26 protein-coding genes (1 of these 26 running past the window's edge) are annotated in these 57,671 nt (G+C 70.6%); 16 read left to right on the forward strand and 10 right to left on the reverse strand.

The window, feature by feature from the left end:
- Positions 1-58: 58 nt before the first annotated feature.
- The 3 genes from D7X96_RS16150 to D7X96_RS16160 all read right to left on the reverse strand — a co-directional run bounded on the left by D7X96_RS16150 (position 59) and on the right by D7X96_RS16160 (position 4,152).
- Positions 59-556, reverse strand: a complete 498-nt coding sequence (locus tag D7X96_RS16150) for an OmpA family protein (RefSeq protein ID WP_244219604.1) — start codon at positions 554-556, stop codon at positions 59-61.
- A 115-nt stretch (positions 557-671) separates the two neighbouring features.
- The gene (locus tag D7X96_RS16155; protein ID WP_120552685.1) at positions 672-2,045 is read right to left on the reverse strand and encodes a sigma-54-dependent transcriptional regulator; all 1,374 of its coding nucleotides are present in this window, start codon (positions 2,043-2,045) and stop codon (positions 672-674) included.
- Entirely contained in the window at positions 2,035-4,152 is a 2,118-nt protein-coding gene (locus tag D7X96_RS16160) for an ATP-binding protein (protein WP_121770128.1), read from the reverse strand. Before D7X96_RS16160 ends, D7X96_RS16155 begins: the two co-directional genes overlap by 11 nt.
- Positions 4,153-4,313: 161 nt before the next feature.
- On the opposite strand from D7X96_RS16160, the gene D7X96_RS16165 reads away from it, so the two are divergent.
- Positions 4,314-4,865, forward strand: coding sequence for a glutathione peroxidase (locus D7X96_RS16165; protein ID WP_120552687.1), 552 nt, complete (start codon positions 4,314-4,316; stop codon positions 4,863-4,865).
- A 1-nt stretch (position 4,866) separates the two neighbouring features.
- Here the strand turns inward: D7X96_RS16165 and D7X96_RS16170 are convergent, their stop codons facing one another.
- Complete coding sequence (locus D7X96_RS16170; RefSeq protein ID WP_120552688.1) at positions 4,867-5,562, reverse strand: MBL fold metallo-hydrolase; 696 nt, start codon at positions 5,560-5,562, stop codon at positions 4,867-4,869.
- A gap of 179 nt (positions 5,563-5,741) precedes the next feature.
- Between D7X96_RS16170 and D7X96_RS16175 the strand changes: the two genes are divergently transcribed.
- From D7X96_RS16175 to D7X96_RS16215, 8 genes are all read left to right on the forward strand, one after another.
- On the forward strand, positions 5,742-7,004 hold the full coding sequence (locus D7X96_RS16175) for an NAD(P)/FAD-dependent oxidoreductase (RefSeq protein WP_147442972.1): 1,263 nt from the start codon (positions 5,742-5,744) through the stop codon (positions 7,002-7,004).
- Between the two features lie 57 nt (positions 7,005-7,061).
- On the forward strand, positions 7,062-7,700 hold the full coding sequence (locus D7X96_RS16180; protein WP_120552689.1) for a carbonic anhydrase: 639 nt from the start codon (positions 7,062-7,064) through the stop codon (positions 7,698-7,700).
- Between the two features lie 16 nt (positions 7,701-7,716).
- Entirely contained in the window at positions 7,717-9,441 is a 1,725-nt protein-coding gene (locus D7X96_RS16185; protein WP_121770129.1) for a sigma 54-interacting transcriptional regulator, read from the forward strand.
- A gap of 267 nt (positions 9,442-9,708) precedes the next feature.
- A complete protein-coding gene (locus tag D7X96_RS16190) occupies positions 9,709-10,080 on the forward strand; it encodes a hypothetical protein (RefSeq protein WP_244219605.1) in 372 nt (123 codons plus the stop codon).
- Positions 10,081-10,090: 10 nt separating this feature from the next.
- On the forward strand, positions 10,091-10,555 hold the full coding sequence (locus D7X96_RS16195) for an SMI1/KNR4 family protein (RefSeq protein WP_121770130.1): 465 nt from the start codon (positions 10,091-10,093) through the stop codon (positions 10,553-10,555).
- A 585-nt stretch (positions 10,556-11,140) separates the two neighbouring features.
- Positions 11,141-13,009, forward strand: coding sequence for a serine/threonine-protein kinase (locus tag D7X96_RS16205; RefSeq protein WP_121770132.1), 1,869 nt, complete (start codon positions 11,141-11,143; stop codon positions 13,007-13,009).
- A complete protein-coding gene (locus tag D7X96_RS16210; protein WP_120548597.1) occupies positions 13,006-13,719 on the forward strand; it encodes a hypothetical protein in 714 nt (237 codons plus the stop codon). Before D7X96_RS16205 ends, D7X96_RS16210 begins: the two co-directional genes overlap by 4 nt.
- A gap of 32 nt (positions 13,720-13,751) precedes the next feature.
- Complete coding sequence (locus tag D7X96_RS16215; protein WP_120548596.1) at positions 13,752-14,576, forward strand: GNAT family N-acetyltransferase; 825 nt, start codon at positions 13,752-13,754, stop codon at positions 14,574-14,576.
- Positions 14,577-14,579: 3 nt separating this feature from the next.
- Here the strand turns inward: D7X96_RS16215 and D7X96_RS16220 are convergent, their stop codons facing one another.
- On the reverse strand, positions 14,580-46,787 hold the full coding sequence (locus tag D7X96_RS16220) for a non-ribosomal peptide synthase/polyketide synthase (protein ID WP_121770133.1): 32,208 nt from the start codon (positions 46,785-46,787) through the stop codon (positions 14,580-14,582).
- 283 nt (positions 46,788-47,070) lie between these two features.
- On the opposite strand from D7X96_RS16220, the gene D7X96_RS16225 reads away from it, so the two are divergent.
- Positions 47,071-47,544: a GNAT family N-acetyltransferase gene (locus D7X96_RS16225; RefSeq protein ID WP_120548594.1), complete on the forward strand. Its 474-nt coding sequence runs from the start codon at positions 47,071-47,073 to the stop codon at positions 47,542-47,544.
- 3 nt (positions 47,545-47,547) lie between these two features.
- Here the strand turns inward: D7X96_RS16225 and D7X96_RS16230 are convergent, their stop codons facing one another.
- Entirely contained in the window at positions 47,548-48,564 is a 1,017-nt protein-coding gene (locus D7X96_RS16230; RefSeq protein WP_244219606.1) for an oxidoreductase, read from the reverse strand.
- Between the two features lie 311 nt (positions 48,565-48,875).
- Here D7X96_RS16230 and D7X96_RS16235 point away from each other — a divergent pair, with 311 nt between their 5' ends.
- Entirely contained in the window at positions 48,876-49,940 is a 1,065-nt protein-coding gene (locus tag D7X96_RS16235) for a FadR/GntR family transcriptional regulator (RefSeq protein WP_120548592.1), read from the forward strand.
- A gap of 35 nt (positions 49,941-49,975) precedes the next feature.
- The gene (locus tag D7X96_RS16240) at positions 49,976-50,998 is read left to right on the forward strand and encodes an isopenicillin N synthase family dioxygenase (protein WP_121770135.1); all 1,023 of its coding nucleotides are present in this window, start codon (positions 49,976-49,978) and stop codon (positions 50,996-50,998) included.
- Positions 50,999-51,002: 4 nt separating this feature from the next.
- Here D7X96_RS16240 and D7X96_RS16245 read toward each other — a convergent pair whose 3' ends face one another.
- Complete coding sequence (locus tag D7X96_RS16245; RefSeq protein ID WP_121770136.1) at positions 51,003-52,367, reverse strand: ferritin-like domain-containing protein; 1,365 nt, start codon at positions 52,365-52,367, stop codon at positions 51,003-51,005.
- Positions 52,368-52,659: 292 nt separating this feature from the next.
- Between D7X96_RS16245 and D7X96_RS39570 the strand changes: the two genes are divergently transcribed.
- From D7X96_RS39570 to D7X96_RS39580, 4 genes are all read left to right on the forward strand, one after another.
- Complete coding sequence (locus D7X96_RS39570; RefSeq protein WP_147468319.1) at positions 52,660-53,430, forward strand: hypothetical protein; 771 nt, start codon at positions 52,660-52,662, stop codon at positions 53,428-53,430.
- Positions 53,427-53,948, forward strand: a complete 522-nt coding sequence (locus D7X96_RS16250) for a hypothetical protein (protein WP_147468320.1) — start codon at positions 53,427-53,429, stop codon at positions 53,946-53,948. The genes D7X96_RS39570 and D7X96_RS16250 overlap by 4 nt, the downstream gene beginning before the upstream one ends.
- 35 nt (positions 53,949-53,983) lie before the next feature.
- Positions 53,984-54,499, forward strand: a complete 516-nt coding sequence (locus D7X96_RS39575) for a hypothetical protein (RefSeq protein WP_147468321.1) — start codon at positions 53,984-53,986, stop codon at positions 54,497-54,499.
- Between the two features lie 94 nt (positions 54,500-54,593).
- On the forward strand, positions 54,594-54,944 hold the full coding sequence (locus D7X96_RS39580) for a hypothetical protein (protein ID WP_147468322.1): 351 nt from the start codon (positions 54,594-54,596) through the stop codon (positions 54,942-54,944).
- Between the two features lie 118 nt (positions 54,945-55,062).
- Here the strand turns inward: D7X96_RS39580 and D7X96_RS16260 are convergent, their stop codons facing one another.
- The 3 genes in view from D7X96_RS16260 to D7X96_RS16270 are tightly spaced (at most 46 nt apart) and all read right to left on the reverse strand, a layout consistent with a single transcriptional unit that may run on beyond the window.
- Positions 55,063-56,313, reverse strand: coding sequence for a hydroxymethylglutaryl-CoA synthase family protein (locus D7X96_RS16260; RefSeq protein ID WP_121770139.1), 1,251 nt, complete (start codon positions 56,311-56,313; stop codon positions 55,063-55,065).
- 41 nt (positions 56,314-56,354) lie between these two features.
- The gene (locus D7X96_RS16265) at positions 56,355-57,392 is read right to left on the reverse strand and encodes a zinc-binding dehydrogenase (protein WP_120548587.1); all 1,038 of its coding nucleotides are present in this window, start codon (positions 57,390-57,392) and stop codon (positions 56,355-56,357) included.
- Between the two features lie 46 nt (positions 57,393-57,438).
- Positions 57,439-57,671 carry the 3' portion of a CoA-transferase subunit beta gene (locus D7X96_RS16270; protein ID WP_121724653.1) on the reverse strand. Its footprint extends 514 nt past the window's final position, so only the last 233 of its 747 coding nucleotides appear in the window; its start codon lies off the right edge, out of view; its stop codon occupies positions 57,439-57,441.

Consider the following 57,671-nt stretch of genomic DNA (forward strand, 5'->3'; position numbering starts at 1 on the left):
GGGCTCGGAGATGTGTATAAGAGAGAGGGATGGGTGGGGCGGTGAAGGTCGAAAGGGCTTACAGCTCGCCGGCGCGGGCCTGCTCCGCCAGCCGGAAGGAGAACTCCGCGCGGCGGTTCTTCTCCGGGGCGTTCACGTCCGCGGGCCGCTCCTCGCCGTAGGAGATGACGGAGATGCGCTGGGGCTCGACGCCCAGGTTCACCAGGTAGGCGCGCACGCTGGCGGCGCGGCGTTGGCCCAGCGCGACGTTGTATTCAGTGGTGCCCAGCTCGCAGGTGTGGCCCGCCACCGTCACCTTCGCCTGGCTGCGCTGACGCAGGGCCTGGGCGATGCGCGACAGCTCCTCGGTGGCCTCGGGCGGCAGGATCGAGGAGTCGAGCGGGAAGTAGATGGGCGCGGCGTTGAGCGCCGCGAGCGCCTGCTCCGTGTCGTCGGGCGCGGGCCTGGCCGCGTTGCTTCTATCGCTGGCGGCGGGGGCCGGCGCGTGGGTCGCCGCGCCGGCGGTGCTGGGGTTGGCCGCGCGCCTCGCGCAACCGGTGAGGCCAACCACAGACATCAGGAGGACCAGGTGGGTTCGGTTCATGCCCTGAGACATGAGCAAGGGCTGTGCCGGGGTCCTCCCCTCGGGCGTCTCGCGCGGGGTGGCGCGATGACTGGCAAAGCGCGTCGTCCTAGCGTTGCGAAACGCCGCTGTCCGTCTTCTCCCGGCGGTGGATGGTGGAGACATCAATCCCCAGCAGCTCCGCCGCGCGCGTCTTGTTGCCTCCACAGCGGGCGACCACCCACGCGATGTATTCACCCTCCAGCTGTCTCAGCGGCACCACCTGTCCTTGGGCCGCCGCCAGCGGGTGGACCTCCGGCGCGGCGTCCGTGGTGTGCAGCCGCAGCTGGGCCAGGTCCACGGTGGGCTGCGCGCCCAGGACGACCAGGCGCTCCACCAGGTTCTCCAGCTCGCGCACGTTGCCGGGCCACGGCATGCGCGTGAGCGTGGCGATGGTTTCGGGGGCCAGGGTGGTGACGGGCGAGCGCGGGTTGCGCGCCCGGGCCTGGGCGACGAAGTGCTCCGCGAGCTTGGGGATGTCCTCCGTGCGCTCGCGCAACGGGGGGACCCGGAGCGAGACGACGTTGAGCCGGTAGAAGAGGTCCGCGCGGAAGCGGCCTTCCTTCACCCGCGCCTCCAGGTCCTGATGCGTGGCCGCGAGGATGCGCACGTCCACCTTGCGCGAGCCATCCGCGCCCACGGCGCGCACCTCGCCGTCCTGGAGCACGCGCAGCAGCTTCGCCTGGAGCTCCGGGGGCATGTCCCCGATTTCGTCGAGGAAGAGCGTGCCGCCGTCCGCCTCCACGAAGAGGCCCCGGCGCGTGGTGGTGGCGCCGCTGAACGCGCCCTTGAGGTGGCCGAACAGCTCGCTCTCCAAGAGGGCGTGGGGCAGGGCGGTGCAGTTGACCGCGACGAAGGGCGCCGGGTCGCGGGGGCCTTCCGAGTGGAGCGCCCGCGCGACCAGCTCCTTGCCGCTGCCGCTCTCGCCCCGGATGAGCACCGGCGCCTCGGAGGCCGCCACGCGGTCGATGAGCTCGTAGAGCGTCCGCATGGGCGCGCTGTGCCCCAACAGCGCCCCCAGGCCGCCGCGCTGGGCCACCTGGCGCTTCAGGTCGCGGTGCTCGGACCTCAGGCGCCGGGCCTCCAGGGCGCGGCCCACGTGGAGCAGGACCTCATCCAGGCGGAAGGGCTTGGTGAGGTAGTGCCAGGCGCCGCGCTTCATGGCCTCCACGGCGCTCTCCACCGCGCCGAAGGCGGTCATCAGCAGCACCGGAAGCTCCGGGTCGTGCTTGCGCGCGGCCGCGAGCACGTCCAGCCCGTCCACGTCCTCCATGCGCAGGTCGCACAGCACGACGTCGTAGACGCGGGCCCTGAGCTGGGCGATGGCGTCCGCGCCCCCCGTGGACAGGTCCACGCGGTAGCCCGCGTCGGTGAGGGGATCCTTCAACATCTGGCCCATCTCCTCGTGGTCATCCACGACGAGGATGCGCGCGCTAGACGGCATGCCGTTCCTCCCAGCCGGACGCGGCGGCCACCGGCCACCGCAGCGTGACGACGGTGCCCCGGCCGGGCTCGCTTTCGACCCCCACCTGGCCACCGTGATTGCGGACGATCTGCGCCACCACGCTCAGGCCCAGGCCCGTGCCCTGGCCGCGCTTCTTGGTGGTGAAGAAGGGGTCGAAGACCTGGTGCAGGTGCTCCGGCGCGATGCCGCGGCCATCGTCCTGGACGCGGATCTCCACCGCCTGCGTGTCTCCCGCCACGCACGCGGACGCGCTCAGCCGCACGTGGCCCCCGGCGCTGCATGCGTCACAGGCGTTGAGCGTGAGGTTGAGGAGCACCTGCTGGAGCTGATCCGCGTCCGCCGCGAGGCTGGGCAGCCGCTCGGGCACGTCCATCTCGAAGTGGACGTGCCGGCGCTCGGCCTCCACGTCGAGCAGCTCCTGGAGGCCCCGCACCACGGTGGCCAGCGGGACGACGCCGGCCCGCGCGGGCTGGAGGCGGGAGAGGTCCAGCAGCTGGCGGATGATGCGGCTCACCCGGTCAATCTGCGTGACGATGGCGTTGAGGCCCCGGCCCTGCGGGTGCTCCACGCCGCCGACCTTCTGGAGCATGTACTCGGCGTGGCCCCGGATGATGCCCAGCGGCGTGCCGATCTCATGCGCCACGCCCGCGGCGAGCACGCCCACCGTGGCCAGCTTCTCCGCGCGCAACAGCTGGTCCTCCAGCATGCGCACGTTGCTCAGGTCCTCCAGCACCAGCAGCGTGCTCGCCTCTCCGTCGCCGTGCTCCAGCGGGACGGCGTGGACGTTGAACTGGTCCTTCTCGTTGAAGAGGCTGAGCGGTTCGCCGTGCAGGCTGCGCACGGCGCCCTGGTCCCGCGCGGCCAGCACCATCGCGCCCAGCCGCTGCACCGCCGCCGCGGGCGCGGAGGGGAAGGCCTCCGGCAGCGTGCTGCCCACGGCGGTGGCGGGCAGGCGCGCGCGCAGGGCCTGGTTCACGGCGCTGATGCGGCCCTCGCGGTCGAGGGCGAGGATGCCCGTGGGGATGTGGTCGAGGATCTTCTGCGTCTTCTCATGCAGGTGCGCGAACCGGGCGGCGTGGCGCAGGCTCTCCTGGAGCGCCACCGCACGGCGGTTGGCCAGCACGACGTAGGTCCCGAAGGCCACCAGGAACACCGCGATGAGGAGCGCCGCCAGCGACAGGCGCAGGACGAGGGTGCGCTCGTGGGAGCGCAGAGCGCTGGTGGAGGACACCGTCGCCACGGACCAGGACGCTTCGCCTCGCATGCGCAGGGGCCGGAACGTGGCCACCGCGTCCGCGGGCCCGAGGCCCAGGCGCGTGGCCTCCGCCTCGTTGAGCCGCAGCGTCCCGGCGGCGCCCGCGCGCATCCTCGCCACCAGCGTGCGCAGGCCCGGCACGAGCGAGCCCGCGGGTTCCCCCAGCCGCCGGTGCCAGGACGCGAGCGCCGGGTCGCTCATGGGCGCGGGCGTGCCGTGGGCGCCCAAGAGCAGCAGGCGCGTGTGCTCCTCCACCGTCACCATGCGCAGCGGCGCGAAGAGCGGTTCGGTGTCCACGAGGATGGCGACGGCGCCGCCGCCCCCGGGCTCGTCGGAGTCGATGCGGATGGCGAAGACACGCATCCACCCGGAGGACGCGGGGCCTTCAATGGGGTGCGAGGGGATGACGTGCCCCACCGGGGCCGTGAGCGCCAGCCGCGCGGTGTCCACGAGCGCCGGGGGATGGACGGCGTCCCTCGGCAGGTGGCGCGACTTGTGGTCCACCAGGAAGAGGCGCTCCTCTCCATCCGGGCCCAGCACGGCGATGGCCCGGTACTGGCCCACGGCCTCCAGCAGGGCGCGCAGCTCGTTGTGGTGGTCCCCGGCGGAGCCGGGCTGGGCGAGCAGCTCGCTCGCGAAGCGCAGGTTGTCCCCCAGGTCCTCCAGCGACCGGGCGACGCCGCTGGCGGCTTCGTCCAGCTGGGCCTGCCGGTCCCGCCCGAACTGCTCCACGAGCGACTGCCGGTCGCGCTGGATGAACCACACGGCGCCCCCCGCCACGCTGGCCAGGGCAACGAGCAGGAGGAGGAGGGGAGCGAGGAGCCGGTGCATGGGGTGGGAGGGAGTCCACACAACGCAAGGCCCGGGCCAGCCGTTCCCCCGGAGGGTCCGCGCCCTGTTACGGACTGGGACCGCCGCAAATCACCACACCGGGGCTGGCACTTTGCCTGAGCTACAGTGGCCGCCCCCTCGCACGGAGACCGAGCCTGACCATGAGCCAGAACCTCTACGACATCCCCCTCACCGGCATTGATGGCGCTTCCCGCACGCTCGGTCAGCACAAGGGCAAGGTCCTACTGGTGGTGAACGTGGCCTCCAAGTGCGGCCTGACGCCCCAGTACGAAGGCCTGCAGAAGCTCTACGCGAGCCGGCAGGGCAAGGGCCTGGAGGTCCTGGGCTTCCCCGCGAACAACTTCCTGGGACAGGAGCCGGGCAGCGAGGCGGAGATCCAGCAGTTCTGCACGCTGAAGTACGACGTGACCTTCCCGCTGTACTCGAAGATCTCCGTGGTGGGGCAGGACAAGCACCCGCTCTACCACGCGCTCACGGGCGCCATCCCGGAGGCGACGGGCGAGGGGCCCATGCGCGCGAACCTCAAGGGCTACGGCATCGAGGCCAACCCGAAGCCGGAGGTGCAGTGGAACTTCGAGAAGTTCCTCATCAGCCGGGATGGCCGCGTGGTGGGCCGCTTCGCGCCGGACGTGACGGCGGAGGATCCGCGGCTGGTGCAGGCCATTGACGCGGAGCTGGCGAAGCCGGCCTGACTCAGGCCTCCGAAGGCTGCGTCCGTCCACAGGCGCGGTTGGCCGGGACGGCGACGTCGATCTTCCTGGGCCGGGGCAGGTTGAGCCCGGCCATCACGCGGATGAACTCCTCGCGGCTCCTGCCCGCGAGCCGCGGGTTGTGGCGCTTCTCCTCGCCGATGCTCGTGGACGTGTGCCCGTGGTAGTCGTGCCCGGGATAGACGAGCGTCGCGTCCGGGAGCTGGAAGAGGACGCGGGTGATGGAGTCGTAGAGCTGGCCCGCGCTCCCGTTCTGGAAGTCGGTGCGGCCGTTGCCCCGCACCATCAGGGCATCCCCGGTGAAGACGCGGTCGCCCAGCAGGTAGCTCACGCTGTCGTCCGTGTGGCCCGGCGTGGCGAGCACCTGGAAGGCGCACGGGCCCACGTGCACCGTGTCGCCGTGGCGCACCTGGAGGTCGGCGCACTCGGCCCCGCCCGCTCCGGCCACCACCTGGCAGTGCGTGCGCTCCCGCAGCGTGCCGGACGCGGTGACGTGGTCCGCGTGCACGTGCGTGTCGAAGACGTGGGAGAGCACGAGCCCCAGCTCCCCGACGAGCTTCAGGTCTCGCTCCACCTGCTCCAGCACCGGGTCGATGAGCACGGCCTGGCGCGTGGACGCGTCACCCACGAGGTACGTGTACGTCGAGGACTCGGAGTCGAAGAGCTGGCGGAAGAGCATGTCGAGGTCTCCAGACTCCATGGGGCCATGCGGGGCTTACGGCGTCCCTGAGTCCCTTTGCAAGTGTGGACCCGGCGACGCGGAGGTCGCCTCGGAGGACAGGTGTCACGCGGCTCCAAGGGCGCGCAGGCTCGCCGCCCGCGTCAATGACAGGCGCGGGTGCCTCCCGGAGGCCGTCCATGTCCGCGTCCCAGGCCGCATATCGTGAGGCGTCCCTTCCCCTCAAACCCTCGGCCTCCTCCGAGCACCACCGGGTGCTGATCATCGGCGGTGGCACCGCGGGGCTCACGGTCGCGGCGCGGCTCAAGCGCAAGGGCGTGCAGGGGGTCGCCGTCCTGGAGCCCTCCGCCCAGCACTACTACCAGCCGCTGTGGACGCTGGTGGGCGCGGGCGCCGCGGACATCGCGAGCTCCGTGCGGCCGGAGGCGGACTACATCCCGAAGGGCACGCGGTGGATCCAGGACCGCGCGGAGGAGGTGGACCCCGTGCGCCAGCGGGTGCTCACGCGCGCTGGCACCCGGGTGACGTACGACTTCCTCGTCGTCGCTCCGGGCATCCAGCTGGACTGGGACAAGGTGCGCGGCCTTCGCGAGGCGCTGGAGACGCCGTTCGTGTCCAGCAACTACGACTTCCGGCTGGCGCCGAAGACGTGGGAGATGGTGCGGGCGTTCCGGGGCGGCACGGCCCTGTTCACCCACCCGGCCACGCCGGTGAAGTGCGCGGGGGCCCCGCAGAAGATCATGTACCTGGTGGCGGACCACCTGCGCCGCAGCGGGCTCGCGGGCAAGTCGCGCGTCATCTTCGGTTCGGGTGCCAAAACCCTCTTCTCCGTACAGCCCTTCGCCCGGGTGCTGGAGGGCGTCGTGGACCGCTACGGCATCCAGACGCACTTCGGGCATGACTTGGTCGAGGTGCGCGCGGCCACCCGCGAGGCCGTCTTCGCGGTGATGCGCGACGGGCGCCGGGAGCAGGTGACGGTCGGGTATGATCTGCTGCACGTCACGCCGCCGCAGAGCGCGCCGGACTTCATCAAGCGCAGCGCGCTGGCGCACCCGGACGGCCCGAACACGGGCTGGGTCAAGGCGCACAAGCACACGCTCCAGCACCCGGATCATCCGAACGTCTTCGCCATTGGAGACGCGAGCGACCTGCCCACGTCCCGCACCGGCGCCGCCGTCCGCGCGGAGGCGCCCGTCCTGGTGGAGAACCTGGTGGCGGTGATGGAGGGGCGCGAGCCCACGGCCCGCTACGACGGCTATGCGTCCTGTCCGCTGGTGACGGGCTATGGGCGGATGCTGCTGGCGGAGTTCGACTACGAGGGCCGGCCCGCGCCGAGCCTGCCGTTCATCAACACCTTCGTGGAGCGCCGGGACCTGTGGCTGCTCAAGAAGTACGGGCTGCCGCGGCTGTACTGGGACTGGATGCTTCGTGGACGCGCGTGAACACTCTCGCGAACGGACTGCTCGACGGAGGGGGCTTCCCGTGCGAGCGTCCCGGCCGTGACGCCCTACGACAAGATCTTCGAGAACAACAAGGCCTGGGCGGAGGAGCAGCTCCGCGCCGATCCGGAATTCTTCAACAAGCTGTCGGTGTCGCAGCAGCCGGACTTCCTCTACATCGGATGTTCGGACAGCCGCGTGCCGGCGAATCAGATCATGGGCCTGGCGCCGGGTGACGTCTTCGTTCACCGCAACGTCGCCAACCTGGTCAACAACGTCGACCTCAACGTGATGTCGGTCATCAACTACGCCGTCCGGCAGCTGGACGTGAAGCACATCATCGTCTGCGGCCACTACGGCTGCGGCGGCGTGCGCGCGGCGATGCAGCCCAAGGACCTGGGCATCCTGAACCCCTGGCTGCGCAACATCCGGGACGTGTACCGCTTCCACAAGCAGGAGCTGGACGGCATCGCGGACGAGACGAAGCGCTACGAGCGGCTGGTGGAGCTCAACGTCCTGGAGCAGAGCATCAACATCATCAAGACGGCGGCCGTGCAGAAGTCCTACCTGACGCGGGGCTTCCCCATCGTGCACTCGTGGGTGTTCGACCTGCGCAACGGCATCCTCCAGGACCTGAAGCTGGACTTCGTCCAGACGCTCCACAACATCCAGGAGGTCTACGACCTCACGAAGGAGTGAGGAACCCCTCCGCCGCATGCGCTTCTTCCTGACCCTTCCGGACGGACGTTCCTTCGCGCTGGAGAAGCCGGTGGTGTCCGTGGGCTCGGAGCCCGCGTGCGACGTCGTCCTCTCCGCGCCCGGCGTGAAGGGCAGCCATGCGCTGCTGTTCCGCGACGCGCGCGGGTGGACGGTGTCCGCCGCCAGTGCGGACTGCGATGTCCGGGTGCGGGGCAAGCGGGTGGAGCTTTCACCGCTGGAGCCGGGGGACTCGTTCAGCGTCGGCAAGGCCGTGCTCACGCTGACGGCCTCCGACGCCCCGGTCCGGCTGGAGACTTCGGCGCCGCCGTCCCGCCTGCTGGGCGTGCTGACGGACTTCGCTTCGCGGCTGCTCGTGCAGCGGCCCGCGTCGGAGCTGCTGGAGGCGGCGCTGCGGGGAATCGCGGAGGTCACCTCCGCGGACGTGGGGTTCCTGGTGTCGGTGGAGGGCGACCGGCGGCAGGTGCTGGGGGCCACGGGGTCCGTGCCGGCTTCGGTGGTGGTGGACAGCCTGGTGGATCAGGTCGTGGGCTCGGGGGCTCCGGTGCTGGTGCCGGACGTCGCGGCGGAGGCGGCGCTCGCGGGGGCTCCCAGTGTGCTGGCACTGCGGCTCACCTCCGCCCTGGTGCTGCCGCTTCGCGCGGCCTCCGCGCCGCTGTGCGCGGTGTACCTGGGGCGGCGGTTGGGCAGTCCTCCGTTTTCGCCTCGTGAGCTGGAGGAGGCCATGGCGCTGTCGTCGCTCGCGGCGCTGCTGCTGGCCACGTCGCGCGAGCTGACCGAGCTGCGCGTGCAGGTGGACAGCCTCACGCAGCGCATCGCCGCGGCCACGTTCGAAGGGCTCATTGGTGAGTCCCCGGCCATGCGGCACCTCTACCGTCAGATTGAGCGCCTGGGGCCCACGTCCCTGCACGTGCTCATCCAGGGGGAGACGGGCACGGGCAAGGAGGAGGTGGCGCGCGCGCTGCACCGGCGCAGTGGACGGCGGGGCCGGCTGGTGGCCATCAACTGCGCGGCGCTTCCGGAATCCCTCATCGAGCGCGAGCTGTTCGGCCACGTTCGCGGGGCGTTCTCCGGCGCGACCTCCGACCGTGCGGGCCTGGTGGAGGCGGCGGATGGGGGCACGCTCTTCCTGGATGAGATTGGAGACATGCCGCTGACGCTCCAGTCGCGCCTGCTGCGCGTCGTCCAGGAGCACGAGGTGACGCGGCTGGGGGAGCACCGTCCTCGCAAGGTCGACATGCGCGTGGTCGCGGCCACGCATCAGCCGTTGAAGGCGCTCGTCGCCCGGGGCGGCTTCCGCGAGGACCTGCTCTTCCGCCTGGACGAGGTGCGCCTGGAGGTGCCCGCGCTGCGGGAGCGCGGCGAGGACGTGCTGCTCATCGCGCACCATGTCCTGAAGCAGCAGGGGGCGCGGGCTCGGGGCTTCACGCAGAAGGCGGCGGAGGCCCTGCGCGGACATCCCTTTCCGGGCAACGTCCGGGAGCTGGTGTCCCGCGTGCGGCGCGCGGCCATCCTCGCTTCGGGCGAGCTCATCGGCGTCGAGGACCTGGACCTGGGAGCGGACACCGCGCCGCTGGTGCCGCTGGACGAGGCGCGCGACGCGTTCGTGCTGCGCTACGTGCGCGAAGCCATCGCGCGCAGTGGAGGCAGCAAGAAGGAGGCGGCGCGGGCCCTGGGCATCGGCCTGCGCTCCGTGTTCCGCTACCTGGGGGAGGAGGACTGAGAGGCCCACATGCGTATGCGTGTTTCACTATGGCGGCTGCTTGCCGTTCTTGCGGTGACCATGGGTTGTGCCGAGGCACCGCTGTCACCCAGCCCCGCTGGGGTTCGGATGTGGCGGGGACCTCTCATGAACGTGCCAGGCGGAGGGCAGTTCCGGACCGTCATCTATTATGGGCCGTGGCAATGCAGCGCCCAGCTCATGACCTATTGCCAGGAGAAGTGCGCGGGAAGGGGCCACGTCCTTCAGGGGTGTATGTGGCTGGCGGACGTGAAGATGGATTTCCAGGGCACGCTGGTGCAGGCCGGGAGCCGGTTCGGGATGGCGCACTGCTGCTGCAACTACGGCGCATTGACGCCCGTCCAGAACGAAGCGGCTCGCAATCGTTGGAACAAGGCTCGAAGGGGATTCCGGGAGGAATGGTCCCGGCGGTTCGGTGACTGGCCGACGGAAGCCGACGGAATGCCCTACCAGGGCCATCACATCCGCGACCTCCAACATGGCGGCAACCCTACTGACTGGGACAACCTCCTGCCGTTCCCCCAGGACCTTCACGAGGATCTGCTGGGTCCCTACAACCAATGCTACGCGAACCAGCCTCCATGGACGCGAGTGGGAGTGGACCACCCCTATGGTGGGTAATCCCGAAGTCATGTCGGCGCTGCTGGCGGATGTATCGCGGCTCCACTTCCCGAACCCGCCTGCGACTCCAGCGGAGATCGATGCCTTCGAGCAGAGAGTCGGATGGCGCCTGGATCCGGACCTCCGTGCCTTCTACCTGCATTGCGATGGCGCGAAGCTCTTCGATCGCGTCGACCCCGCTTTCAACTTTTACCCGCTGGCGAAGATTCGCCGCGCTCGCGTCGTCCTTCTCAAGGACGATACGGACAAGGCGGGTCCCGCATCCTGGTACGCGCTCTGTGAGGTTCGGGATACCAATTACATCTTTGTCGATGTGAGCCTGCAGGAGGGAGAGCGGTACTCCATCCGGGATGGCTACCGCGAAGCGTTTCCGGACCCTGCCTACAACCGGCGGATCGCGGGCTCCTTCTCGGAGTTCCTGCGAGGGGCGCTCCATTCCAATGAAGAATGGTTCTGGCTGCGGGAGGAGGACTGAAGCCCATGCGCCGCCTGTTCCCGCTCATTGTCCTGGTGCTGCTCGTGGGCCCGGGCTGTCCGCTCGACATCCAGGTCCGTGAGGCGCCGGACGCGGGTTGTTCCGAAGCCGCCTGCTCGAGTGCTTGTGCCTCCGACCGGGAGTGTCCCGAGGAACAGCGCTGCCATGACCTCTACAACGAGTGCGAGGACGGTCCCCGGCTCACGGAACCCTGTTCCGCCAGCTTCGACTGTTCCAGCAACGCGAGATGCATGGGAGGGCACTGTGTCAAAAGCTGTGAGCGGGGGTGCCCCCTGGGCTACCAGTGCGGACCGGAGGCCACGTGCGTCGAGACCTGTGACGGCCTGACTCCCGCCAACCTGGGCAGCTACTGTGCGTCGTCCATGGACTGCACCCGGTGCGGCTTCTGCGCGGACTTCGGAGATGGGAAGAAGTGCCGCCTACCCTGCAGGTCGGACGCGGAGTGTCCCGATGGGAGGGCCGGCTCGTGTGTGCAGCTCCCCGGGTCCAGCCTTCGGGCGTGCCAGCAGTGAGGGGGACCGGGGGTTTGATTGCGCGGATCGCGCTTCCTAGACTGCGCGCGCGATGACGGGCGATCTGCTGGCCGGCCGCTACCAGTTGGAGCAGGAGTTGGGGCGGGGCGGAATGGCGACGGTCTACCTCGCCCTCGACCTGCGGCTGTCCCGCCGCGTGGCCGTGAAGGTGCTGCACCCGGGCATGGATGCCCGCTTCACGGAGCGCTTCCGTCAGGAGGCGGAGGTGGTGGCCTCGCTCCAGCATCCCAACGTGCTGGCGGTGCATGACCTTGGCGAAGACGCCGTGCGCGGCCCGTTCCTCGTCTGCGAGTGGGTGCAGGGGGAGAACCTGCGTGGATGGGCGCGGCGCCTGGCGCCCATGCCACCGGAGGCCGTCGCGCTCCTGGGATGGGAGCTGGCCCGCGCGCTGGAGGCGGCGCACGCTCGCGGCGTGGTGCACCGGGACGTGAAGCCGGAGAACGTGCTCGTGGCTCGCGGCGGGCCGCTGAAGCTCGCGGACTTCGGCATCGCCGCGCTGGCGGACCGGGCCCGGCTGACGAGCACCGGCGCCATCATCGGCTCGTTGGCGTACATGGCTCCCGAGCGCATCGACACCGGCGCCTGGTCCCCGGCGTCCGATGTCTACGCGGTGGGCGTCGTGCTGTTCGAGCTGAGTACGGGTTCGACGCCGCATGCAGGGGAGGGCAGTGCCCGGCTGGCGGTCTCGGTGATGACCCGCGATGCGCCATCCCTGGTGGATGCCGCTCCAGGCACTCCCGCGCCCCTGGGCGCCCTGGTCGCGCGGTGTCTTGCCCGGGATGCGCGCGACCGGCCCGTGGATGGCGCGGCGCTGGTACAGGAACTGGAGGCCGTGCTGCGGCCATGGGTCGGTGCTCCCGCGGAAGCAGCCCGTGCCTTCTTCCAGGCCCCGGAGGCCTGTGTGGCCCGCTGGCGCGAGGACGGTTTCCAACGGCTGTTGGGCGAAGGCCGGCAGCTGCTTGCCTCGGGGCAGGGCGCACGGGCCGCGCGGTGTCTCAACGCCGCGCTGGCGCTCCAGCCCGGGTCTCCCGAGGTGCTTGCGCTCCTGCGGTCGCGTCCCGTGACGAAGGGCTGGTTCCGGCGCGCGTGGCCTGAGCACAAGAAGGGCATCGTGGCGGGCGTGGTGCTCGCGGGGGTGTTGGGCGGGCTGGGAATCGGCGCATGGCGCGCGGGTGAGCAGGAGGTGTCAGCCCCCGTGGCGCTGCATCCTTCGGATGACTCAACCGCGAAGGGGGATGCCGCTGCCTCGCCACCCACTGGCGCCAGCTCACGTGCCACGGATGACGCCTCCGCGAATCCCTCGGTGATCGCCAGCCCTACTCCGGCGGCGGGGATGCCGACTCGTGGCGCTCGTCCTGGCCCGCCTGGGCCCGCATCGGCTTCCAGGTCCCGGCCATCCCAGGACGCGTCACCGAGGCCCGCGACGGCGCCGGAGCCCACCAGCCAGGACCTGCCGGTTCGCGTGCCGGACGCCCAGGACTTCGCGACGCTCACGGTGGCGACGCGCCCTTGGGCCGAGGTGTTCGTGGATGACCAGAGCCGGGGCTACACCCCTCGACTTCGCGAGCTGCGGCTGTCTCCCGGTCCGCACCGGATCCGCTTCGCCAACCCGCTGTGCGAACCCGTGGAGGAGGAACTCGACGTGGCGCCAGGAGAGACCATCTCCCGTGAGGTCTCTCTCCGGGTCCGCGACGCGGAGGTCACCATCGTCGCGCCCGAGGCGTCTCGCGTCTTCGTCGACGGTCTGGAGGTGGGCGTGGCTCCGCTGCGTGCCCCCGTGAAGCTCACGCACGGTGGACACCTGCTGTCCGCCCGCGACCCCTCAGGCCGCGTGCTGAGGCAATCGCTCGACGCCGTGGCGGGGACGCGCACCACGGTCGTGCTGGAGGCGTCGCCATGAAGACCGCCATCGTGGCCCTGCTGCTCGCGGCCTCCTCGCCCCTGGGCCCCGCTCGCGAGGCCTACCAGTCCGGGGACCTGCCGCGCGCCCGGATTGAGCTGGAGGCCCTGCTCCAGCCCCCGCGCCTCTCCAACCCCCAGGAGCTGGCGGAAGCCCACCTGCTCCTCTCGGCGACGCTCCACGCCCAGGAGGCCTTGCCCCGCGCGGAGCAGGAGGCCGTGGAAGGGCTCGCGCTCAACCCGGACGCGAAGCTGGACCCGCTGTTGTATCCGCCGGACTTCATCGCCTTCGTCGAACGCGTGAACGTGCAGCACCACGAGCGCATCACCCGGCGCGCCGCCGAGCATCGCCGCCCCGTGCTCCTGCCTCCGCCCGCCATCTCCGCTCCCATCCTCGTCGAATCCCGCCCGGCCTCGCGCGGCTGGTACCTGGTGCCGTTCGGCGTGGGCCACTTCGCCCACGGTCAGCGCTCGAAGGGCGCCGTGCTGGCGGTGGGGCAGGGCACGACGTTCGCCGTGTCCGCGGTGTCCCTGGGCGTGGCCCTGTCCCTGCGCGGCTCGGACGGGCGCTACTCGGCCCAGGACGCGCCCACGGCGCGCGCGTTCAACGTCTCCTATCTCGTGGGCGCCTACGCATTCGCGGCGCTCTACGCCTACGGCGTGCTGGACGGCATGCTGTCCTCACCTTCGCCAAATCCAGACAACACCTGACGCGGCGGCCTGCCCCGGTGTAAAGGGGGCGGATGAACGACGTGAACCTGTTGGAGATTGCCCGGCGGTTCGAACACAAGCAGGCCACCTCCGCGGTGGAGCTTTCGACGAGTTCCGCGCCGCTCGCGGACGGCTGGATGGCGTTCGGTGGCGTCGGCTCCTACATCAACAAGTCATGCGGCTACGGCTTCGAACGCGACGTCACCGGCGCGGAGCTGGACGCGCTGGTGGACTTCTTCGCGTCGCGCGGCGTGGAGCCCAAGGCGGAGCTGAGCCCCTTCGCGCCGCAGTCCCTGCTGAAGGGCCTGGCGGACCGGGGCTTCGTGCTGCGTGAGTTCGAGACGGTGCTCTACCGGCCGCTGCCCGCGGGCGAGGACCTGTCGAAGCTGGCCCAGGGCACTCCCGCCGGGCTGCGCATCGAGCGGGTGGACCCGTCCGACGACGCCGCGGTCCGCCGCTTCGTGGAGGTCGCCGGCAGCGGCTTCGTCCCCGAAGGCGAGCAGATGCCGGAGGTCTTCTGGGAGATGGGCCTGAAGGCGGCGCGCAAGCCCAACTCGGATTCGTACATGGCGTGGATCGACGGCATGCCGGCGGGAGCCGGGGGCTGCGAGGTGAGCGATGGGCTCACGTCCCTGTTCGGCACGTCGGTGCTGCCGGCGTTCCGGCGGCGCGGCGTGCAGCAGGCGCTCATCGCCGCGCGGCTCCAGCGGGGCCGGGAGAAGGGCAGCGACCTGGCCGCCATCATGTCCTCGCCCGGCATCCCCACGGAGCGCAACGCCATGCGCCTGGGTTTCCAGATGGCCTACTCCCGCGCCGTGCTGGTGAAGCCCGGCGCGGGGCTGGTTCCGTCACCCTGAGCGCTACGGCGAACGAGGCATGAGTGCCTCCCTCAGCCGCCCCGCGAGCCGCTGGACGTGGGGCGGTTGCAAGAGCGTGTAGTGGGTGCCGGGGAGCACCTCCCGCGTCAGCTCGCCCTGGACGTGCGCGCTCCAGCCGTCATCCCCGCGCGCCGGGTCGTCGCCCGCCTGGAGCAGGAGGACGCGGCCGGTGAACGTTCCGGGACGGTGGTGCTTCAAGGCCCGCAGGTTGTGCGTGAAGACACGCAGCAGCGTGCGCCCCTCCTGCGTGGCCGCTGCCTGCTCCGCGAGCTGACCCTGGTCGAGCTCGAACAACGCGGCCACCCGGCCCGGGTCGTCCACGTCGAACGGCACCCGGTCGTCCGTCGCCGGGCTGGGGTCGATGAGGGCCACGAACTCCACGGTCTCTCCCCGGGCCTGGAGCTGGCGGGCCATCTCGAAGGCCACCACGCCTCCCATGGACCAGCCGCCCAGCCGGTACGGGCCATGGGGCTGCACGGTGCGCACCGCGGCCACGTAGAGCGCCGCCATCGCCTCCACCGAGTCGAGCGGCGGACGGCCTCCATCGAGCCCCTGTGACTGGAGCCCGTAGAAGGGCTGCTCCGGCCCCAGCTGCTTCGCCAGCGCCGCGTACGCGAGCACGTTGCCGCCCACCGGATGGACGCAGAAGAAGGGCCGTCGCGAGCCCTCGCGCTGGATGGGCACGAGCGGAGAGAAGACCTCGGGTGCCTGACGCAGCAGCCGGGCCAGCGTCTCCACCGTGGGCGCCTGGAAGAGCGCGGCCAGCGGCAGCTCGCGGTGGAAGCGCTCCCGGATGCGCGCCATCAGCTTCACGGCGAGCAGGGAGTGTCCGCCCAGGTCGAAGAACGGCCGCGTCACGCCGATGGGCCGCACGCCCAGCAGTTCCTCCCAGAGCGCCACCAGCTCCCGCTCCAGGTCGTCGCGCGGGGAGACCTCGGTGGCTTCGGAAGGACGGGCGGCCGGGGCCTCCGGGACGTGCATCCGGCGCAGCTCCTCCTCCGTCAGCAGGGGCCTTGGGTCCAGGGGCGCGTCGGGCGCGGCGAGGAGTGTCTCCAGCAGCGTGCTCCAGCGCTCCATCAGCCGCTGGACCGTGGCTGCGTCGAAGAGGTCCGTGCTGTACGTGAGCGCTCCCTGGAAGCCCTCCGGCAGCCGCGTGAGGGCCAGGTCCAGGTCGAACTTCGCGGTCGTGGTGGTGAGCTCCATCGCCGTGAGCGTCAGGCCCGGCAGCGAGGCGTCCGGATCCGGCGTGTTGTGCAGCGCGAAGAGGGCCTGGAAGAGCGGGGTGCGGCCCAGGTCGCGCTCGGGCTGGAGTGCCTCCACCAGCCGCTCGAAGGGGAGGTCCTGGTGTTCGTACGCGCCGAGCGTGGTCGCGCGCACCTGCGCCAGCAGCTTCCGGAACGACGTGTCCCGGGGGAAGCGGGCCCGGAGGACCAGCGTGTTGACGAAGAAGCCGATGAGCCCTTCGGTCTCCGCGTGGCGGCGGTTCGCGATGGGCGAGCCCACCAGGACGTCGTCCTGTCCGGCGTACCTCGACAGCAGCCACTGGAACGCGGCCAGGAGGACCATGAAGGGCGTGGCGTTCTCGCGCTTCGCCAGCGCTTCCACCGCGTCACTCAAGGCCGGTGTCAGCTGGACGGGCAACAGCGCGCCCTGGGCGGAGCGGCGGACCGGACGTGGCCGGTCGGTGGGCAGCGCCAGCGCATGGGGCGCTCCTTCGAGCTGGCGCCTCCACCAGCCGAGCTGCCCCTCCAGCACCGGGCCTTCCATCCACGCGGCCTGCCACCGGGCGAAGTCCGCGTACTGCACGGACAGCTCCGGCAACGGTGACGGCTGGCCCTGGCGGAAGGCTTCGTAGAGCGCCACCAGCTCGCGCACGAGCACGCCGAACGACCAGCCGTCGGACACGCTGTGGTGCGTGCAGATGACGAGCACGTGCTCCCGGGCATCCAGACGCAGCAGGGTGAAGCGCGCCAGGGGACCGGTGCCCAGATCGAAGGGACGCAGCGCCTCCGCGTCCACGCGGCGCCAGACCTCTGCATCGCGCTGCTCCGCGGGCAGGGACTCCAGGTCCTCCGTGCGCAGCGTTCCCGTGGGCGCGGGATGGATGCGCTGGTGGGGCGTCCCGTCGTGGGTCTCGAACGTCGTGCGCAGGGCTTCGTGCCGTTGCGCCAGCGCGTCGAAGGCCCGCTGGAGCGAGGGCACATCCAGCGCACCGGTCAGACGCAGCGCGAAGGGCATGTTGTAGAGCGGGCTGCCCGGCTCCAGCTGATCGATGAACCACAGCCGCTGCTGCGCGAAGGACAGGGGCGCGAGGCCGTCCCCCTGCATCCGCGTCAGTGGAGGCAGCGCGGGCATCGCGTCCGGCAGCCTGCGCGCGAGCGCGGCCACGGTGGGTGCTTCGAAGAGGGTCCGGACGCGCAGCTCCACGCCGAAGTGCGCGCGCACCCGGGCCACCACCTGCGTGGCCAGGATGGAGTGCCCGCCCAGTTCGAAGAAGTTGTCGTGACGGCCCACGCGGGGCACGCGGAGCAGTTCCTCCCAGATGGAGGCCAGGCGCGCTTCCGCGGGAGTGGCGGGAGGCTCCGAGCTTCGAGCGGGGAGCCTCGACGCATCCGGTGCGGGCAGGGCCTTGCGGTCCACCTTGCCGTTCGGCGTCAGGGGCAGGACGGGCAGGGCGAGGACGGCGGCCGGCACCATGTAATCGGGCAGGTGTCCGCGCAGGTGCTCATGCAGCGGAGCGGTGTTCACCTCTGGCGTGACGTAGGCCACGAGTCGCGCGTCGCCCGGGACGTCCTCGCGGACCAGGGCCACGGCGTCGCGGACGCCCGGCTGTGCGCGCAGCAGGGTTTCAATCTCGCCAGGTTCGATGCGGTGGCCGCGCAGCTTCACCTGGAAATCCAGGCGGCCCATGAACTCGAGCGTCCCGTCCTCGCGCCAGCGGGCCTTGTCGCCCGTGCGGTACAGGCGCGCGCCGGGCTCCGTGGAGAACGGGTCCGGCATGAAGCGCTCGGCGGTCAGGTGCGGCCGGCCCAGGTAGCCGCGTGCGACGCCCTCACCGGCGAAGCACAGCTCTCCGGGAAGACCGAAGGGCACCAGCTCCTGCCGCTCGTCGAGCACGTACGCGCGCAGGTTGTCCAACGGCCTCCCGATGACGGGCAGGGCGTGTGACGTCGCTGGGATGTCCCAGACGGTGGCGTCCACGGTGCATTCCGTGGGGCCGTAGGCGTTGAAGGCCCGAGTGCGCCGGGTCGTGGCGAGCCGCTGCCACATCACCTCGTCCAGCGCCTCACCGCCCACCAGGATGAGTGACGGCACGCGGGAGCGCTCCAGCATTCCGGCGTCCAGGAGGAGCCTCAGTTGCGCGGGCGTGCAGTCCAGCGCGTCCACCCGCTTCTCCTCCAGCCACGTGAGCATCCGCTCCGGCTCCAGCCGGAGGTCTTCCGGAACAGGGCACAGGCAGTGGCCCCCCAGCAGTTGGAGCACCTGCTCGATGGAGGCGTCGAAGAACAGGGGAGCGTTGACGCTGACGCGGAGCCCCGAGGGCTGATCCGCATAGGCGGTCCGCAGCAGCGCATGGCGCAGGTGCAGCAGCGATCGGTGCCGCACCATCACACCCTTGGGCGTGCCGGTGGAGCCGGACGTGTAGATGACGTAGGCGAGGTTCCCCGAACCCGCCGCCGGCGGCAGGTTGTCCGAAAACCTGTCCGACTGTCGGACAGGTTCGCGGTTCTTCGGCGCCGCCGCCCCGGTCTCCACAAACCTGTCCGGCTGTCCGACAGGTTCGACGGCTCCCACCGTCGACCCGGCCTCGCCAAACCTGTCCGACTGTCCGACAGGTTCGCGGTTCCCAGTCGCTACCGGAGCCCCCTCGCTGAACCTGTCCGAGTGTCCGACAGGTTCGTGGTTCACCGGCGCTGCCGGCGGGCTTTGGCTCAGCCTGTCCGACTGTCCGACAGGTTCGCGGTTTCTTGGCGCTGCCGGCGGGCCTTCGATCAACCTGTCCGAGTGTCCGACAGGTTCGAGGGCTCCCGCCGCTGAGCCGGTTTCCTCAAACCTGTCCGACTGTCGGACAGGTTTTTCGTCGAGCCGCACCAGGTGGGCCACCTCCGGCCGCCATGCTTCTTGCAGGGCTCGCGTCGTCACCAGGACGGTCGCGCCACAATCCTTGAGGACGAACGACCTGCGCGCGGCGGGGGCGGAGGGGTCCAGCGGCACGAAGGCGCCCCCGGCCTTGTTCACCGCGAGCAGCGCGATGATGGCCTCCGCCGAACGCTCCAGGCACAGGGCCACCGTCACCTCCGGGCCCACGCCCAGCGACCGCAGGTGCCAGGCGAGCTGATTGGCCCGGGCGTTGAGCTGCCGGAAGGACAGCGTCGTCTCCCCGAACACCACCGCGTCGGCGTCCGGTGTCCGCGCCACCTGCTCCTCGAAGCGGCCGTGCAGCGTGCCTTCACCGTCGAAGGGCGACGTGCTTCCGGCCAGGTCGCTCAGGAGCTTTCGCCGTTCCTCTTCGGACACGAGTGACAGTCCGGACAGCGGTCCATCCGGCTGCGTGAGCACCGCGTCCAGCAGCACGCTCAAGTGAGTGAGGAGCCTCGCCATGCTGGGACGCTCGAAGAGGTCCGTGGCGTACTCGAGCGTTCCCCGGTAGCCGTCCTCGCGGCGGTTCAGGTCCAGGCTCAGGTCGAACTGGGACGTGGTGCGCTCCGCAAGGGCGGCGGGGCGCACGGTGAGGCCCGGCAGCGACAGCTCCGGCACCGGCGCGTTCTGGAGCGCGAACATCACCTGGAACAGTGGCATGCGCCCCAGGTCGCGCGTCGTCTGCAGGGACTCCACCAGCCGTTCGAACGGGACATCCTGGTGCTCGTAGGCGCCCAGCGTGGTGGCACGCACCCGCGTCAGCAGTTCCCGGAACGTCGTCCGCGCGCTGAAGCTTCCGCGCAGCACCAGCGTGTTGACGAAGAAGCCGATGAGCCCTTCGGTCTCCGCGTGGCGACGGTTCGCGATGGGCGTGCCCACCAGCACGTCGTCCTGGCCGGAGTAGCGGTGCAGCACCGTCTGGAAGGCCGCGAGCAGCACCATGAAGGGCGTTGCGCCCTCCTGCTTCGCCAGGGCTTCCACCCGCTCGGACAGGGCCAGGGGCAGGTGCGCCGGCACGGTGTCACCGCGCTGGGTGGAGACCGCGGGCCGGGGTTTGTCAGTGGGCAGCTCCAGCGTTCGCGGCGCTCCTTCGAGTTGCTGGGCCCACCACTCGAGCTGTGCCTCCAGGGCTTCTCCCTGGAGCCATGCGCGCTGCCAGAGCGCATAGTCCGCGTACTGCACGGGCAGCTCCGGGAGCGCGGGCGGCCGGTCCTCACGCAGGGCCGCGTAGAGGGCGGTGAGCTCCCGCACCATCACCCCCAGCGACCAGCCGTCGGAGACGATGTGATGCAGGTGGAGCACCAGCACGTGCTCGTCCTCCGCGAGCCTGAGCAGCAGCGCTCGGATGACCGGTCCTCGCTCCAGGTCGAAGGGCCGCTGGGACTCCAGCGTCGCCAGGCGCTCCGCTTCGTGCAGCCGGGCTTCGGCGTCCTCCAGCGTGGACAGGTCCACATGCTCCAGCGGCACGGTGGCCCGCGCGTGGATGTGCTGCACGGGCTGGCCCGCCTCCATGCGGAAGGTGGTGCGCAGGGCTTCGTGCCTTGCCAGCAGCGCGTCCAGGCTTCCCTTCAGCGCGGCTTCGTCCAGCGCGCCCAGCAGCCGCAAAGCGACGGGCATGTTGTAGAGGGCGCTTCCCGGCTCGAGCTGATCGATGAACCACAGCCGCTGCTGCGCGAACGACAGGGGCAACAGCGGAGGCCTTGGGGCGCTGACGAGGGGAGGCACGTGGGCGTGATGATTCGTGGCGGCGCCCAGATGCCGGGCGAGCGCGGCCACGGTGGGCGCGTTGAACAGCTCCCCCAGGGGCAGCTCCACGCCCAGCACCGTGCGGATGCGCGACACCACCTGCGTGGCCAGGAGCGAATGGCCGCCCAGGTCGAAGAAGTCGTCGTGGATGCCCACCGCCTCCACGTGCAGCACCTCCGCCCAGATGGCCGCGAGCTGGGACTCCAGCGCGTTGCGCGGGCCTTCGCGCTGGGACCCGGTGGACGTGGGCGCTTCGGGCGCGGGCAGGGCCTTGCGGTCCACCTTGCCGTTGGGGGACAGCGGCAGGGAGGGCAGCGCCACCCAGGCAGCCGGCACCATGTAGTCGGGGAGCTGCCGCTGCGCGTGTTCCTTCACCCGGTCGGTGCCATCGCTGTCCTCTTCGAGGACCACGTAGGCCACGAGCCGCTTCTCTCCGGGCACGTCCTCGCGCGCGAGCACCACGGCCTCGCGCACGTCCGGGACCTGGCGCAGCACGGCTTCTATCTCCCCGGGTTCGATGCGGAAGCCTCGCAGCTTGAGCTGGAAGTCGGTGCGGCCCAGGAACTCCAGCGTGCCGTCGTCGCGCCAGCGGGCCCGGTCTCCCGTGCGGTACAGGCGCGCTCCCGGCGTGGCGGAGTGGGGATGGGGGATGAACCGCTCGGCGGTGAGGTCCGGCAGCTGGAGGTAGCCCCAGGCGAGGCCGTCTCCGCCGACGTACAGCTCACCGGGGAGCCCCGGCGGCAGGGGCTGGAGGTGCGCGTCCAGCACCCACGCGCTGGAGTTCGCCAGCGGCCGCCCGATGGGCACCGAGCGCTCCACCGTGTCTCCAGCCCGCAGCGTGTGCGTGGTGGAGAAGGTCGTGTTCTCCGTGGGGCCGTACCCGTTGACGAGCACGGCGTCCGGCGCCATCCGCGACAGGTGCTCCCGCACGCGAGGCACGGGCAGCACGTCGCCTCCCGCCAGCACCTGCCGCACTCCCGCGAGCGTGGCGCCTTCGTGCAGGACCATCTGCTCGAAGAGGGCGGCGGTGAGCCACAGCGTGGTGACGCCCTCCACGACGAGCAGCGTGCCCAGCTCCGACAGCGAGAGCGCTCGCGGCGGTGCGAGCACCAGCTTCGCGCCATGCAGCAGCGCGCCCCAGAGCTCCAGCGTGGACGCATCGAACGCGACCGGCGCGGCCTGGAGGAACACCTGCTCCGGACCGAACGTGATGAAGCCGTTGCCCCGGACGAGCCGCACGATGCCCCGGTGGGGCACGCTGACGCCCTTGGGGCGGCCCGTGCTGCCTGACGTGAACATCACGTAGGCCAGCGCCTCCGCGGGCACCCGCACGTCCAGCGCCGTGTCCGGCTGCTTCGCGAGGAGGTCCCCCTCCGCGTCCAGCAGCACGAGGAGCCCGGCCACCGCCGGCAGCTCGTCCGCCAGCGCCTCCTGCGTGACGAGCACACCGACGCCCGCCTCCTGGAGCACCCAGGCCGTACGGTCCGCGGGAGCCTTCGCCTCCACGGGCACGTAGGCCGCGCCCGCCTTGAGGATGCCGAGCATGCCGGTGATCAGCTCCGGCGAACGCTCCACGCACAGCCCCACGCGGTCCCCGGGCCTCACTCCCATCCGGCGCAGGTGGTGCGCGAGCTGGTTCGAGCGTCGATCCAGTTCGCCGTAGGTGAGTTCACGCGCGACGTTCCCGGCCGGCATCCTCACGGCGACGGCGTCCGGCGTGCGTGCGGCCTGCTCCGCGAACAGCGCGGGCACGGAGGTGTCGCGTGGGTACTCCGTCCCGGCGCCGTTCCGGGTGACGAGCACCTGCCTCCGCTCCTCGGGAGTCAGCAGGGGCAGGCGGGTCAGCGGGGTCGTGGGCGAAGCCACCGCGGCGTCGAGCAGCACCTGAAGCTGCCGGGCCATCCCGGCCACCGTGCCGGGGGTGAACAGGGCGGTGTTGAAGTTGAGGCCTCCCGTGAAGCCCTCGGGCGCGCGGTGCAGCAGCAGCTCCAGGTCGAAGCGGATGGCGCCCGGGTCGGCGTTCATCGGCTGGAGCGTCAGGCCGGGCAGGGCGAGCGGCGGCAGCGGCGCGTTCTGCAGCGTGAAGGTGACCTGGAAGAACGGCGTGCGGGACGCGTCGCGCGCCAGGTGCAGGTCCTCGACGAGCTTTTCGAACGGGAGGTCCTGGTGCTCGTAGGCGCCCAGGGTGGTGTCTCGCACGCGCGTCAGCAGGGAGAGGAACGTGTCGTCCTCGCGCAGCCGGGTGCGCAGGACGACGGTGTTCGCGAAGTAGCCGATGAGCGGTTCGGACTCGGCGTGGCGGCGGCCCGCGATGGGGGAGCCCACCAGCACATCATCCTGACCGGCGTAGCGGCCGAGCAGCACCTGGAACGCGGCCAGCAGCACCATGTATGGCGTGGCGCCCTCGCGCTTCGCCAGGGCCTCCAGCGCTTCGCTGGACGCCTGTGGGAGCGTGAACGGCGTCAGGGCGCCCTGGAAGGTCTGCCGGGCTGGACGCGGATGATCCGTGGGCATCTCCAGGTGTGACGGCGCGCCTTCCAGCTGCCGCCGCCAGTAGCCGAGCTGCGAGTCCAGCACCGCGCCCTGCAACCAGCCGCGCTGCCACAGCGCGTGGTCGGCGTACTGCACGGGCAGCTCCGGGAGCGGCGCGGGGAGGTTCTGAGCGAGGGCGGCGTAGAGCGCGCCCATCTCTCGCACCAGGACGCCGGTGGACCAGCCGTCGGAGATGATGTGGTGCAGGTTCAGCACCAGCACGTGCTCCGTGGGGGACAGCTTCAGCAGCAGGGCCCGGAGGAGGGGCCCCTGCTCCAGGTCGAACGGGGTGCGTGCTTCCTCGCGGGCCAGACGGTCCGCCTCGGCGCGGCGCTGCTCCAGGTCCGGGAGGCCGGTGAGGTCCACCTGTCGCAACAGGAGCGGACCGGGCGCGTGGATGACCTGCTCCGGCGCGCCTTCGTATTCGCGGAACGTGGTGCGCAGGGCTTCATGACGGCGCACCAGCCGGTCGAAGCTCCGCTGGAGCGCGCTGACGTCGAGCGTGCCCTCCAGGAGGAGCGAGAACGGCATGTTGTAGGCCGTGTCCGCCGCGCCCAGTTGATGGATGAACCACAGCCGCTGCTGCGCGAACGACAGCGGCAGCACTGCGGGCCGGACCGCTCGGGTCAACGGCGTGAGGCCCGTGGGTTCGGCCGGAGTGGGCGCGACGGTGAGGGTGGGCGTGATGCGCCGGGCGAGCGCTTCCACCGTGGGCGCTTCGAACAGCGTGCGCAGCAGGAGTTCCTGGCCCAGGCGTGCACGCACGCGCGCGGCCACCTGCGTCGCGAGCAGGGAGTGTCCCCCCAGCTCGAAGAAGCTGTCACGAACGCCGACCTGCGTGATGCCGAGCACCTGCGCGAAGATCTCCGCCAGGGCCCGCTCGGTGTCATCGCGTGGAGCGATGGGTCCGGTGCGTCCGGCGGTGGTAGGGGCGTCCGGCGCGGGCAGGGCCTTGCGGTCCACCTTGCCACTGGAGGTGAGCGGCAGGGCCTCCAGGCGGACGAAGGCGGAGGGCACCATGTACTCGGGCAGCCGCGCTTGCAGGAACGCGCGCAGCCCCGTCACGTCGAGCATCCTGTCTTCCGTGCTGACGTAGGCGACGAGGCGCGGGCCTCCCGTGCCCTCCTGGCGGACGGCGCACACGGTGTCGCGCACACCCGGCCAGGACTGGATCGCGGCCTCAATGTCGCCGAGCTCGATGCGGAAGCCGCGCAGCTTCACCTGGAAGTCCGCTCGGCCCAGGTACTCCAGCGTGCCGTCGGGGCGCCACCGGGCGATGTCGCCCGTGCGGTACATGCGGGCTCCGGGCGTGGTGCTGAAGGCATCGGGGAGGAAGCGCTCGGCGGTGAGGGTAGGGCGGCGCCAGTAGCCCCGGCCCACCTGCACGCCTCCGATGAACAGCTCGCCCGGGATGCCCATGGGCACCGGCTGACCGTGGCGATCCAGGACGTACATCGCCGTGTTGGCCACGGGCCGGCCGATGGGGACGATGCGCAGGGCCGTGTCGCGTGGGCACTCCCATGACGTCACGTCCACGGCGGCCTCGGTGGGGCCGTAGAGGTTGTGCAGCGTGGCGTGTGGCAGCCGGGCGTGTGCACGGAGGACCAGGTCCGCGGGCAGGGCTTCGCCGCTGCACATCACCTGGCGCAGGCGCGTCAGGGACTCCAGGCCAGGCTGCTCCACGAAGGCGCGCAGCATGGACGGCACGAAGTGCGCGGTCGACACGCCCTCGCGCGCCATCAGCGCCATGAGGTAGTCCGGCTCCTGGTGTCCTCCGGGCCTCGCGAGCACCAGCCTCGCGCCCGTCATCAGGGGCCAGAAGAACTCCCATACGGACACGTCGAAGCTGAACGGCGTCTTCTGTAGCACCGTGTCATCAGGCGTCAGGCCGTAGCGCCCCTGCATCCAGCGCAGCCGGTTCACGATGCCCGCGTGCGCGTTCATCGCGCCCTTGGGACGGCCCGTGCTGCCGGACGTGAAGATGACGTAGGCGAGCGAGTCCTCACCGGCCAGGGGCACGGGACGGGTCGTGGATTCTCGAGCAAGGGTCTCCCACTGGGTGTCCAGCGCGATGACCTGCGCGGGCAACAGGGCGCGGAAGCGCTCCTGGACGAGGAGCACGGGCGCGCCGGTGTCCTCCAGCATCCCGGCGAGCCGTTCCGCGGGCGTGGCTGGATCCAGCGGCACGTAGGCGGCTCCGGACTTCAGGATGCCCAGCAGCGCGATGACCATTTCCAGCGAGCGTTCCAGGCAGACGCCTACCAGCGTCTCCGGGCCCGCACCGTGCGCCCGCAGGTGGTGCGCGAGCTGGTTCGCACGGGCGTCGAGCTGCGCGTACGTGAGGCGCTGGTCCTCGAACTGGACCGCGATGGCTTCCGGCGTGCGCTCCGCTTGCGCTTCGAACAGTTGGTGGAGCGTGGCGCCTCGCGGGTACTCCACGCGCGTGTCGTTCCATCCGCGCAGCACCTGTTCGCGTGCGGCCGGGGTGAGCAGGGGCAGGGTGGTGACCGGGGCGTCCGGTGTGGCGACGACGGCCTTCGCCAGCTCGGTCAGGTGCTCCGCCATGCGCTCCAGTGTCGCGGCGTCGAAGAGGGCGGTGGCGTACTCCAGGCGGCAGCGCAGCCCATCGCGTTGCTCATAGACCTCCAGGGTCAGGTCGAACTTGGACGTCGTCACCGGCACGTCCACGCCGCCAATCTGGAGCCCGGCGCCTCCGGTCGTCTGCGCCTCCGGCACGTTGATGACGTTGAGGATGACCTGGAACACCGGCGTGCGGCTCAGGTCTCGCGGCACCTGGAGCACGTCCACCAGCTGCTCGAACGGCATGTCCTGGCGTGCGTAGGCGCCCAGGGCCTGCTGCTTCACGCGGGCCACGAGTTGCCGGAAGCCCGGAGCCCCGCCGAGCTTCGCCCGGAAGGCGAGCGTGTTGACGAAGCAGCCCAGCAGGCCCTCCACCTCGGGACGCGACCGGCCGGCGATGGGGGTGCCCACCGCGAAGTCGTCCTGTCCGGACGTGCGGGAGAGCAGCACCTGGAACAGCGCCATCAGGACCATGAAGGACGTCGCGCCTTCGCGGCGGCCCAGCGCGAGCAGGGGCTCGGACAGCTCGCGAGGCAGGTGGAACGCGTGGGCGGCGCCCGCGTAGGACTGCGCAGCGGGGCGAGGACGGTCGGTGGGCAGCTCCAGCGGCGGCGTGCCCTGGAGTTGGTCCCTCCACCAACGCCCTTGCTCCTCCAGCACCGGGCCCGTCAGCCATGTACGCTGCCACACGGCGTAGTCGGCGTACTGCACCGGCAGCGGCGGCAGGACGGACGGGACACCCGCGCTCGCGCAGGCGTAGAGGACGGGCAGCTCGCGGCTGAGGACCAGCGCGCACCAGGCGTCGGAGACGACGTGGTGCAGGAGCAGATGGAGGACGTGCGTGTCGGGAGCCAGCCGCAGCAGCAGTGCGCGCGCCACGGGGCCCGTGTCCAGACGGAAGGGCGTGGCGGTGTACGCCTGGCAGCGGCGAAGCATGGCGGCTTCCCGCGCTTCGGCCGTGGCGCCGGGAACATCTTCGAACTCCAGGGGAAGGGTGCCGGTCGCGTGGATGACCTGCACGGCCCCGGTGTCGCCCAGCGCATAGGTGGTGCGCAGGACCTCATGACGCTCCACGAGCGAGTGGAGCGCCGTCTGGAGTGCGCTGACGTTCAGCGTCCCCGTGAGCCGGAAGATGATCGCGTTGTTGTACGCGGTGCTCTCCGGCTCCAGCTCCTGGAGGTACCAGAGGCGCTGCTGCGCGAACGACAACGGCAACGGTTGGTCGCGAGGCGCGCGAGGAATCGCTTGGAGAGCACCGGCCGCCACGACCTTGGACCCTGTAGATGACGCGCGAGGGTCAGCGGGGGAGGCCGAAGTGACGGCAGTGCCTGTCGCAGGGAGCTGCACCGTGCCTTGCGCGGCCTCCGACGCCGTCGTTGTTCCGGCACCAGCGAGTGTGCCGGGGGCAGCCGGACGCGCTCCCGCTGCCGCGTGCACTGTCAGAGCCGAAGCATTCGCTTCGGAAAGCGCAGGGCGCGCTGAGGGCAACTTGAAACCAGGAAGGTTCACGGCCTCGACGCGCCCATCCGCGCGCAGGCGCACGGCGCGGCCCGTGCGGTACAGGCTCGCGGATGCGTGCAGCGGATGCGGCACCAACCGGTCCGGCGCATCCCCCTTCGCCCGCCACAGCGCGACGGGCAGCCCCGCTCCCGACAACGCCAGCTCTCCCACGACGCCCGCGGGCACGGGCGCCCCCGCCGCGTCCAGCACCCAGACGTCCAGGCCCGGAGGCAGCTTCTCCTCGGGCGCACGCGGCAACAGGCCGCCATCCCGGGCCTCTCCCGCGATCAGCACATCGCCGCCCGCCGTGCGCTGGAGCGCCGACGCCAGCTCCTCCGACGCGTTCTCCAGGACCCACGCTCCCACCGGAGCCAGGGCCTCGCGCGCTCCCGTCAGGTCCGTCAACGCACGGGCCAGCCGCGCCGTGGTGTTCACCAGCACCGCGCCGGACTGCTTCGCCAGCGACAACAGCTCCCCGGCATCCGTCTCCTGCTCGCCGAGCACACGCCGCGAGTGGGACGCCGCATCGGCGGCCACTGCCTCCCTCGCCCTGGCCAGGCGCCGGAGCCCTTCCAGGACGACCGGCGTCTCCAACCCGAAGTCGATGAGGCACGTCACCTCGTCCACGTCCGAGCCCCGCACGTCGCGCAGCCGCTGGATGCCGCTCTCCACCGTGCCGATGAGGCCGGTGCCCTTCGCGTGGTGCTCGAAGGTGTGCTCCAGCAGCGCGTCGATGTCCTCTCGGGACACCTTGGCGATCTCCCCCTGGTACCCCTGCGCCGCGAGCAGCGACGCCGTGATGTCCGCCGAGCTCCGGAAGTACGCCAGCAGCGGCTTGCGCACCTGCCGCAGGACCTCCGCCTCTTCGTCTCCCAGGTACGTGTGCAGCATGCACGTGATGTGGCCCCGGCCCGGGTGGCCGTTGCGGCGCCATGCCTCGCGGTAGAGCGCCACCTTCGGCTTCAGCTCCTCCAGCGAGTGCGCGAAGAGGCCCGTGAGCACGCCCGCGCCCAGCTCGCCCGCCAGCCGGAAGGTCTCCGGGTTCGCGGTGGCGGTGAGCCACACGGGCAGCTCGCGCTGCACCGGCTTCGGGCGCAGGCCCACCTCCACGGTGACGCCGTTGCCGCCGGGACGGCGCAGGCGCTCGCCCCGCCACAGGCCTCGCAGTGTCTCCAGGTGGCGCAGCAGGATGTTGCGCCGGTCCGCGTAGTTGCCGGGCGCGAAGATGAAGTCCTGCACGTGCCAGCCCGTCGCCACGGACACGTCCACGCGGCCCTGCGACAGGTTGTCCACCACGGCCCACTGCTCCGCGACCAGCAGCGGATCATGCAGCGGCAACACCACGCTGCCGGATCGCAGGCGCAGGTTGCGCGTGACGGACGCGAGCGCCGCGGAGACCACCGCGGGCTGCGGGTAGATGCCGCCAAACGAGTGGAAGTGACGCTCGGGCGTCCAGATGGCGGAGAAGCCATTCGCGTCCGCGAACTTCGCGCCCTCCATCAGCAGTTCGTACTTGGGCCCGGTGAGCGAGTCCTCGTCGTTGGCGAAGTACGACAGGCTGACCTGGAGCGGACGCGTCTTCTGCTCGCCCGAAGCCTCGCGGCGCGACGTGGAGGCCTCCGAAGGGAACAGCACGCGCAGGCCGCGGGACAGGGCCCAGAGCGCTTCCAGCTCGGGCTTCTGGGGAGCGGGTTCGGAGGCGGCGAGCCAGGTGGTCCCCGGCGCCGGACGCAGCCGCGCATCCAGGCCCGCGAAGAAGCCCGTGAGCGACGTGTGGCTCAAGGCCCACGCGGGCTGGCCCGCGCCCATGGGCAGCAGCCACGCCAGGGACTCCGGCGGGGGGAGCGCAAGCGCCTCCGCCACGGGCGACCCGTCACCCAGCACCTCCTCGACGTGCAGGACGCGCGAGGACTCCAGACGCGCGGACGTGAAGAGTCCGCGCCAGGTGACAAGCCAGGGCGCGACGCTGCCCTCCACGACATAGACGGCCAGCGAGTCCAGGTCCGTGGGCCCGAGCGCCACCGGCGCGCCTCCGGCCTCCAGGACCCCCCACAGCGCCGCCAGCTTCTCCGGCGAAGCTCGGAGGCAGAGCGCCACGGGTTCTCCCGGCCGGAGCCCCTGCTCCCGCAGCCGCAGGGCGAGCCGGCTCGCGCGAGAGGCCAGCTCCCGCCAGGTCCAGGTGCGTCCGGCCTGCTGCACGGCGACGGCGTCCGGTTGCCGCAGCGCGTGTTCACGCAGCCTCGCGGGCAGGACGGGGGCCTGCGTGACGGGCGGCGGAACGGGCCATGACTGGCGCTCGGCCTCGGTGGCCAGCGGGAGGCGGGAGAGGCGTTCGTCGGGCCGGGCCAGCGCCGCGCCGAGCAGCACCTGGAGGTGCTCCAGCATCCGCCTCGCGGTGGAGGCGTCGAACAGCTCCGTCGCGTACTCCAGCGCGCCGTGCACGCGGCCGGGTTCCTCGGTGAGGATGAGCGTCAGGTCCGACAGCGTGGCGCCCCATTGCACGGGCGTGCCCGGGACTTCGATGAAGGTGCCTCGCGCTCCGACGGCGGTCAGCGCGTCGCCGCCCATTTCCAGATTTGAGTGGTAGACGAACACCGTGTCCGTCATGCGCTCCCGGCCGATGTCGCGCCCGGGGACGAGCTGTTCGACGAGCAGTTCGAACGGCACGTCCGGCCGCGACTGCACATCGGTGACCTCGCGCCGCACGCGGTGCAGGAGGTCGCGGAAGCTCGGGTCGTCCCCGACGTGCGTGCGGAACGCGGCCGAGTGCGCCACGTACCCGATGAGCGGCAGCAGCTCCGGACGCGTGCGGTTGCCAATGGGCGTGCCGACGATGAGGTCCGCCTGCCCGGTGTAGCGGTGCAGGAGCGCGTTCCACGCGGCGAGCACCGTCATGTACGACGTGAAGCCCTCACTGCGCCCGAAGGCGACCAGGGCCTCGGCGAGCTCCGGCGGGAAGTCCAGCACCATGCGCTCGGAGGTGAGCGGGCAGCTCGGGGGCCGGGGCCGGTCCGTGGGGATGCCGAGCTGCCGGGGCATGCCGGCCAGCCGCTGCCGCCACCACTGCTCCTGCTCCGGGAAGCGCGCTTCCGCGAGCGACTGCCGCTGCCACGCGCCGAAGTCCGCGTACTGCACGGGCAGGGGCGCCAGCGGGGACGGACGGCCCTGGAGGAAGGCGGCGTAGAGCTGGCCCACCTCCTGGAGGAAGAGGGACGTGGAGAGCGTGTCGCAGACGATGTGGTGGATGGCGCAGACCAGCAGGTGCAGGTCCGCGCGCAGGCGCACGAGCGTGGTGCGCAGGACGGGGCCACGCACCAGGTCGAACGGGCGCGCGGCGTCCTCGCGGGCGATGCGGAGGGCGGCCTCCTCGCGTTCCTCCGGCGTGCCTTCCACCTCCACGATGGGGAGCGGGATGCGCACGTGGGGGTGGAAGCGCTGCACGGGCCGGCCATCCACGGCGTCGTAGGTGGTGCGCAGGGACTCGTGGCGCTGGACGACCTCCTGGATGGCGCGCTCCAGGACGGAGGCGTCGGCGGGGCCTTCCAGGCGCAGGACGAAGGGAATCGTGTACGCGGACAGTCCGGGGAGGTGCTGCTCCAGGCGCCAGACGCGCTCCTGCACGAAGGACAGGGGCAGTGGCTCCGTCCGGGGGCGGGGGACGAGGGGCAGCTCGCGCGTGGGCTCACGTGCGGGGGCCTGCTGGAGCAGCGGTTCGATGCGGGAGGCGAGCCCGGCGACGGTGGGCGCTTCGAAGAGGGCGGCGAGCGGCACCTGGACGTGGAAGGTGTCGCGGAGCTGGTTGAGCAGCTGCGCGGCCATCAGCGAGTTGCCGCCCAGCTCCAGGAAGTTGTCGTCGCGTCCGACGAAGTCCACGGCCAGGCGCTCGCGCCACAGCGTGGCGATGCGGACCTCCACGTCACCGCGAGGCATGTCCTCACGGCCACCGGGAATCGGGAGGGCAGGGGGCTCCACGCTCGGACTCGCGGGTGCAGCCGTGCCCGTGCCAGGGTGAGCGACGAGCGGCGCCTGCATCGTGCTCGTGCTCGCGGGCAACGTGTCCACGGGCACGGACGCACCGCCGGGGTCGCGCGGCTCCACCCAGCAGCGCTTGCGCAGGAACCTGTACGTCGGCAGGTGCACGCGGCGGCGCTGCTCGTGGGCGTAGAACGCGGTCCAGTCCACCTCCAGGCCCTGCATCCACAGCTCACCCACGCACTGCAACAGCCCAGACTGCTCCGTCGTCGCACCGCCCTTGCGCAGCGAAGCCATCGCCTTCACGCGCTCCCGGTCCTCGCCCAGGCACGCGCGCACCAGCGGGGTGAGGTCCTGTCCCGGGCCCACCTCCAGCAGCACGCTGCACCCTTCCTCCAGCAGCGCCCCCACCGCGTCCGTGAAGCGCACGGGCTGCCGCATCTGCGTGGCCCAGTACTCCGGCGCGGCCAGTTCACCCGGACGCGCCAGCGCCCCCGTGAGGCTGGAGACGTACCGCACGGATGGCTCATTGCGCTGAAGCGAACCCACCCCGCGCGCCAGCTCCGCCATCAGCGGCTCCACGTCCGCCGAGTGGAACGCATGCACCGACGGCATGCGCACCGCCCCCGCCTTGCGCTGCTGCAACACGGCCTGGAAGCGCTCGACCTCATCCACGGGCCCGGACACGACACACCGGTCCGGAGCATTGATGGCCGCGATCGTCAGACGGCCGGAGAGCAGCGGCCGGACCTCCGCCACCGGCAGCGCCACGCCGAGCATCGCGCCCGGAGGCAGCCGGTGCATCAGCTCGCCTCGAAGCACCGCCAGCCGCAGCGCATCCGGCAGCGACAACACCCCCGCGACACACGCCGCCGCGTACTCACCGAAGCTGTGCCCCAGAACGGCATGCGGAACGATGCCCCACGACTGCCACAGCCGGGCCAGCGCCACCTGCACCGTGAACAGGGCCGGCAGCGCGACGCGCGTGTCGGACGCCTCTGCCTCCTGGCCAGGACCTGGACGCAGCAGCGCCTCCACCCGCGAGCGCAGCGGCGCATCCAGCAGCGCCAGGCACGCCTCCACCTGCGCGTGGAATGCGGGCACGGACGCGTCCAGCTCCCGTCCCATGCCCACCTGCTGCGAACCCTGCCCGGAGAAGACGAACGCCACCCGCTTCCTGCGCGCACCCTCCACGTCCTTCAGCCGCGCGGGCGTGAAGGGCTTCCGAAGCTGCTTCGCCAGGTCCGCCGCGTCGCTGGCGACCACCGCGCGCCGGTACTCGAAGGCCCGCCGTCCCACCGCCTGCGTGTACGCGGCGTCCGCGAACGCACTGTCATCCCTCGCGACCTCCACGGAGAACCGCGCCGACAAGGCCTCCAGTGCCTCCGGTGAACGCGCGGACAGGACCCGCAGCGCCAGCTGCTTCGCCGCCGCCTCCAGCGCTTCCGGTGACGTCGCGGACAGCACCTGATCCGCCAGCTTCAACGACGCCGCCTCCAGCGCCTCCGGAGACCGGTCCGCCAGCACGTGCGACGCCAGCGCCTGCGCTCCCGCCTCCAACGCCTCCGGCGAGCGCGCCGACAGCACGAACACCTGATGCGACCGCGTCGAGGGTCCACTCCGGACGACCGGCGCCTCCTCCAGCACGGCGTGCGCGTTCGTCCCGCCCACGCCGAACGAGCTCACCGCCGCGCGCCGGGGCGTCTTCCCCCGAGGCCACGGCTTGAGCCGCGTGTTGACGAAGAACGGCCCCGCGTCGAAGTCGATGCGCGGGTTCGGCGCCTCGAAGTGGAGGCTGGGGGGAATCTCCCCCTCGCGCAGCGACAGCGCGGCCTTGATGAGCCCCGCGAGCCCCGCCACCGTGTCCAGGTGGCCCACGTTCGTCTTGAGCGAGGCCAGCGGGATGGTGCCCCGGTGCTCGGGGCCCAGGCCGTAGGCGCGCTGGAGCGCCGCGACCTCGATGGGGTCGCCCAGCGGCGTCGCCGTCCCGTGCGCCTCCACGTAGCCGATGTCCCTCGCCGCCACGCCCGAACGGCGCAGCGCCTGCGTGATGACGGCCGCCTGGCCCTGCACGCTGGGCGCCGTGAAGCCGGACTTGTCGCGCCCGTCGTTGTTGACGGCGGTGGCCCGGATGACGGCGTGGATGGGGTCGCCGTCGCGGACCGCGTCCTCCAGCCGCTTGAGCACCACCGCGGCCACGCCGCTGCCGGAGACGGTGCCCTTGCCCTGCGCGTCGAAGGCCCGGCAGTGACCGTCCGGGGAGTAGATCATCCCCTCCTGGTGCACGTACCCGGTGCGCTGGGGCACCGACAGCCGGGTCGCCCCCGCGAGCGCCACGTCCGACAGGCCGGACAGCAGGTTCTGACACGCGACGTGCACCGCCACGAGCCCCGTGGAGCACGCCGTGTAGACGAGCATGCTCTCGCCGGTGAGCCCCAGCTTGTAGGACACCTTCGTCGGCAGGCTCTGGTACGTCGCGGTGCCGTACAGCTCGAAGAACGCCGCCGAGTCCAACGGCAGGTTCCGCTGCACCTCGTTCGCGTAACCCGATTCGTTCGCTCCCGCGAAGAGGGAGATGACCCCCGGGAAGCGAGCAGGGTCGATGCCCGCGTCCTCCAGCGCCCCCCAGGCGCACTGGAGGAACATCCGCTGCTGCGGATCCGTCCACTGCGCCTCGCGCAGCGACATGTCGAAGAACGCGGGGTCGAATTCGTCGATGTCCGCGAGGACGCCTTGCGCGGGCACGAACCCCGGGTGCTGCGACAGCGACACGCCCGGAGGCAGGCCGGGCATCGGCTCCAGCTCCTCGGGCGTGAAGCGGGAGATGGACTCCACGCCTTCGCGCAGGTTGCGCCAGAACTCCTCCACCGACGCCGCGCCCGGGAAGCGCCCGGACATGCCGATGATGGCGATGGCATTCGACGGCAATGCATCGGTCCTCGGCTCCGACACGGAAGCGGGCCGGGCAGGCATGACGGGCGCCTCGGGTGGAGGCGGAACAGGGGCCGCGGGTGCCGGCGTCAGGCCCTCGCGCTCCAGCCGCCGGGCCAGTCCGTGGACCGTCGGGTGTTCGAACAGCCAGACCACGGGCACGTCGCGCCGGAGCGCGTCGTGCAGCCGGCTGGCGACGCGGACCACGGTGAGTGACGTGCCGCCCAGGTCCTCGAAGAAATGATCATGAACGCCGACGCTCCGGGCACCCAGCTCGCGGGCCCACACGGCGGCGAGCTGTTCCTCCAGCGGATCCGCGGGCTCCACGAACCGCCCCTTGCGAGCACTGGCCGCGACGTCCGGCGCGGGCAGGGCGCCGCGGTCCAGCTTGCCGGTGGCGGTGAGCGGCAACACGGGCAGCGGGACGAACGCGGCGGGGACCATGTACTCGGGCAGCCGCTGCCGCAGGTGTTCACGCAGCGCCTGGACATCCAGCGCGCCGGCCACCACGTAGGCGACGAGCCGCTTGTCGCCGGGCACGTCCTCGCGCACGAGCACGGCCGCGTCGGTGAGCGCGGGCCAGTCGCGGAGCGCGGCTTCGACCTCGGGCAGCTCGATGCGGTAGCCGCGCACCTTCACCTGGCTGTCGATGCGGCCCAGGAACTCCAGGCTTCCGTCCGCGCGCCAGCGCACGAGGTCTCCCGTGCGGTACACGCGCTCTCCGGGCGTGGAGGCGAAGGGGTGGGGGATGAAGCGCTCGGCGGTGAGGTCCGGGCGGGAGAGGTAGCCCCGCGCGAGCCCGTCCCCGCCGATGAGCAGCTCCCCCGGCACGCCCACGGGCACCGGACGCAGTGAACCGTCCACCACGTACGTCCGCGTGTTCGGCAGCGGAGGCCCGATGGGGATTGCTTCACCTGGGACGTCCTCGGACCGCTCCATGCGGAAGCAGCAGGTGAAGACGGTGGCCTCGGTGGGGCCGTAGCCGTTGACCACGGGCAGGCCCAGCGCCTCCACCACGCGGCGCGTGTGTGAGGGGGACAGCACGTCCCCGCCGACGAAGAGCTGCCGCAGTCCGCGCAGCACGTCCCGCTTCACGTCCACCACCTGCGCGAACAGGCCCGCGGACAGGTAGAGCGACGTGACGCCATGACGGCGGATGACCTGGCCCAGCAGCTCCAGGTCGGTGGAGGGCTGAGGCGGGAAGACCACCAGCCGGCCGCCGGACAGCAGCGGGCCCCACAGCTCCAGCGTCGAGGCGTCGAAGGACAGCGGCGCCATCAGCAGGAACGTCTCGTCCGGAGTGAAGCGGGCCCAGGTGGCGCCGTGGATGAGCCGCAGCACGCCCCGGTGCTCCACGGCGACGCCCTTGGGGCGGCCGGTGCTGCCGGAGGTGAAGTCCACGTACGCCAGGTTCCGCGAGGACAGCGCCACGTCCGGAGCCATGGAAGGGTGGTCCTCCAGGCGCGTCTCCTCCACGAAGACGCACGGAACATCCTCCGCGACCGGAAGCGACGCTCGCAGCGCGCGGGTGGTGACGAGCAACCGGGGCGGCGCGTCCTCCAGCATCAGGGCCAGCCGCCGGGCCGGATATGCCGCATCCAGCGGGACATACGCCCCGCCTGCCTTGAGGATGGCCAGGAGCGTGACGACGAGCTCCACGGAGCGCTCCAGGCACACCGCCACCAGCGCATCCGGCCCCACGCCCTGCGAGCGCAGCACCCAGGCCAGCGCATTCGCCCGGGCATCGAGCCGCGCATACGTCAGCCGCGCGTCACCGGACTCCAGCGCGATGGCCTCCGGCCGCCGTGAAACCTGAAGCTCGAAGCCTTCCACGAGGTTCGACTCACGCGGGTACTCCACGTCCGTGGCGTTCCAGGCCGTGAGCACCTGCTGGCGCTCCTCGGGCGTGAGCCAGTCCACGCGGGCCAGGGGGAGGTCCGGATCGGCCGTGACAGCGTCCAGCAACGTCCGCAGGTGACCGGACAGCCGCTCCACCGTGGAGCGCTCGAAGAGGTCCGTGCTGTATTCGATGACGCCGCGCAGTCCGTCCGGCGCCTCATGCAGCAGCAGGCCCAGGTCGAAGCGGGCCGTGGCGTTGTCCACCGGCACTGGCCGCAGCGTGAGCCCCGGCGCCTTCAGCTCCCCGGTGGGCGCGTTCTGGAGCGCGAACACCGTCTGCACCAGTGGATTGCGGCTCAGGTCGCGAGCCACCTGCAGCTCCTCCACCAGCTTCTCGAACGGCAGGTCCTGGTGCTCGAAGGCGGCGAGCGCCGTGGCCCGGACCTGGGACAGCAGCGCCCGGAACGAGTCCGTGGGACGCACGCGCCCGCGCAGCACCAGCGTGTTCACGAAGAAGCCGACCAGCCCCTCCAGCTCCGCGTGATCGCGGCCCGCGATGGGCGAACCCACCAGCAGCTCCTCCTGCCGCGAGTACCGCGACAGCAGCACCTGCCACACCGCGAGCAGCGCCATGTACGGCGTCGCGCCTTCCGAGCGGCCCAGCGCCACCAGCCGGTCCACCGTCACCGACGGAAGGTGCACGGGAAGCAGCGCCCCCTTCGTGGACTGGAGCGGAGGACGCGCCTTGTCCGTGGGCAGCTCCAGCACCTGGGGAGCGCCCGCGAGGTGCTGCTTCCACCACGACACCTCGCGCGCCAGCACGTCCCCCTGGAGCCAGGAGCGCTGCCACACGGCGAAGTCCGCGGGCTGCACCGGAAGCGCCGGCAACACGGGCGTCCGGCCGGAAGCGAAGGCCTCGTAGCCAGCGGCCACTTCGCGGACCAGCACGCCCAGCGACCAGCCGTCGGAGACGATGTGGTGCATGCACAGGAGCAGCAGGTGCTCCCGGGCATCCAGGCGCAGCAACCGCGTGCGCAGGACCGGTCCCCGGCCCAGGTCGAAGGGACGCGCGGCCTCCTCCTCTGCGTGCCGCTGGGCCTCGGTGGGCAGGGAGGTGAGGTCCGTGATCGGCAGCTCCCACGCACCCGCAGCGTGCACCTGCTGGACGGGCTGACCGTCCTTCATCGCGAAGGTCGTGCGCAGGGCTTCATGCCGGGAGACGACGAGCTCCAATGCCCGGCGCAGCGCCTCCACGTCCAGCGCGCCGTCCAGCCGCAGCGCGGTGGCGATGTTGTAGTGGCTCTGGCCCGGGCGGAGCTGTTCCACCACCCACAGGCGCTGCTGCGCGAAGGACACCGGCAGGTCCCGGTCCCGCGACGTGGCGACGAGGGCCGGGATGCTCGGCCCCGCGACGCGCGAGAGGAGCCGGGCCTCCACCTGCTCCGTGAGCCTGGCGACGGTGGGCGCTTCAAAGAGGGCGCGCAGCGGCAGCTCCACTCCGAAGGTCGAACGCAGCCGGGAGACGAGCTGCGTGGCCAGCAGTGAATGACCTCCGATGACGAAGAAGTCATCGTGCAGCCCCACCGACTCCAGGCGGAGCAGGTCCTGGAACAGCGTGGCGATGCGCTGCTGGAAGAGCGTCATCCGCTCCGGAGCCGCGGGCCCTGCCGCGACCGAGCGCGCATCCGGATCAGGCAGCGCCTTGCGGTCCACCTTGCCCACGGGCGTGAGCGGCAGTGCGTCCAGCGGTACGAACGCGGAGGGCACCAGCGGAGCGGGCAGCCGTTCGGAGACGAAGGCCCGCAGCGCCGCTGCCTCCACCGGAGCGCCCGGCACGTACCACGCGACGAGGCGATCCCCGCTCACACCAGCCACCGCGCCCTTCACGGACGGGTGCTGGCGGAGGATGGCCTCCACCTCGCTCAGCTCGATGCGGAAGCCGCGCAGCTTCACCTGCGTGTCCATGCGGCCCAGGAAGTCCAGCGTGCCGTCCGCCAGCCAGCGCACGCGATCGCCCGTGCGGTAGATCCGGGCACCGGGCATGTCGCCAAACGGCGATGGCACGAAGCGCTCCGCCGTCAGCTCCGGGCGGCCCAGGTAGCCCCGGGCCAGGCCGTCACCGCCCAGGTACAGCTCTCCCGGGACGCCCACGGGCACGGGCTGGCCATGCGCATCCAGCACGTACGCCTGGACCCGCGTCATCGGCCGGCCGATGGGCACCGAGGTCGCGTGCTCCGGCAGCTCCACGATGTCGTGCGTGGTGACGCCCACGGTGGTCTCCGTGGGGCCGTACAGGTTCACCAACCGGCCCGGCGGCCCCGCGCGCAGCACCGCTCGAGCCGCATCCGCGTTCGCGGCCTCCCCCGCGTAGAGGACCGTCCGCATCGTGGCGAATGCGTCCGGGACCTCGCGCGCCACGGTGTGGAACAACGCCGTGGCGAACAGCGCCGTCGTGGCGCCCACCTCGCGCAGCGTGCGCGCCAGCTCCGCCGGAGCCAGCGTGACTTCACGCGGAAGGATGACGAGCCGCGCACCGTTGAGCAGCGCGCCCCAGACCTCGAAGGTGGCCAGGTCGAACGAAGGCGTGCCCGCCTGCACCACGCAGTCGTCCGGCCCCAGCTGGACGTAGTTCGTGTCCCGCACCAGGTGCACGATGGAGTGGTGCGTGATGCCCACGCCCTTGGGCGTGCCCGTGGATCCCGACGTGTAGAGCACGTAGGCCAGTTGCTCCGGCCGCACGGTGACGCCGTCGGAGTCGGGCCCGGGCTCCTGCTCGTCCGCGTCCAGGTTCACCGTGGGCAGGGCGTGTCCGGGAAGGGCACCCAGCAGATGGCCCTGGCCCACCACCGCGCAGATGCCCGCGTCCTCGAACATGAACGCCAGTCGTGAGCGCGGATAGGCGGGGTCCATGGGCACGTAGCAGCCGCCCGCCTCCAGGATGCCGAGCATCCCCACCACCAGCTCCAGACCCCGCTCCACGCACAGCGCGACGCGAGCCTCGGGAGGAAGACCCAAGGCCCACAGGCGCCGGGCCAATCGCCGGGCCCGCTCCGCCAGCGCCCCGTAGGTGAGCACCCGGCCCTCGTGCTGGACCGCGATGGCCTCTGGAGCGCGGAGGACCTGGGCCGCGAACAGCTCCGGGACGGTCTGCGGCGCGAGCGGACGGTGCGTGGCGTTCCAGTCCAGGAGCACGCGCTGACGCTCCTCACCTTCGAGCAACGAGTGCTCCCGCACGGGCACCTCCGGCCGGGACGTGAGCGCGCCGAGCAGCGACTCGAAGTGCGCCATCATCCGGGTGACGGTGGCGGGGTCGAAGAGGTCGGTGCTGAAGCTCACGTCGCCGCTGAACGCGCCGTCGCGTTCCTGGAGGCTGAGGTCCAGGTCGAACTTCGCGGTGGTCATCGCGCCCCCGCGCAGCTCCAGGCGGAGGCCGGGAAGGTCCAGCGCGCCCACGGGAGCGTTCTGGAACGTGAACGCCACCTGGAACAGCGGAGACCGGCTCAGGTCCCGAGCCCCCTGCATGCCCTCCACCAGCTTCTCGAAGGGGAGGTCCTGGTGCGAGTACGCCGCGAGCGTCGTCGCCTTCACCTGGGACAGCAACGCGCGGAACGAACTCCGAGGGTCGATGCGAGCACGCAACACCAGCGTGTTGACGAAGAACCCGATGAGCCCTTCTGTCTCCGCGCGGTTGCGGTTGGCGATGGCGGAGCCCACGAGCACGTCGTCCTGGCCCGAGTAGCGCGACAGCAGCAGCTGGAAGCCCGCGAGCAGCGCCATGAATGGCGTGGCGCCTTCCCGCGCCGCCAGCGCCCGCACCGAGTCGGACACTGCCGGAGCCAGCGCCACTGGAAGCGACGCGCCCCGGAACGACTGAGCGACGGGACGAGGCCGGTCGGTGGGAAGCTCCAGCGCGGTGGGCGCGCCGTCGAGTTCCCGCCGCCACCAGTCCAGCTCCGCCTGAAGCACGTCCCCCTGGAGCCACGAGCGCTGCCAGAGCGCGAAGTCCGCGTACTGGAGGGGCAGGGGAGGCAGCGACGGGGACTGACAGGATGCGAAGGCCCGGTACAGCGCGCCCAGCTCACGAGCGAAGACCCCGATGGACCAACCGTCGGAGACGATGTGGTGCAGCGTGAGCAGCAACCAGTGGCGCCGGGCCTCCAGCCGCAGCAGCACGGCGCGCACGAGCGGCCCCGAGCCCAGGTCGAACGGCCGGGCGGCTTCGGCGGCGGCGTGACGATGGGCCTCGGCGTCACGCTGGGCTTCAGGAAGGGCCTCCAGCGAAATCACAGGCAGCGTGAGCGCGGCCTCGGCGTGGAGCCGCTGGACCGGTGTGTCCCCTTCGGACACGAACGTGGTGCGCAGCACTTCATGCCGGAGCACCAGGGCCTGGAGCGACCGTTCCAGCGCGGAAGCCTCCAGCGCCCCGTCGAGCACCAGGATGCCGGGGACGTTGTAGAAGGCGCTGCCGGGCTGGAGTTGATCCAGGAACCACAGCCGCTGCTGCGCGTACGACAGCGGAACAGGGCCGGAGCGAGGCACGGCCACCAGCGGCGGAGTCACCGGACGCGAAGCGCCCTGGGAGCGCAAGGCCGCCACGCGGACCGCGAGCGTCTCCACCGTGGGCGCGGCGAAGAGGTCTCCCAGGGGCAGCTCCACCCCCAGCGTTGAACGCAACCGGGACACCACCTGCGTGGCCAGCAGCGAGTGGCCCCCCAGGTCGAAGAAGTCATCGTGGACGCCCACGCGGGGAACGTGCAGCACCTCCGCGAAGAGGGCGGCCAGCTGTTCCTCCACCGCCTCGCGAGGCGCGACGTACGTGTCCGCCGCAGCCACGGGGGCTTCGGGAGCGGGAAGGGCGGAGCGGTCCAGCTTGCCGTTGGCGTTGAGCGGCAGGGCCTCCAGCACCACGAAGGCGCTGGGGATGAGGTAGTCGGGGAGCCGCTGCTGAAGCCCAGCGCGCAGTGCCTTGCCGTCCAGGGCAGCGCCGGTGACGTAGGCCACCAGGCGCTTGTCTCCGGCGGAGTCCTCTCGCACCACGGCCACGGCTTCCTGGACGCCCGGCAGGGCACGCAGGGCCGCTTCGACCTCGCCGGGTTCGATGCGGAAGCCGCGCAGCTTCACCTGGAAGTCGGTGCGGCCCAGGAACTCCAACGTGCCATCTGAGCGCCAGCGCGTCCGGTCTCCCGTGCGGTAGAGCCGTGCGCCCGGCGTCGTGCTGAACGGATGGGGCACGAAGCGCTCGGCGGTGAGGGCGGGCTGGTGGAGGTAGCCCCACGCGAGCCCTTCACCGCCGACGTACAGCTCTCCCGGCATGCCGGGAGGCACCGGCCGCATCACCGGATCCAGCACGTAGACGGTGGAGTGGGGCAGCGGCAGACCGATGGGGACGGAGGTCCCCACCGAGTCGCCCGCATGCATCCGGTGCGTGGCGGAGAACGTCGTGTTCTCGGTAGGGCCGTAGCCGTTGATCAGCACCGAGTCCGGACGCATGCGCGCCAGGTGTTCCCGCACGCGGGACACCGGGAGCACGTCGCCTCCCGCCAGCACCTGCGCCACGGAAGCCAGGGCCTCCGGATGGTGAACGGCCATCTGTTCGAAGAGGGCGGCCGTGAGCCACAGCGTGGTGACGCGGTGCCCGGTCAGCGCCTCCGCGATGCGCGCGAGGGACAGCTCCCCCGCAGGCGCGAGCACGAGCCGGGCCCCATGCAGCAGCGCGCCCCAGATTTCGAGCGTGGACGCATCGAACGCGGCCGGCGCGAGCTGGAGGAAGACCTCGTCCGGACCGAAGCGCATGAAGTCCGAGTCCACCACCAGCCGCAGCACGGCTCGGTGCGGGACACAGACGCCCTTGGGCGTCCCGGTGGAACCCGAGGTGAAGAGGACATACGCCAGCCGGTCTCCCGTCGAGTTCGGGTCCGGAGGCGCCATCGTGGGCCGCGACGCCAGCCGGGACGCGTCCGCGTCCAGCAGCACCAGCGGAGTCATCAAAGACGGCAGCTCATCCGCAACCGCTTCCCGTGTGACGACCATCGCGGCCCCGGACTGCTCCAGCAGGAGGGACCAGCGCTCGGGAGGCGCATGCAGGTCGATGGGGACGTAGGCCGCACCGGCCTTGAGCACCGCCAGCAGTGACACGATGAGGTCCGGCGAGCGGGGCAGCAGCACCGCGACGCGGCTGCCCTCGGCGATGCCAGAGGCGCGCAGGTGGTGCGCGAGCTGGTTCGCCCGAGCGTCGAGCTGCGCATAGGTCAGGCTTCCATCCTCGGACACCAGCGCCACCGCGTCCGGAGCCCGCGCGACCTGTTCCGCGAAGCGGGCCGGAATGGACTGCATGGAGAAGTCCCGGACAGACGAAACACCACTCCAGTCCTCCAGCACCTGACGCCGTGCCTCGGTGCGCATCAGCGGCAGCTGCCCCACGGGGACCTCCAGCTGTGCGGGCAGCGCCTCCAGCAGCGTGGCGTAGCCCTGCATCAACCCTTGGAGGGAGGCCGCGTCGAAGAGGTCGGTGTTGTAATGGAGGCTGCCGGAGAATCCGTCCGGCGACTCCTCCAGGATGAGGCTGAAGTCGTACTTCGACGGCGTGAAGGGAGGCGGCAGCTCACGCAGCGAGAGCTCTGGCAGCCGCCATTCCGCGGCGGGCGCGTTCTGGAGGGTGAGGGTGACCTGGAAGAACGGCGTGTGGCTCGGGTCGCGCGCGGGTTGCAGCTCCTCCACCAGCTTTTCGAAAGGGACGTCCTGGTGTTCGAAGGCGCCCAGGGTGGTGGCACGAACCTGGTCCAGCAGCGTCCGGAACGAAGCGCGAGGGTCGATGCGAGCGCGCATCACCAGCGTGTTGACGAAGAAGCCAATCAGCCCCTCCGTCTCCGAACGGGTGCGGCCCGCGACCGGAGCGCCCACGCTGACGTCGTCCTGTCCGGCATACCGGGACAGCAGCAGCTGGTACGCGGCCAGCAGCACCATGAACGGAGTGGTGCCCGTCTGCCTCGCCACGGCATGCACGCCGTCGGTCAGAGTCCGGGGCAGCCGCACCGCGAGCGAGTCCCCCGAGAACGTCTGCACCGCCGGACGAGGCCGGTCGGTGGGAAGCATCAAGAGCGGAGGCGCCCCCGCGAGCTGCGCACGCCACCATGCAAGCTGTCCGTTGAGCACGTCCCCCTGGAGCCAGGAGCGCTGCCACGCGGCGAAGTCGGCGTACTGGAAGGGAAGCGGCGGGAGTGAAGGTTCCTGACCGGAAGCGAAGGCCCGGTACAGGGAGACCAGCTCGCGCACGAGCACCCCCGTGGACCAGCCATCTGAAGCAATGTGGTGCGTGAGGACGAGCAGCACGTGCCGCCTCTCCTCCAACCGCACGAGCACCGCACGGAAGAGCGGGCCACGAGCCAGGTCGAAAGGCCGCTGAGCCTGCGCGGCAACGAAGTCCCGCAGCCGCGCCTCACGCGCAAAAGCGGGCAGTGCGTCCAGGTTCACGAGCTCGAACGGGCATGCCCCAGGGGGCGCGATGCGCTGGACGGGACCGTGAGCACCGGAGACGAACGTGGTGCGCAGCACCTCATGCCGTGCGACCAGCGCGTCCAGGGCATGCCGCAGCGCGGGAACCTGGAGCGCGCCTTCGAGCAGCACAGTCCCGGGAAGGTTGTACGCGACGCCACCGGGCTGAAGCTGCTCCAGGAACCACAGGCGCTGCTGCGCGAAGGACAGTGCAAGTTCTCCGTCCCGCGCCACAGGCCGCAAGGGGTGCGCTCGCGGACCCGCGTGCTGGCCCTGTGCTTCATCCAGCGCCGAAGCCAGCCCCGCGAGCGTCGACGCCTTGAACACGACGCGCAGGGGCAGCTCCACCTGCCACGCCGCACGGATGCGCGAAAGCAGCTGGGTCGCCAGCAGCGAATGCCCCCCCAGCGCGAAGAAGTCATCATGCGCGCCCACGCGCTCCACACGCAGCAGCTCCGCCCAGAGCGACGCCAGCCGCTCCTCCGTGGGCGTGCGCGGCGCGACGTACTCCGGAGCCACCGCCGAGCCCGAATCCGGCACGGGAAGCGCCTTGCGGTCGACCTTGCCGCTGGATGTCAGGGGCAGTGCCTCCAGCGGAACGAAGGCGCGGGGCACCATGTACTCGGGAAGCCTCTGCGCGAGGAACGCCCGAAGGGCCTCCGTCTCCAGCACCTCCGTCCCGCCGACCCAATACGCCACCAGCCGCGTGTCGCTCGCCGTGACGCCCCCGAGCGCCACGACGACCGCGCGCCGCACGGCCGGATGCTGCTCCAGCGCGGCTTCAATCTCCCCCAGCTCGATGCGCAGTCCGCGCACCTTGACCTGGAAGTCGGTTCGGCCCAGGTACTCGATGGCGCCGTCGGGCAGCCACCGGGCGAGGTCCCCCGTGCGGTACAGCCGGGCCCCGGGCGTGTCGCTGTAGGCGTCCGGGATGAAGCGCTCGGCGGTCAGCTCCGGCCGGCCCAGATACCCTCGGCCCACCTGCACGCCGCCGATGAACAGCTCTCCCGGCACGCCCTGGGGCACCGGACGCAGGGACGCGTCCAGCAGCCGGATGTCCGTGTTCGCCACCGGATGCCCGATGGGGACGCAACGCCCCAGCGCTCCGCGGACGCACTCGTACGCGGTGACCTCCACCGCGGCCTCGGTGGGGCCATAGAGGTTGTGCAGCCGGATGCCGGGAAGCCGGGCCAGGCACCGCTCCGCCAGCTCCAGCGGCAGCGCCTCACCGCTGCACACCACCCGGCGCAGCGACGCGCACCGCTCCAGGCCGGGCTCCTCCAGGAACGCCTGGAGCATGGACGGCACGAAGTGCGTGACGGTGATGCGCTCCCGAGCGATGAGGTCCGCCAGATAGCCCGGCTCCTGGTGTCCGCCGGGCCGGGCCACCACCAGCCGGGCCCCCGTCATCAAGGGCCAGAAGAACTCCCACACGGACACGTCGAAGCTGAACGGAGTCTTCTGCAGCACCGCATCGTCCGGCGACAGCGCCTGCGCCCCCTGCATCCACAGGAGCCGGTTGACGATGCCCGCATGCGCGTTCATCGCGCCCTTCGGCCGCCCCGTGCTGCCGGAGGTGAAGATGACGTACGCCAGCGCAGCCTCCGTGGCCACCGGAGGCGGAGTCGCGGACGGCTGCCGGGCCACCTCCGCCCACTGTGAGTCCAGCCGGAGCACCGGCACGCCGTCCCCAGGCAACCGCTCCACCAGCCGCTCCTGGATGAGCACCACGGAGGGCCGCGCATCCTCGAACATCCAGGCAAGCCGCTGCGAGGGCAGTGCCGGGTCGAGCGGAACGTAGGCCCCGCCCGCCTTCAACGTCGCGAGCAGCGCCACCACCAGCTCCAGCGACCGCTCCAGCATCAACCCGACGCGAACCTCCGGCCCCACGCCCATCGACCGCAGCCGCCACGCCAGCTGATTGGCTCGACCATCGAGCTGGGCATACGTGAGCGCCGTCTCCCCGAGCGTGACGGCCACCGCGTCGGGCGAGCGCGCCACCTGCGCCTCCACCAGTTGATGCAGCAGCACCCCGCGAGGAAACGCCTCCCGAGGCCCGTTCCAAGCACGCAGCACACGCTGACGCTCGGCCGGGTCCAGGAGGGACAGCTCCGACAGGCGCGCATCCGGCCGGGACACGGCGTCCTCCAGCAGGACGCGCAGGTGTCCCATCAGCCGCACCATCGAGGCTTCATCGAAGAGGGCGGTGCGGTACTCGGCGGTGAGGCGCAGACCGTCCGTCTGTTCGAAGGCGAAGAGGGTGAGGTCGAACTGCGCGAAGCCGCTGTCCACCAGCTGCGCGTCCAACGACAGCCCGGGCAGGCGCACGGCCGGAAGGGGCGTGTTCTGCAGGACGAACATCACCTGGAAGAACGGAGGCACGTCCAGGTGGCGCGGGGGCTGGAGCACCTCCACCAGCTTCTCGAAAGGCACGTCCTGGTGCGCGAAGGCCTCCACCGACGTCGCCTGCACGCGGCCCACGAGCGCACGGAACGAAGGGTCTCCGGCCAGCGACGTGCGAAGCGCGAGCGTGTTGACGAACAACCCGACCAGCGGCTCCACCTCCGAGCGCGAGCGCCCCGCCACGGGAGTGCCGACCGTGAGGTCCTCCTGTCCGGAGTAGCGAGAGAGCAGCACCTGGAAGCCCGCGAGCAGCACGGTGAAGAGCGTGGTGCCCTCCTGTGCCGCCAGCGCCGCGAGCCGCTGCACCAGCGAGCCCGGCAACATCGAGGACACGGTCGCGCCCCGGCCATCCACCTGTCCGGCCCGAGGCCGGTCCGTGGGCAGCGACAGGACGGCCCGCGCATCCAGCCGCGAGCGCCAGAAGTCGATCGCCACCGTCAGCGCTTCGCCCCTCAACGCCTCCCGCTGCCACACGGAGAAGTCCGCGTACTGCAGCGCCAGCTCGGGCAGCACCGGCGTCCCACCCGAAGCCAGGGCCTCGTAGGCGACGCCCAGCTCATGCACCAGCAGACCCATGGACCAGCCATCGGACACGGTGTGGTGCAGCGCGAGCAGCAACAGGTGCTCATCCGGCGAAACGGCGAACAGCACGGCGCGCAGCAGCGGTCCCTGCTCCAGGTCGAACGGCGCGCGAGCCTCCTCGTGCAGCCGGCGCCACGCCTCGGCGGCATCCGCCACCGGCACCACGGGCAGGGGCACGTCCAGCTCCGGCGCGATGCGCTGCCACGGCCGTCCGTCCTGCTCCACGAAGGTGGTGCGCAGCACCGCGTGGCGGCGCACCACTTCATTCAGGCTGCCCGCCAGCGCGGCCACGTCGAGCCGCCCCTCCAGCCGCACCGAATAGAGCAGGTTCAGCCCGGCCTGCCCGGGCGCCAGCCGCTCCTGGAACCACATCCGCTCCTGGCCAAACGACGCCGGGACCCGCGAGGTGGGGCGGCGCTTCTCGCGCAGCAGTTCCGCCAGCCGCGCGCGCTTCTGCTCAGGGGTGGAAGCCATGGGGAAGAGACTCCTTGGAAGGGGGCCCTCGCGAACGCACGGGAAGGCGATGGGGCGGCTTCCCGGGCTCGCGAGCGCGCGGGATAGTAGACAGGCCCCCCGACACGCCCGCAGCGATTTGGTCGCGGGGCCTGGCTGTCAGCCCGCTCGGGGGCGCGGCCCTGTGTACGGAGTGGGCCGAGCTGGAATTCCGCTCCACGCACGGTGTCTGGTCACATGTTTCAGCGGTGTTTCACCGTGGTGCTGAAACGCCCGCGCCGGACGTTTCCACTAGACTTCGGGAATGCCCGAACTCTTCCGGATCCGCGAAGCCGAACCCACCGACGCCGCGCGGATCACCCAGGTGCTCCGCGACGCCTTCGAGGAATACCGTGGCCGTCTGGATCCGCCCTCCAGCGCGCACGACAAGACGGAGGCCGTGGTGCGGCGCGAGCTGTCGGACGGCGGCGCCTTCGTCGCGGAGGCGGACGGCGTGCTCTTCGGCTGCGTGTTCTTCCATCCGAAGGGGGACCACCTGTACCTGGATCGGCTCGCGGTGCTTCCATCGCACCGGGGCCAGGGCGCATCGCTGCGCCTCATGCAGGCGGTGGAATCACGAGCCCGCGAGCTGGGCCACACGCGCGTGCGGCTGTCGGTGCGGCTCGCGCTCACGTCGCACCATGCGTGGTACGCGCGTCAGTGTTACCGCTTCCATTCCCACGGCACGCACGAGGGCTACACGTCGCCCACGTTCCTGGTGCTGGAGAAGACGCTCTGACGTTCAGCCGCGAGGGGGCAGGGGGACGCGGCGGCCCTCCAGGTCGCTCTGGATGGCCGCCTGGATGACCCGCACCGTCTCGCTCGCGCTCAGCGCCGTCACGGGAACGGGCGCGCCGTGGAGGATGGCCGCGCCGAGTTGCCGGTAGAACTGGCCGTAGTCACCGGGCACGGTGGAGACGGTCTCCCCCGAGGCCAGCAGCCGGCCGTGACGCTCCGAGGGCTCGCGGCCAAAGTCCGGATGGCCGGGGCGCAGGCCCGCTTCAAGCTGTCCCTCCTGCGGATCCAGCGAGTGCTTCAGGTACGCATCCCGGTCGCCCTGCAACACGAAGCGGGGCCAGGGCGCGTGCACCACGGATCCGGAGTGCAGCACCACGCGCAGCGAGCCGTAGCGCAGCACCAGGTGGAACCAGTCCACGCCTTGAGCGCCCGGACGTTGCCGGCCCAGGTCCGCGGCCACGGACTCCGGACGGCCGAAGAGCTGCACGGCTTGATCCACGAGGTGCGAGCCCAGGTCCCACAGCGTCCCGCCGCCGGCCCCATCCTGTTCCTTCCAGCGATCCTTCACCTGGGGACGCAAGCGGTCGAAGTGGCTCTCGAAGCTGTAGAGCGTCCCCAGCCGCCCCTGTTCCAGCAGCTGGCGCACGGTGAGGAAGTCACCGTCCCAGCGCCGGTTGTGGAACACGGTGAGGCACAGGCCGCGCTCCTTCGCGAGCGCATCCAGCCTCAGCGCTTCGTCCGCGTCGAGCGCGAAGGGCTTCTCCACCACCACATGTTTGCCCGCGCGCAGCGCCTGAGCAGCAAGCGACGCATGCGAATCATTGGGCGTACACACGACGAGCACATCCAGGTCCGGATCCGCCAGCAGTGACTCCACGGTGCCGGTGCGGACGCCAGGCCAGTCACGGGCCACGGCATCCACGCGGCTGGAAGCCACGGCGGTCAGGGCGAACGCAGGCTCCGCGGCGATGAGGGGCCCATGGAAACGAGCGCCGGACAGGCCATAGCCGAGGAGGCCCACCCGCAGAGGGGAGCCAGGGACGCGAGCGGAGGTCATGGGCCAGAAGGGTAGCGGGAAGCGGCCCCAATGCGGACAGACATGAACGCGAGTCCGCAGGGAGGGATGACTCAAGGTGCGCGGAGATTGGCCGCGACGTCGCACGGTCACGGACGGCCAATCGGGGCCACGGGATGGCCGCCCCCCGGGCGCGGTTGCCGAAAAAACCTGTCCGACAGTCGGACAGGTTTTTTTCGTCCGGCTCCGGAGGGGAGCCTCGCGCGTCCATGTCAGACCCCTGTGGTTGGATGGCGATGCTGGGACGAGGAGGGGGAATGGGGATGGGGCACGGCGGGCTCGTGGCGTACGTGGAAGCACAGATTGAGCGCGACATCGCGCTGGGGCGGATTCACCCGAGCGGGCAGTTCGGCTCGGAAGCGAAGCTGGCGCGGCACTATGACGTCTGCCGGGGCACCATCCGTGAGGCGCTGCGGCGGCTGGCGGCGCGGGGCGTGGTGGTGCAGCGCCCTGGACGCAAGACGCGCGCGGTGCCGCTGGATGAGTCGCTGACGCTGGAGAACCTGGGCCTGGCGCTGCGTGACATGTGCTCGCCGGACGCCCGGTGGCTCCTGGAGGGCTACTTCAGCCTCCGGCGGCAGGTGCTGGTGGAGCTCTTGTCCGACTGCTGCGCACGGGCCTCCGAGCGGGACCTGGACCGATTGGGGAGCATCTGCTTCGGACTCTGGGATGCGGCGCGCTGGGAGTCGGGGGCTTCCTGCGCCCAGGTGGAGTTCGAGTTGCTGCGGCTGGCGGCCCGGGTGGCGGACCGGCCCGGGCACGTGCTCCTCGTGCAGTCCCTGCAGCGGGCCTTCATGGTCGGCGCGGCCGAGTTGCTGCCTCTTCTGGGAGGTGAGCCGCTGCGCCAGTGGGTAAACTGCGCGAAGGATGCCCTGCATGATCGCGATACGCGGGCCATCCAGCACGCCCTGCCGGCGCTGATGAAGGCACACGATGACCTTGTGCTGGACGCTTTCGCTCCTGTCGCCCAGAGGCATGCAGTCCCCGAAGTCGATCGCGCCCAGCAAGGCCAGCCTGTCGCCACCGCTTCGGTAGTGGAGGAGCAGGTCTCTGGTTGCCTTGAGCCAGCCGCAGAGGACTCCGTCTGCTCGCATGACGAGACTTCCACCACGGAGCCCGCAGGCGGGATTCCGCTGGCACCGACCGCACCCAGGTCGGACGGGGACGAGCCAAGGACAGTTGCAGGGGGACTGTCCGACAGTCCTTCAGGTGCGGTGCTGACGCCGAGCAGCCAGCGCGGTCGCACCCTGGACCGACTGAGGTGGTGGGCCTCGCGCCTCTGGCGCTTCATTGCCAGCTCGCTGGGCGCACGTGATTCGTGAAACGAAGTCCTGGCGACCTGCCTAGAGTTCGCGTCATGGACACCGTGCCCCTCATCGACGTCCGCGCCCTGGTCGATTCCACGTCGAGCCTCCCGGCCCGAAGGACGGTCGCCGCTCGCATGGGTGCGGCCTGCCGGAACACCGGCTTCTTCTACGTCGTGGGGCACGGTGTGGACGTGGGGCTCCAGTCCCGGTTGGAGGCGCTGGCCCGGGACTTCTTCGCTCGGCCGGAGGAGGAGAAGCAGCGGGTGCGCATGGCGCTCGGGGGACGGGCGTGGCGGGGCTTCTTCCCCGTGGGCGGGGAGCTCACGTCGGGCCGGCCGGACCGCAAGGAGGGGCTGTACTTCGGTTCGGAGCTGCCGCCGGACGACCCTCGCGTGCGCGCCGGCACGCCGCTGCATGGACCGAACCTGTTCCCCCGGGAGCCGGCGGAGCTGGGCGGCGCGGTGCTGGAGTACATGGCGGCGCTGACGTCGCTGGGACACGCGTTGATGTCCGGCATCGCGCTCAGCCTGGACCTGGAGGCGGACTTCTTCGCCCGGAGGTACATGGCGGATCCGACGGTCCTGTTCCGCATCTTCAACTACCCGCCGGGCCCGGAGGCGGACGCGCAAGGGCTGCCCGTGTGGGGCGTGGGCGAGCACACTGATTACGGCGTGCTCACCATCCTCAAGCAGGACGACGCGGGCGGGCTCCAGGTGAAGACGCGCCAGGATGGCCACACGCGCTGGGTGGACGCGCCTCCCATGGAGGATTCGTTCGTGTGCAACATCGGCGACATGCTCGACCGGATGACTCGCGGCGTGTACCGGTCCACGCCGCACCGGGTGCTCAACCGCGCGGGCCGCGACCGGCTGTCGCTGCCGTTCTTCTTCGATCCGGACTGGACGGCGGAGGTGCGCGCCATCGACTCGCCCGCGCTGACGGACGCGGGCGCGGATGACCACACGGAGCGGTGGGACCGCCAGAGCGTGCACGCCTTCCAGGGCACGTATGGGGACTACCTGCTCGGCAAGGTGGGGAAGGTGTTCCCCGACCTGCGCTCGGAAGTGCTGTAGCGCCTCAGGCCCAGAGCGACTGCTCCAGCGAGTCGAGCAGCGCCGCCGCGACCTCCGGCGAAGGCAGCCCGGCGTCCGTGATGAGCTCGGGGGCGAGCGGCACGGCGACCTCCTCGCGCAGGATCTTGATGGCCTGCCGCCTGGCGGCGTGGAGGGCGGCCCGTGCCTCCGTGGACAGGCCGGGCAGGGCCCATGCGTCGATGTCCCAGGACAGGGCCGCGTGCCGGGTCTCGTCGTCGGCGATGCGTGCCATGGCCTCTCGGATCTCCGGATCTCTCGCGTGCACGGCCTGGTGGTGCGCCACCAGCGCGCCATAGGTCTCCCTCACGCAGCCCTCCACGGTGTTGTCGAGCAGCACCTCGCCCCATGGGCGCAGCGGCAGGTCCGTGACGGCGGGCCGCACCGGCGTCGCGCCGAAGCGCCAGGCCAGCCGCAGGGTGACTTCCGTGTGCCGCACCTCGTCCGCCGCGCTGGTGAGCGCCGCGTCCTGCAACGCGGAGCCCGCGCCATGCAGGGCCAACTCGTCGCGCAAGCGCAGGAAGGCGTGGATGGCGGCGGCCTCCAGGCGGGCTGCCTTCGCGAAGTAGCTACCCCTCGCGTCTTCGCAATCACCGCCCCCGGAGACCTGGAGCCCCACGGGCCTGCGGCCGGCGACACAGTCGGGCGTACCCGCCTTGAGGGGGAACTTGCCCACCTCCGTGACCACCCCGTCCGGCGTCACTTCCAGGTCGTGCCGGGTCTCGTACACGTTCGTCTCGCAGTCGTAGTCCTGGATGCTGACGACGCTGAACGTCCCGTCCGGAAGCGCCCGCACCTTGCCGCGCTCGTAGGCGGGGTAGCTGCACAGGGCGTAGCCCGAGGCATAGGCCAGGAGCGCGGCCTCCTCCGGCGTGTCGATGCTGCCGAGCAGGGCCCGGACGGCGTCCGCGGTCGTGTACGTCGTCACCTCATCGCCGCGGGTCGTGACGAGGAATCCCTCGGCGCACTCGGAGCTGTAGCCACAAAGCCTCGGGAAGCCGCGTGTGACGTCCAGCGCTTCGAGCTGGTCCAGGCACGCCTGGGGATTGGAGGCGGTCGCGCAGGGCTCACCCTCGGACGTCTTGAGCACAATGGGAGGGAGCGTGGGCGGGCCCCAGCGTCTGACGGTGCGCAGCTGGAGCACGTCCGGAGCCGGGGCCACGGTCAGGCCCGTGATGGCGGGGTAGCCGTTCACGCAGGCGACGTCCGAGTGCTGGCTCAGGTCGACAGGCCCGGGTTCAGGCGATGGCTCCACGACAGGTTCTCCCTGACATCCTGTGAGCAGCAGGGGCGTGGCCAGGGAGACCCGCAGGGCGTGGGAGAAGAGCGTCCGCAGCCGATTCACGTTCATTGAGTCCCTCGAAGGAAGTGTGGGCCTCCTTTGGACACGCGACTCCGGCCGCGTGGGACATGGGCTTTCTCAGGCCCAGAGCTCCGGTTCCAGCGAGTCCAGGTATTTCTGGGTTGGGAGAAGGGCAAAAACGACCCTGTGCTGATTTGTCATCCGAGGTTGCGTATGCTGCACGACGACATTCTCGGTAATCGCTATGCCGAAGACCTACGCATGCGTTTGAACGGAGGCAGGTGGAGGCGGATAGCCAAGGCTATCGCCCCCCCATCTACGAATGAACAAGAACTCAGGTTTGAAGCTTTTCCTCGGTGCGGCATGCCTGCTCATGACGATACGCGTCGAAGCGGCGCCAGCCCCGTACTGGCGTGTGGTTATCGAGGATCCGGACGGTTTAGCGAAGGAGCAGGTCTTCGAGGTGAGCGCATCGAAGAAGGTCGTCGGCGTTCTTCCAGCCCTGTTCGAGGCTCCCACCGACGAGCGACCCTCCTTGTCGATAAATTCAATCGCTGGATTCAGCATTTTCACTACGCTTACCCGCCAAGGTGATGGCTTCAAGGTTGGAAAAGCCACTGCGTTTGGCTGCTGGAGTAGTGCTGGAGCGGGCCCCAAGGCAATCAGCGTCGAGTTGAGCACAAGGCGGGAAGACAGCAATGCCAGCATCGAGGTTGTGACTTTTACCCTGCGTAAGTCAGAAAAGCAGTGCAGTGAAGCAGGGGGCATGGGTGTGCCTGAGAAGAAGGCGATGTTCAACTTCACATCTGAACCCCAGGAGTCCGAATTGGTCATCGCCAATCCTGGCTCGGGGAAGACCCTTCGAGGAAAGGTTCCTTTCCCGGCGACTCTGCACTTCGAGTGTGACGGACAGCGCACTGCTGTCTTCAAGAAGGATGGATACCTGGATTGTGTGCTTCAGATCGATTTCAAGTGTGCCTCGGGAAAAGTTGAGCGCCACGTGCTTGTCAATGGCGTTCGCGGTGTGTTGGCGCTTGCAGGTGAGCCCACTGACCCACCCGAACTGAAGTGCGTCATGGTGAAGCTGCCCGCATCTTGGACGGGTCAATGAAAAAAGCTCCTCTGCGCACGTGGCTGTTGATCTGTACGCCGCTGCTCCTGGCTGGTTTGTTCGTTTGGATGGAACTCTCCGTCTTGGACGACACCACCGAGGGGAGGCGTCTTGGAGGACAGCTCAATGAGGTCATCAAACAGGCGATCGCAATCGAGCTGGAGGTCTCCAAGCTGTTCACTGCTTCTGCCTTGGCTGTTATCGGCGTTGTGGCCTATTACCTGAAGGAACGCCGCACGGAATGGACAGATGCAGAGTTCATCTGTGCGGCCGCTGTATTGGTCTCCGCTGTCTTCTCTATATTCTTCGGCCATCTATGGATGGTTGCGGTCCGCAATCAGCTTGCGGCGGATATTCATAACCCCTATTCGCCGAGCCGGGTTTGGTCGGAGCGTCTCCAGTATTTGACGCTTCTTTTAAGCCTCAGTTGGTTCAGTTTGCTCGTCTTCAGACGCGAGTTCGTTGCGCCGCGCAGCGCTTCTGGTGCTCCGGTTCCATCGGCAGGAGCGTCGGTCTAGGTTCCGCAATGCGCCACGAAATGCAGGAAGGGCACATGGGCAGGAGTTACGTATCCAGGTGGGGTGCGTTGGTCGTCCTGGTACTCGCAGGTCGCCCCAGTTCAGCAGACAAGATGGCGCCCAGCCCGCCACCCGCGAAAAGTGCCTCCTGCGAGGGCGTGGGGCTCAATAACAAGGATGATTTCTGCTTTAAAGGCGATCCATCTGGCCGGCTTGAAATTGCGTCGCCGTTCGGATTGGTGTTTCAGGTTGAAGACAATCTTGTGCTCTGTAAAGACATCTTCAAAACTCCTCTATTCCATGGTGCGGTGGAGAGAGCAGGCATCTGGGGAACGAAGCTTACGCTTGAAGATGTGCGACGGAAGCCGGCCCGCCCACAGTTCTACGACGACAGCAAGAAGCCCTGGGAGGCCTTCCTTGAGGAGGGAGAGTTGAGGGGTTCTCTCTGGAAGGTCTTCAATGCTGTCCGCACCTGGGAATATATCGACGTCGAGCGATATGTCGGGGCGTTTCAAGTCAATGCCGTCGTCCGCCCCTTGGGGGGGGGATGATGGACAGGCGGAGATCATCTTCTTCAGAGGCACATGTGCGCCTCGGAAGGTGTATCAATTTGCGCTTCCGGAGATGGATGCATTCACTCGCTATATGTTCGTCGCCGCGCATGAGCTGGGTCATGTGCTGGATTCGTACTCTGGTGGGGTGCCCCTTGGCAGCCAAACACCACGTGGAGAGCAGAATGCTACCATTTACGGATCATTCTGGGTCGAATGCTGGTTGCGACTGTTTCAAAGCCAGCTCTCCGTCAACCCGCAGATGTTTCCCTTCTCGGAACAGGAACGGGAATGTGTCCTTGCCAACTGGCGCAACGCAGAGCAAGGCATGGCTGCGCTTCGTTCCTCGTGGAGTCTTCAAAAGGTCACGCTTCCGGAGCAGGCGGAGTTGCCCGACGCGCTTCGGGGCGCGTCTGGTTGCTTGAGTCCGAGAGAGGAACGGTAGGTGCTGCATGAAAATCACTGGTTCAATGGCAGCGGTCAAATCGTAGGAAGCGGGAACGGGCGATGCACGCTGGAAAGCGCGCATCGCCCGTGGGGACTTCACGGCAACGGACGCGGTCCTACGCGCCCGCGTACTTGCGGCGGAACTCGTGGATCTCCGCCAGCCGGAACGTGCCGGGCTCCGGAGCAATCGCCTCCGGCGCGTCGTAGGGCAGGTTCATCAGCCGCTCGTACTCCTCCACCGACACGCGCTCGCGCTTCGCCAGCACCGTGTCCAGGTCCGCGCGGGCCATGCGCTCCGCGGCCTTCTCACCCACCACGCCGGAGTAGAACTCCGCGCAGGAACCGCTGCCGTAGGACAAGAGGCCAATCCGCTGACCCGCCAGCGCCGCAGCCTCCGCGTGCAGTTGCCCCGCGAGCGCCAGGTACAGCGACGCCGTGTAGACGTTGCCCACCCGCGCGTTCAGCCCCAGCGACTTCGCCACCTGCGCGTCGTAGCTGGCCTGCGACTTCGCCGCCTCGTCGCGCGCCTCCGGCGTGGCCGGCCCGCTGCCCGAGTCCTCCAGGTCGCACAGCCGCACCTGCGCGTGCGCCTTGCGCGCCATCTTGCAGAAGGGCACGTGGTACAGGATGCGCGCGAGCTGCTCGCTGGGCAGCTTCGAATCCCACCGCACCAGCCCCTGCTCCATGGCGCGCTCACGCCAGCCCCGGTACGCGCCCGCCATGGCGTCCAGGTAGCAGGTGATGGAGTAGTGCCCGTCCACCAGCGCCTCGCGCCGGCCCACCGGCCTCCAGAAGTCGTACACGTCCGCGGTGCTCACGCCGTTGAGCCCCACGTCCATCGCCAGCAGGTCCGGCGTCTCCGACACCAGGAGGGCCACCGCGCCGCCGCCCTGCGTGGGCTCGCCCGCCGTCTTCAGGCCGTAGCGCGCGATGTCCGTGCACACCACCAGCGCGGACCGGCCCGCCCCAGCGCCGGAGGCAATCCACTCCACCGCCGCCATCAGGCCCGCCGTGCCGCCGTAGCACGCGTGCTGCGAGTCGAACGTGCGCATGGAGCGCGGCAGCTTCAGAAGTCCATGCACGTGCGACGCGATGGGCTTGGAGTGGTCCACGCCCGTCTCCGTTCCCACCACCAGCATGCCCAGCTTGGACGTGTCCACGCCCTGCTGTTGGATCAGCCGCGCGGCCGCCGTGGCCGCCAGCGACACCGAGTCCTCGCCCGGGTCGTTGACCGCCATCTCCTTCGCGCCCAGGCCCGCGGTGAACTTCGCCGGGTCCACGCCGCGCGCCCGCGCCAGGTCCTCGATGTCCACGTACCGCCGGGGGACCGCCACCGCCAGCGCTTCGATTCCAACCCGCTTCTTCATGGGGAACTCCTCAAGTCAAAAGGTCGCGAATGCAGTGGGCCTCAAGCCGCCGGCGGCACCAGCACCAGCCGGCCCGCCACTTCCCGGTTCTCCAGGCGGAAGTGCGCGCGGCTCGCGTCCGAAAGCGCCACCTCCTCCGACACGAACGGGCGGATGAGGCCCTTGGCCGTCAGCCGCAGCGACTCGTCCAGCTCCTCGCGCGTCGTCGCGTACGCGCCCAGGATCTCCAGCTCCTTCACGATGACCAGGCCCGGGTTGAGGTTCACCACGCCGGACTCCAGGTTGCCCACCACCACCACGCGCCCGCCGGGCGCCATGGCCTTGAGCGTCTGGTCGAAGGTGGCGCTGCCGACGATCTCCACCGCCACGTCCACGCCCTGGCCCTGCGTGCGCTTGCGCGCCTCCGAACCGAAGTCCAGGCCGCGCGAGACGATCACCTCGTCCGCGCCGGCCTCCTTGAGGGCCGCCACCTTCGCCTCGCCGGAGGTGATGGCGATGACGCGCGCGCCGTCCACCTTGGCCAGCTGCACGGCCGCCAGGCCCACGCCACCGCTGGCGCCCGTGATCAACACCGTCTCACCGGCCTTCACCTTCGCCCGCGTGCGCAGCGTGTGCACGGCGGTGCCCAGCGTGCAGCACACCGTCGCGGCCACCGCCCAGGGCAGGTCGGACGGCACGCGGCCCAGGCCTCGCACCGGGGCCACCATGAACTGCGCGTAGCCGCCCTGCAGCTCCTCGCCGAAGAAGCGGTTGTCCGTCTTGCACAGGCTGTTGCGGCCGGAGAGGCACAGCGCGCACTCGCCGCAGGACATGCGCTGCAGCGTCGCGGCGCGGTCGCCCACGTTCCAGCCCACCGTGTCCGGCCCCACCTCCACCACCTCGCCGGCGGCCTCGTGCCCCAGGATGGCGGGCACGTGCGTGCGGGGCAGGTTGCCGCGGCGGTTGATGACGTCGTGGTAGCACACGCCGCACGCGTGGACCTTCAGCAGCACCTCGCCCTTGCCCGGCCGGGGCACCGGCACGGTCTCCAGACGCAGGTTCTCTGCACTCCCGAACTGGCGAAGAACGACGGCTTCCATGCGGTGCCTCTTTTCCGTGCTGCTTGAAGGATGGGGAAGAAGTGCTTCAGCCGCCGACGAGCGCGTCGCGCAGGTTGCGGGGGTCCAGCGCGCGGATGGCCGACACCGTGCGCGCGTCCGGAAGGGAGGTGACGGGCAGGGCGTCCGGCACCGCGAACTCGAAGCCGGTCCGCTCGGAGATGCCGTCCACCGAGGCCCAGGGGTGACGCGCCAACAGCCGCGCCCCTCGGGGCCCGCCCAGCTCATACGTACCCAGGTCGGAGATGAGCCGCACCGGAC

Source organism: Corallococcus interemptor (genome assembly GCF_003668875.1).
Lineage (GTDB): Bacteria > Myxococcota > Myxococcia > Myxococcales > Myxococcaceae > Corallococcus > Corallococcus interemptor.

Excerpts from the sequence above, each read along its gene's own strand:
- D7X96_RS16240 (WP_121770135.1), top strand. The coding sequence starts at position 49,976 with ATGGACACCGTGCCCCTCATCGACGTCCGCGCCCTGGTCGATTCCACG.
- D7X96_RS16165 (WP_120552687.1), top strand. The coding sequence starts at position 4,314 with ATGAGCCAGAACCTCTACGACATCCCCCTCACCGGCATTGATGGCGCT.
- D7X96_RS39575 (WP_147468321.1), top strand. The coding sequence starts at position 53,984 with ATGGGCAGGAGTTACGTATCCAGGTGGGGTGCGTTGGTCGTCCTGGTA.
- D7X96_RS16220 (WP_121770133.1), bottom strand. The coding sequence starts at position 46,787 with ATGGCTTCCACCCCTGAGCAGAAGCGCGCGCGGCTGGCGGAACTGCTG.
- D7X96_RS16195 (WP_121770130.1), top strand. The coding sequence starts at position 10,091 with ATGTCGGCGCTGCTGGCGGATGTATCGCGGCTCCACTTCCCGAACCCG.
- D7X96_RS16260 (WP_121770139.1), bottom strand. The coding sequence starts at position 56,313 with ATGAAGAAGCGGGTTGGAATCGAAGCGCTGGCGGTGGCGGTCCCCCGG.
- D7X96_RS16185 (WP_121770129.1), top strand. The coding sequence starts at position 7,717 with ATGCGCTTCTTCCTGACCCTTCCGGACGGACGTTCCTTCGCGCTGGAG.
- D7X96_RS16265 (WP_120548587.1), bottom strand. The coding sequence starts at position 57,392 with ATGGAAGCCGTCGTTCTTCGCCAGTTCGGGAGTGCAGAGAACCTGCGT.
- D7X96_RS16215 (WP_120548596.1), top strand. The coding sequence starts at position 13,752 with ATGAACGACGTGAACCTGTTGGAGATTGCCCGGCGGTTCGAACACAAG.
- D7X96_RS16250 (WP_147468320.1), top strand. The coding sequence starts at position 53,427 with ATGAAAAAAGCTCCTCTGCGCACGTGGCTGTTGATCTGTACGCCGCTG.
- D7X96_RS39580 (WP_147468322.1), top strand. The coding sequence starts at position 54,594 with ATGTTCGTCGCCGCGCATGAGCTGGGTCATGTGCTGGATTCGTACTCT.
- D7X96_RS16160 (WP_121770128.1), bottom strand. The coding sequence starts at position 4,152 with ATGCACCGGCTCCTCGCTCCCCTCCTCCTCCTGCTCGTTGCCCTGGCC.
- D7X96_RS16235 (WP_120548592.1), top strand. The coding sequence starts at position 48,876 with ATGGGGATGGGGCACGGCGGGCTCGTGGCGTACGTGGAAGCACAGATT.
- D7X96_RS16210 (WP_120548597.1), top strand. The coding sequence starts at position 13,006 with ATGAAGACCGCCATCGTGGCCCTGCTGCTCGCGGCCTCCTCGCCCCTG.
- D7X96_RS16155 (WP_120552685.1), bottom strand. The coding sequence starts at position 2,045 with ATGCCGTCTAGCGCGCGCATCCTCGTCGTGGATGACCACGAGGAGATG.
- D7X96_RS16175 (WP_147442972.1), top strand. The coding sequence starts at position 5,742 with ATGTCCGCGTCCCAGGCCGCATATCGTGAGGCGTCCCTTCCCCTCAAA.
- D7X96_RS16170 (WP_120552688.1), bottom strand. The coding sequence starts at position 5,562 with ATGCTCTTCCGCCAGCTCTTCGACTCCGAGTCCTCGACGTACACGTAC.
- D7X96_RS16225 (WP_120548594.1), top strand. The coding sequence starts at position 47,071 with ATGCCCGAACTCTTCCGGATCCGCGAAGCCGAACCCACCGACGCCGCG.
- D7X96_RS16205 (WP_121770132.1), top strand. The coding sequence starts at position 11,141 with ATGACGGGCGATCTGCTGGCCGGCCGCTACCAGTTGGAGCAGGAGTTG.
- D7X96_RS16150 (WP_244219604.1), bottom strand. The coding sequence starts at position 556 with ATGTCTGTGGTTGGCCTCACCGGTTGCGCGAGGCGCGCGGCCAACCCC.
- D7X96_RS16245 (WP_121770136.1), bottom strand. The coding sequence starts at position 52,367 with ATGAACGTGAATCGGCTGCGGACGCTCTTCTCCCACGCCCTGCGGGTC.